Origin of the sequence: Methylocystis sp. MJC1 (genome assembly GCF_026427715.1) — a bacterium.
Lineage (GTDB): Bacteria > Pseudomonadota > Alphaproteobacteria > Rhizobiales > Beijerinckiaceae > Methylocystis.
The window spans coordinates 52,259-109,929 of the sequence record NZ_CP107560.1 but is presented as its reverse complement, the minus strand read 5'-3'; the positions used below and the strand labels follow the sequence as shown (position 1 = coordinate 109,929).

At 59.4% G+C, this 57,671-nt stretch carries 42 protein-coding genes, 5 pseudogenes and 3 riboswitches (2 of these 50 running past the window's edge); of the genes and pseudogenes, 18 read left to right on the top strand and 29 right to left on the bottom strand.

What is annotated here, in order from left to right:
- Both OGR47_RS21135 and OGR47_RS21130 read right to left on the bottom strand, forming a co-directional pair.
- Nucleotides 1-104, bottom strand: partial view of a transposase gene (locus OGR47_RS21135; RefSeq protein ID WP_256445935.1) — the beginning only. 424 nt of this gene lie to the left of the window's left edge; only the first 104 of its 528 coding nucleotides appear in the window; its start codon is at nt 102-104; its stop codon lies beyond the left edge, outside the window.
- 402 nt (nt 105-506) lie between these two features.
- Nucleotides 507-1,091, bottom strand: a pseudogene (locus tag OGR47_RS21130) (ISL3 family transposase); the annotation flags it as partial.
- Nucleotides 1,092-1,293: 202 nt separating this feature from the next.
- Between OGR47_RS21130 and istA the strand changes: the two are divergent.
- Entirely contained in the window at nt 1,294-2,841 is a 1,548-nt protein-coding gene (gene istA, locus OGR47_RS21125; RefSeq protein WP_216697977.1) for an IS21 family transposase, read from the top strand.
- 11 nt (nt 2,842-2,852) lie between these two features.
- On the top strand, nt 2,853-3,599 hold the full coding sequence (istB, locus tag OGR47_RS21120) for an IS21-like element helper ATPase IstB (protein WP_216697976.1): 747 nt from the start codon (nt 2,853-2,855) through the stop codon (nt 3,597-3,599).
- A 466-nt stretch (nt 3,600-4,065) separates the two neighbouring features.
- Here the strand turns inward: istB and OGR47_RS21115 are convergent.
- Nucleotides 4,066-4,254: pseudogene (locus tag OGR47_RS21115) on the bottom strand (DDE-type integrase/transposase/recombinase); the annotation flags it as partial.
- A 251-nt stretch (nt 4,255-4,505) separates the two neighbouring features.
- Between OGR47_RS21115 and OGR47_RS21110 the strand changes: the two are divergent.
- Nucleotides 4,506-5,738: an IS110 family transposase gene (locus OGR47_RS21110; protein WP_165056162.1), complete on the top strand. Its 1,233-nt coding sequence runs from the start codon at nt 4,506-4,508 to the stop codon at nt 5,736-5,738.
- A gap of 245 nt (nt 5,739-5,983) precedes the next feature.
- Here OGR47_RS21110 and OGR47_RS21105 read toward each other — a convergent pair.
- From OGR47_RS21105 to eno, 3 genes and pseudogenes are all read right to left on the bottom strand, one after another.
- Nucleotides 5,984-6,484 (bottom strand): annotated as a pseudogene (locus OGR47_RS21105) (IS6 family transposase); the annotation flags it as partial.
- 537 nt (nt 6,485-7,021) lie between these two features.
- Nucleotides 7,022-8,644, bottom strand: coding sequence for a formylmethanofuran dehydrogenase subunit A (locus OGR47_RS21100; protein WP_206527519.1), 1,623 nt, complete (start codon nt 8,642-8,644; stop codon nt 7,022-7,024).
- Between the two features lie 102 nt (nt 8,645-8,746).
- Nucleotides 8,747-10,015, bottom strand: coding sequence for a phosphopyruvate hydratase (eno, locus tag OGR47_RS21095; protein ID WP_165056180.1), 1,269 nt, complete (start codon nt 10,013-10,015; stop codon nt 8,747-8,749).
- Nucleotides 10,016-10,505: 490 nt separating this feature from the next.
- Nucleotides 10,506-10,567, top strand: a riboswitch (Fluoride riboswitch).
- 16 nt (nt 10,568-10,583) lie between these two features.
- Between eno and OGR47_RS21090 the strand changes: the two genes are divergently transcribed.
- On the top strand, nt 10,584-11,549 hold the full coding sequence (locus OGR47_RS21090; protein ID WP_165056166.1) for a HEAT repeat domain-containing protein: 966 nt from the start codon (nt 10,584-10,586) through the stop codon (nt 11,547-11,549).
- Between the two features lie 503 nt (nt 11,550-12,052).
- Here the strand turns inward: OGR47_RS21090 and OGR47_RS21085 are convergent.
- The 7 genes from OGR47_RS21085 to OGR47_RS21055 form a co-directional block, all read right to left on the bottom strand.
- A complete protein-coding gene (locus OGR47_RS21085) occupies nt 12,053-12,436 on the bottom strand; it encodes a hypothetical protein (protein WP_165056168.1) in 384 nt (127 codons plus the stop codon).
- 60 nt (nt 12,437-12,496) lie between these two features.
- Nucleotides 12,497-12,952 carry a hypothetical protein gene (locus tag OGR47_RS21080; protein WP_253948149.1) on the bottom strand — a complete coding sequence of 152 codons (456 nt, stop codon included), beginning with the start codon at nt 12,950-12,952 and terminating at the stop codon, nt 12,497-12,499.
- 41 nt (nt 12,953-12,993) lie between these two features.
- Nucleotides 12,994-13,055, bottom strand: a riboswitch (Fluoride riboswitch).
- 340 nt (nt 13,056-13,395) lie between these two features.
- A complete protein-coding gene (locus OGR47_RS21075) occupies nt 13,396-13,746 on the bottom strand; it encodes a DUF190 domain-containing protein (RefSeq protein ID WP_165056172.1) in 351 nt (116 codons plus the stop codon).
- Nucleotides 13,747-13,748: 2 nt separating this feature from the next.
- Nucleotides 13,749-14,147 carry a fluoride efflux transporter CrcB gene (gene crcB / locus OGR47_RS21070; protein WP_206527520.1) on the bottom strand — a complete coding sequence of 133 codons (399 nt, stop codon included), beginning with the start codon at nt 14,145-14,147 and terminating at the stop codon, nt 13,749-13,751.
- 73 nt (nt 14,148-14,220) lie between these two features.
- Complete coding sequence (locus tag OGR47_RS21065; RefSeq protein WP_165056174.1) at nt 14,221-14,640, bottom strand: universal stress protein; 420 nt, start codon at nt 14,638-14,640, stop codon at nt 14,221-14,223.
- A gap of 14 nt (nt 14,641-14,654) precedes the next feature.
- A complete protein-coding gene (locus tag OGR47_RS21060; RefSeq protein WP_165056176.1) occupies nt 14,655-15,878 on the bottom strand; it encodes a cation:proton antiporter in 1,224 nt (407 codons plus the stop codon).
- A 120-nt stretch (nt 15,879-15,998) separates the two neighbouring features.
- Nucleotides 15,999-16,060: riboswitch (Fluoride riboswitch) on the bottom strand.
- Nucleotides 16,061-16,186: 126 nt separating this feature from the next.
- Nucleotides 16,187-16,480, bottom strand: a complete 294-nt coding sequence (locus tag OGR47_RS21055) for a hypothetical protein (protein ID WP_165056178.1) — start codon at nt 16,478-16,480, stop codon at nt 16,187-16,189.
- A 636-nt stretch (nt 16,481-17,116) separates the two neighbouring features.
- Between OGR47_RS21055 and OGR47_RS21050 the strand changes: the two genes are divergently transcribed.
- The gene (locus tag OGR47_RS21050; protein ID WP_165056376.1) at nt 17,117-18,157 is read left to right on the top strand and encodes an IS110 family transposase; all 1,041 of its coding nucleotides are present in this window, start codon (nt 17,117-17,119) and stop codon (nt 18,155-18,157) included.
- A 300-nt stretch (nt 18,158-18,457) separates the two neighbouring features.
- Nucleotides 18,458-19,270 (top strand): IS5 family transposase, encoded by an 813-nt coding sequence (locus OGR47_RS21045; protein ID WP_216697958.1) that lies wholly within the window; start codon nt 18,458-18,460, stop codon nt 19,268-19,270.
- A 117-nt stretch (nt 19,271-19,387) separates the two neighbouring features.
- On the opposite strand, the gene OGR47_RS21040 is transcribed toward OGR47_RS21045, so the two are convergent.
- Both OGR47_RS21040 and OGR47_RS21035 read right to left on the bottom strand, forming a co-directional pair.
- Entirely contained in the window at nt 19,388-22,033 is a 2,646-nt protein-coding gene (locus OGR47_RS21040) for an HAD-IC family P-type ATPase (protein ID WP_371824454.1), read from the bottom strand.
- Between the two features lie 1,425 nt (nt 22,034-23,458).
- On the bottom strand, nt 23,459-23,671 hold the full coding sequence (locus OGR47_RS21035; protein ID WP_246729888.1) for a hypothetical protein: 213 nt from the start codon (nt 23,669-23,671) through the stop codon (nt 23,459-23,461).
- Nucleotides 23,672-24,218: 547 nt separating this feature from the next.
- Here OGR47_RS21035 and OGR47_RS21030 point away from each other — a divergent pair.
- The 6 genes from OGR47_RS21030 (at nt 24,219) to OGR47_RS21005 (ending at nt 29,036) form a co-directional block, all read left to right on the top strand.
- Complete coding sequence (locus OGR47_RS21030; protein ID WP_165056024.1) at nt 24,219-24,542, top strand: hypothetical protein; 324 nt, start codon at nt 24,219-24,221, stop codon at nt 24,540-24,542.
- A gap of 817 nt (nt 24,543-25,359) precedes the next feature.
- Nucleotides 25,360-25,698 (top strand): single-stranded DNA-binding protein, encoded by a 339-nt coding sequence (locus OGR47_RS21025; RefSeq protein WP_165056025.1) that lies wholly within the window; start codon nt 25,360-25,362, stop codon nt 25,696-25,698.
- 77 nt (nt 25,699-25,775) lie between these two features.
- Nucleotides 25,776-27,743 carry a ParB/RepB/Spo0J family partition protein gene (locus OGR47_RS21020; RefSeq protein WP_165056027.1) on the top strand — a complete coding sequence of 656 codons (1,968 nt, stop codon included), beginning with the start codon at nt 25,776-25,778 and terminating at the stop codon, nt 27,741-27,743.
- A gap of 60 nt (nt 27,744-27,803) precedes the next feature.
- Entirely contained in the window at nt 27,804-28,256 is a 453-nt protein-coding gene (locus OGR47_RS21015; protein ID WP_165056028.1) for a hypothetical protein, read from the top strand.
- 130 nt (nt 28,257-28,386) lie between these two features.
- A complete protein-coding gene (locus tag OGR47_RS21010; RefSeq protein WP_165056029.1) occupies nt 28,387-28,638 on the top strand; it encodes a type II toxin-antitoxin system VapB family antitoxin in 252 nt (83 codons plus the stop codon).
- On the top strand, nt 28,635-29,036 hold the full coding sequence (locus OGR47_RS21005) for a type II toxin-antitoxin system VapC family toxin (RefSeq protein ID WP_165056031.1): 402 nt from the start codon (nt 28,635-28,637) through the stop codon (nt 29,034-29,036). Before OGR47_RS21010 ends, OGR47_RS21005 begins: the two co-directional genes overlap by 4 nt.
- Nucleotides 29,037-29,105: 69 nt before the next feature.
- Here OGR47_RS21005 and OGR47_RS21000 read toward each other — a convergent pair whose 3' ends face one another.
- Genes OGR47_RS21000 through OGR47_RS20990 form a run of 3 tightly spaced genes read right to left on the bottom strand, consistent with a single transcriptional unit; the run spans nt 29,106 to nt 30,781 of the window.
- Complete coding sequence (locus OGR47_RS21000) at nt 29,106-29,516, bottom strand: hypothetical protein (RefSeq protein ID WP_165056032.1); 411 nt, start codon at nt 29,514-29,516, stop codon at nt 29,106-29,108.
- A 48-nt stretch (nt 29,517-29,564) separates the two neighbouring features.
- Complete coding sequence (locus OGR47_RS20995) at nt 29,565-30,317, bottom strand: protein mobD (RefSeq protein WP_165056033.1); 753 nt, start codon at nt 30,315-30,317, stop codon at nt 29,565-29,567.
- An 8-nt stretch (nt 30,318-30,325) separates the two neighbouring features.
- Nucleotides 30,326-30,781 (bottom strand): hypothetical protein, encoded by a 456-nt coding sequence (locus OGR47_RS20990; protein ID WP_165056035.1) that lies wholly within the window; start codon nt 30,779-30,781, stop codon nt 30,326-30,328.
- 829 nt (nt 30,782-31,610) lie between these two features.
- On the opposite strand from OGR47_RS20990, the gene mobC reads away from it, so the two are divergent.
- Together mobC and OGR47_RS20980 are read left to right on the top strand one after the other, a co-directional pair.
- The gene (gene mobC, locus OGR47_RS20985) at nt 31,611-32,009 is read left to right on the top strand and encodes a plasmid mobilization relaxosome protein MobC (RefSeq protein ID WP_165056036.1); all 399 of its coding nucleotides are present in this window, start codon (nt 31,611-31,613) and stop codon (nt 32,007-32,009) included.
- Complete coding sequence (locus OGR47_RS20980) at nt 32,006-35,086, top strand: LPD7 domain-containing protein (protein ID WP_165056037.1); 3,081 nt, start codon at nt 32,006-32,008, stop codon at nt 35,084-35,086. Before mobC ends, OGR47_RS20980 begins: the two co-directional genes overlap by 4 nt.
- A gap of 499 nt (nt 35,087-35,585) precedes the next feature.
- Here OGR47_RS20980 and OGR47_RS20975 read toward each other — a convergent pair whose 3' ends face one another.
- A complete protein-coding gene (locus OGR47_RS20975; RefSeq protein WP_165056038.1) occupies nt 35,586-39,926 on the bottom strand; it encodes a hypothetical protein in 4,341 nt (1,446 codons plus the stop codon).
- A gap of 534 nt (nt 39,927-40,460) precedes the next feature.
- A pseudogene (locus tag OGR47_RS20970) lies at nt 40,461-41,273 on the bottom strand (IS256 family transposase); the annotation flags it as partial.
- A 754-nt stretch (nt 41,274-42,027) separates the two neighbouring features.
- Between OGR47_RS20970 and smbP the strand changes: the two are divergent.
- Both smbP and OGR47_RS20960 read left to right on the top strand, forming a co-directional pair.
- A complete protein-coding gene (gene smbP, locus OGR47_RS20965; protein ID WP_216697975.1) occupies nt 42,028-42,384 on the top strand; it encodes a small metal-binding protein SmbP in 357 nt (118 codons plus the stop codon).
- Nucleotides 42,385-43,063: 679 nt separating this feature from the next.
- Complete coding sequence (locus tag OGR47_RS20960; RefSeq protein WP_165055566.1) at nt 43,064-44,197, top strand: DUF2235 domain-containing protein; 1,134 nt, start codon at nt 43,064-43,066, stop codon at nt 44,195-44,197.
- A gap of 53 nt (nt 44,198-44,250) precedes the next feature.
- On the opposite strand, the gene OGR47_RS20955 is transcribed toward OGR47_RS20960, so the two are convergent.
- Together OGR47_RS20955 and OGR47_RS20950 are read right to left on the bottom strand one after the other, a co-directional pair.
- Nucleotides 44,251-46,569 (bottom strand): hypothetical protein, encoded by a 2,319-nt coding sequence (locus OGR47_RS20955; RefSeq protein ID WP_165055564.1) that lies wholly within the window; start codon nt 46,567-46,569, stop codon nt 44,251-44,253.
- A 430-nt stretch (nt 46,570-46,999) separates the two neighbouring features.
- Nucleotides 47,000-47,179: a hypothetical protein gene (locus tag OGR47_RS20950; RefSeq protein WP_165055563.1), complete on the bottom strand. Its 180-nt coding sequence runs from the start codon at nt 47,177-47,179 to the stop codon at nt 47,000-47,002.
- A 219-nt stretch (nt 47,180-47,398) separates the two neighbouring features.
- Between OGR47_RS20950 and OGR47_RS20945 the strand changes: the two are divergent.
- Nucleotides 47,399-47,506: pseudogene (locus tag OGR47_RS20945) on the top strand (DUF736 family protein); the annotation flags it as partial.
- Between the two features lie 307 nt (nt 47,507-47,813).
- Here the strand turns inward: OGR47_RS20945 and OGR47_RS20940 are convergent.
- Genes OGR47_RS20940 through OGR47_RS20925 form a run of 4 tightly spaced genes read right to left on the bottom strand, consistent with a single transcriptional unit; the run spans nt 47,814 to nt 52,726 of the window.
- Nucleotides 47,814-48,074: a hypothetical protein gene (locus tag OGR47_RS20940; protein WP_206527499.1), complete on the bottom strand. Its 261-nt coding sequence runs from the start codon at nt 48,072-48,074 to the stop codon at nt 47,814-47,816.
- A 50-nt stretch (nt 48,075-48,124) separates the two neighbouring features.
- Complete coding sequence (locus OGR47_RS20935) at nt 48,125-48,955, bottom strand: hypothetical protein (RefSeq protein WP_165055559.1); 831 nt, start codon at nt 48,953-48,955, stop codon at nt 48,125-48,127.
- 22 nt (nt 48,956-48,977) lie between these two features.
- On the bottom strand, nt 48,978-50,549 hold the full coding sequence (locus OGR47_RS20930; RefSeq protein ID WP_165055557.1) for a hypothetical protein: 1,572 nt from the start codon (nt 50,547-50,549) through the stop codon (nt 48,978-48,980).
- A gap of 5 nt (nt 50,550-50,554) precedes the next feature.
- Complete coding sequence (locus tag OGR47_RS20925) at nt 50,555-52,726, bottom strand: S8 family peptidase (RefSeq protein ID WP_246729849.1); 2,172 nt, start codon at nt 52,724-52,726, stop codon at nt 50,555-50,557.
- Between OGR47_RS20925 and OGR47_RS20920 the strand changes: the two genes are divergently transcribed.
- Nucleotides 52,727-53,044: a hypothetical protein gene (locus tag OGR47_RS20920; RefSeq protein ID WP_246729848.1), complete on the top strand. Its 318-nt coding sequence runs from the start codon at nt 52,727-52,729 to the stop codon at nt 53,042-53,044.
- On the opposite strand, the gene OGR47_RS20915 is transcribed toward OGR47_RS20920, so the two are convergent.
- The 3 genes from OGR47_RS20915 to OGR47_RS20905 form a co-directional block, all read right to left on the bottom strand.
- Nucleotides 53,041-54,027, bottom strand: coding sequence for an AAA family ATPase (locus OGR47_RS20915; RefSeq protein ID WP_165055555.1), 987 nt, complete (start codon nt 54,025-54,027; stop codon nt 53,041-53,043). The genes OGR47_RS20920 and OGR47_RS20915 overlap by 4 nt on opposite strands.
- A gap of 716 nt (nt 54,028-54,743) precedes the next feature.
- Entirely contained in the window at nt 54,744-55,139 is a 396-nt protein-coding gene (locus tag OGR47_RS20910) for a hypothetical protein (protein ID WP_165055553.1), read from the bottom strand.
- Nucleotides 55,140-55,479: 340 nt separating this feature from the next.
- On the bottom strand, nt 55,480-57,671 hold the 3' portion of the coding sequence (locus tag OGR47_RS20905; protein WP_165055552.1) for a type IV secretory system conjugative DNA transfer family protein. Its footprint extends 289 nt past the window's final position; 2,192 of the gene's 2,481 nt are visible here — the last part of the coding sequence; its start codon lies beyond the right edge, outside the window — the gene reads right to left on this strand; its stop codon occupies nt 55,480-55,482.

Below are 57,671 nucleotides of genomic sequence, written 5' to 3'. Positions count from 1 at the left end.
GGAAGCGCTGTCGTAATCACAGGTGAAACTGTCGGCGCGGGATTCGCGATTGGCGCGAGCGCCGCGTGCTTCGCGCCTCTCCATTTTCCTAACAGGCGCTCCATATTGGAGCGGCTGCCCTGATAGCCTCGCTGCTGAATTTCCTCGAAGAGTTGCCTGCCGCCCCTGACTCCTTTCGCCCAACGGTCCGCGAGATAATCCCGAAAATATCGCGGCGATGTTGGCGTTGGCGCGCGCTCGCGGCGTTCAGGCATTTTGCTCGCGTGCACCCACTTCCTGACGGTGCGCCAATTTACGCCTATCTCCAGGGCGATACCACGAATGTTCCTTCCCTCAGCCTTCAGAATCTGCGCCTTTTCAAACATCGCCTGTCGCGAACGTTCATGCGCACGCCGCCTGAGATGGCGGTCCTCCGCGATCACTTGACGCCCCGGCGTGGTGCAGGAAATCAAGCCAGCGTCTTCGCCCTCAGCTCTGGGCAAGGAGGGACACGCCAAGCCCTTGTCAGAGCGGCTCAATTGGTGCTCAATCCGCTCGCGCAAATTCTGCAGTAGATGAAACCGATCAGCGACCTGGCGCGCTTCTGGCGCGCCTTGGCGTGTTCCCTGCGCATAAAGTCCGCAGCGATCCCGGCTGACGACCTCTACATTCGGATGCCGGCGCAGCCAGTCCGCCGTTTCTTCCGCCGAGCGTCCGGGCAGGACGTCGACAACCTCACGTCGCTCCAGATCTACCATCACGGTTCCGTAGCTCTCTCCCTTCCGCCAGCTCCAATCGTCGATGCCCAACACACGAACATCGTTGGTCTTGCGGGTCGCGCCGCGCTTCAACTGCCGCAGAAGGGTGTCGTCGCTCGCCGGCATGCCGAGACGGTTTATCAGCCGCTCGCTCGGCTTACCTCCGGCGCCATGGGCAAATAGTTGAAGAAGGCGGCCAACGCGTAATGTCCGACGCGCATGTCGGACGGCGAGCCCGGGAAGCTGATCAGAAAATGTCTTTCGCGCGCACGACCCTTCCAGACAACGCCAACGCGTCATCAAGACTCTCAATGCGACGATCGCGCCTTGCACCGGCAGGTCCTGTAAACTGCGTGGATATCGTGGTGATTCCGATTGATGGCGCCCCCTAAAACGAGATGAAGGCGCCCCCGATTACGGAATGATGGCGCTCCCCGATTCCGAGATGATCCCGCCCCCCTGTAACGGAATGATCCCGCCCGGGTAATTTCGTGCAGTGGCGGGCTCCGCTGTTGGCCTGATCAGGTCGCTTCTTTGGCAATCCAAAGGGGTGATCATGCCAGCGGAGCGGATTACGATGCGCCAGGCGCGTGAGATTATTCGACTGAAGTCCTCGTCGATTTCGGCGCACGAGATTTCCCGGCGTCTTGGCATGCCGCGCTCGACGGTGCGGGAGGCGCTCAAGCGCGCGGAGAGCGCCGGGCTCTCCTGGCCGTTGCCCGAGGGAATGACCGACGATGCGCTCGAGGCGGCGCTCTACGCCAACCGGCGCAGCAAGCGCGGTCATCGGCGCATTGAGGAGCCGGACTGGGCTGGCGTGCATCGCGAGTTGAAGCGCAAGCACGTCACCTTGATGATTTTGTGGGACGAATACATCGCCGCAAATCCGGGCGGCTACAGCTACTCGCGGTTCTGCGAGCTGTATCGCGCCTTCGAAAAGACCCTGTCGGTGACCATGCGGCAGACGCACGTCGCTGGCGAGCGGCTGTTCGTCGATTACGCTGGCGACGGCGTCCCGGTCGTTGTCGACAGGCTTACCGGCGAGATCCGCATGGCGCAGATTTTCGTCGCGGTGCTGGGGGCGTCGAGCTTCACCTTCGCCAAGGCGAGCTGGACGCAAACGCTTCCGGACTGGATCGACGCCCACGTCGGCGCGCTCGAGGCGATCGGCGGCGTCCCGCAGCTCATCGTGCCGGACAACGCCAAGACCGCCATCGTCAAAGCCTGCTTCTACGACCCGCAGGTCAATCGCACCTACGCCGACATGGCGGCGCATTACGAGACGGCGCTTTTGCCGGCGCGACCCAGAAAGCCGCGCGACAAGGCGAAGGTCGAGTCCGCGGTGCTGATCGTCGAACGCTGGCTACTCGGCAGACTGCGCCGTCGGACCTTTTACAGCCTGGCGGAGGTCAACGCGGCGATCGCTGAGATGCTCAAAAATCTCAACGAGGAGCGGCCCATCCGCCGGCTCGGCGTCACCCGCCGCCAATTGTTCGGAGAGATCGACCGCCCGGCGCTGAAGCCTCTGCCAATCGAGCCCTATGAATATAGCGAATGGCGTCTGCGCCGCGTCGGCGTCGATTATCACGTCGAGATCGACGCGCACTATTACTCCGTGCCCTATCGCTTCGCCCGGGCGGAGGTGGAAGCGCGGCTGACCGTCCGCGGCGTCGAGATTTTCTGCAAAGGCGAGCGCATCGCCGTCCATTTGCGGATGAGCGGCAACCGCAAGCACACGACCATTCCCGAGCACATGCCCTCCAGCCATCGACGCTATGCGGGCTGGACGATCGAACGCATTCGCGAGGACGCCCGAAAGATCGGCCCGGCGACAGCCGCGCTCTGCGAGCAGATCTTGGAGGCGAGGCCCCATCCGGAGCAGGGCTATCGCGCCTGTCTGGGCGTCGTCCGTCTTGCCGGCTCGTATGGGATCGAGCGCGTCGAGGCCGCAGCCGAACGCGCCATCGAGATCGGCGCCAAGACTTACGGCTCGATCAAATCCATCCTCGACAACAAGCTCGATCGGAAGCCAGCGCCAAAGCGCGCCGCGGACGCGGCTCCGATCCTCCATCAAAACATCCGTGGCCCGCGCTATTACCATTAGGAGACGCCGACTTGCTCAAACATCCGACGCTCGACCAGCTCCACGCCCTTGGCCTTTACGGAATGGCCAAAGCCTTCGCCGAACTCGCCGAGGCGCCTGAGGCGAATGGGCTCGACCGCAACGACTGGCTCGCCCTGCTGCTCGATCGGGAAGCCTCGCTTCGGCGCGACAAACGGCTGACGGCGCGGCTGCGCGCCGCCAGGCTCCGTCAACAGGCCAGCGTCGAAGACGTCGACTATCGCACCGCGCGCGGGCTCGACCGAGCTCTGTTCCAAAAGCTCGCCGACGGTCAGTGGATCGACGCCCACGATAATTTGGCCCTGGTCGGCCCGAGCGGGACCGGGAAAAGTTGGCTCGCCTGCGCCATTGGCCAGAAGGCCTGCCGCGACAATCGCTCCGTCGTTTATCATCGCTGGCCGAAGCTCTGTGAGGAACTGGCCCTCGCGCGCGGCGATGGGCGCCATCCGCGCTTGCTCAAATCCCTTGGTCGCGCCGATCTCTTAATCCTCGACGACTTCGGCCTCGAACCGCTCGACGCCGGCGCCCGCCACGATCTCCTGGAAATCCTCGAAGAACGCTATGGGCGCCGATCGACGATCGTCACCTCCCAGCTTCCCGTGACAGCCTGGCACGACGTCATTGGCGACCCAACTTACGCCGACGCCGTTCTGGATCGCCTCGTTCACAACGCGCATCGCATCGAACTCGCAGGCGAAAGCCTACGCCGCGCGCGCGGCAAACAGGCCAAATCGGCTTGACCCAAAACCAGAACAGGTGAGACAAACCTCGTAGGTCAACGAACGCGGCGCCCGGGCGGGATCATTCCGTTACAGGGGGGCGCCATTATCCCGGAATCCCCGGGCGGCATTATCCCGTTACAGACGGGCGCCTTCGTCGGAATCCTCAGATATCGACTGTGCCGCCGTCGTGATCGCGCCCCGCATCCGGGACATAAGCCGATCTCCCGCGCGGCAGCCGAAATTACCCAGCGATCGCCATCGCGTTCCACGGCCATAATTCTGACGCCTGGCCCGAGCGTCCACGCTGATTTTGCTTGCATGCGGCTCAATACCGGCCACAAAGTCACCAACTGGTAAAAAGCACGAAAAGTGAGGCAGACCCAATTAAATGGATATTCCTAAGCATGATGGCTATGACTAAGTACTTGATTTTCCTAAACGCGTAATGTCACGCCAAAATGGCTCCCGACAGGCGTCTCGAGACTTACGCCGCGAGAGCGTAGAACTGCTTCGCTGGGCGCAATTTAACCGTCGTTTGCAACTGCCCTTTTCGGATCATGTGCATGAGCTCGACGCCGATGAGCGTCGCCGCGGCCAAGCGAAAGGATTTGAACCCCAGCGCCGGCCGCACCACCCGCTTGATCGCTCGGTGGTCCTGTTCGACGATGTTGTTATCTGGCATGTATAGGCGCGACACGCCAATCCGCATTTCGTATGGCCCTTTGATCGAGTAGCATTGGGCCACCGGGAATGGGGTGTCGGGAGCGCGTATGGCGGGCAGGCCGAAATATCTGATGAGCTGAGAGCTCGAGTTGTTATCTGGCCGCCCCCTTCGACTTGCCCGGTTGCGCTGTGAGCGCGGATCCGTAGTTGTCGTGTAAGCCCGCTGGCTCCCATGGTTGTTGAACATGCAAGGAGCGAACAATGAGAATCATTGGTCTCGATGTGCATCGATCGTTTGCTCAAGTGGCTATCCTCGAAAGTGGCAAGCTGCGAGACGCCGGGAAAATCGATCTCGACCGCAATCGTCTGCTGCAATTCGCCAAGAAGCTTAAACCCGATGACGAAATTGTCATTGAGGCGACCGGCAACACGAACGCGATTGTTCGGTTGCTATCGCCTTTTGTGAGCCGGGTCGTCATCTCCAATCCGATCCTGGTTCGTGCGATCGCCTGGGCGAAGGTGAAAACCGATAAGATCGACGCAGCGACTCTAGCGAAACTCCACGCGAGCGGATTTCTCCCCGAAGTGTGGATGCCGGATGACGAGACCGAGACGCGTCGACGTGTGACCGCTGAACGAACCCAGCTCGTTTCGCAAATGACCCGGCTCAAGAACCGGATCCACTCGGTTTTACACGCCAATCTCATTCCCTGTTACAAGGGTGTTTTATTCTCAAAGCGCGGGAGAGCTTGGCTAGAGGCGCAGCCGCTCTCCGAGGACCAACGCCGCGTCATCCTTCGCCATGCGGGAGAACTCGATCGTCTCGGCGCAGAGCTTGCGGAAGTAGACAAGAGCCTCGCTCAGAAGGCGCTCGACGAACCGTTGGTCAAGCGCCTGATGACGATTGCTGGCGTAAACGCCATCATAGCCATGAGCGTTTTGGCGGCCATCGGCGACATCCAGCGGTTTTCGTCGCCACAAAAACTTGTGAGCTATTTCGGGCTCACTCCACGAGTGCGGCAGTCCGGCGACAGGCCGGCCTATCATGGCAGCATCACCAAACAGGGGCGAGCTCACGCGCGATCCATGCTGGTCGAAGCAGCATGGATCGCCTCAGGCGTACCCGGTCCCTTACGCGCGTTCTTCATCCGCATCAAAGACAAGCGAGGCAAACAGGTCGCTGCAGTGGCGACCGCACGCAAACTGGCCGTCATTGTCTGGCATATGCTGAGCAAGAATGAAGACTTCACCTGGAATCGGCCGGCGCTCTTGCAGTGGAAACTTCGGAAGCTTGAGCTTGCAGCGGGCTATCCGTCTCGTCGCGGCGGCAAACAAAGGGGCCCCGCAGCCGACTACAGTAGAAAGTCGGTGCGCGACAGCGAGCGCGAGATGATAGGCAACGCCGAGGAAGCATACCGCTGCTTCGTCGCAACATGGAAAACACATTCGCCGAAGGGGCGCTCGGGCGCCACAAATGAGGTGCGACGATCATAAGCTGCGCGACAGGATTGCGACCTCGATCCTGCTCTTCGCCACGTGGTCACCCGAGCGGTGGTAGAATAGCATAATTCCAATCGTCGTCTATCCAAATGGACGCGAACGGCTGTGTTTTACGCCCTTCGTGAAAGGGAACCATGAATTCCGCGCGGCCGCCTTGAACTTTGTCGCAGACCTATTCGAATGATGCTGGTCCGAGAAAAAGTGGCGCAGAAAAGTTTTTCAAGAGGAGCAGAAAGGGTCTTGTCAAACACATCCGTCAGATATTTCCTCCGCCGGATTTCGATATCCGCTTCATGCTCCGCATTGTAGCGCTCGATCGCCGCCGTGTTGGCGCCGCTCTTGTCGATCGTGATCTTCTCCGGCGCGCCATGCTGCCCGATCGCCTTACGCAAGAAGCGCAGCGCGGCTTTGCAATCCCGCTTTGCGGTCAGCAAGAAATCCACCGTCGCGCCTGCCTTGTCGACCGCCCGATACAGATATTTCCAGCAGCCTTTGACTTTTACGTAGGTCTCATCGAGACGCCAGCTGGATCCGATCGCGAGCTTGCGAGCACGGAACTGTTTCTCCAGCAAAGGCGCATATTTGACGACCCAGCGGTTGAGCGTGGAATGGTCGACGTCGACGCCTCGCTCTTCCATCATTTCCTCGAGTTGACGATAGCTCATCGGATACGCCACATACCAGCGGACGCCCCATAGGATCACGTCGCGTTCAAAATGGCTGCCCTTGAAATCGATCATCGCACTATTCCGCCTGCCCCACGCCCGGCGATTATAGCCCCAACCGTCCCCGATAAAAATTCGCGACAGAGCCTCGCGCCCCACGTCAAACCAGTGTTTGAGTTAGCAAATGCTTCTCAATCGCTTTCAAGTCCAAAGTCCTTGCGGTTGGCTTGAGGCGAGTGGTGCTTCCGCACGGCTTTGCGGTTACTCAGTTGCACAGTAGCCGCCTGCATGTCTGCCTCCTTTTGCCTCTCACATATTTGTCGAGGGTCACGTCGCAAAGCAGTCCACGCCGGCACAATGTTCGGCGGATTATCATTCTCACCCCTGCCCGCGTGTGGCGGAGAATATGGGCGGCTCCCACTCAAGGAGAGAGATAAAAATGAAGATAGCAAATTGCGCGCGCAGAGATTCGAATCCTGACGCAGCCCGGGCCCCAAAGACGGGGAACCAAAAAATGACAAGGGCAGACGCTGATGCTATTGAGCAGCAGAATCCTGCCCCCTCCAGCTTGTCGAGCCACCTGAATCCGATTTGTTCAGCTGGTCGGTTGCACTAAACTTCCCTGAAAAATTTGCGGTCTGGAAGCGCGTCGTCAGCGACACAGAACATCGAGCGGGGAAGACCGTAGAGGTCGTCATAATATGCGTCTAGACGTTTGTTCATGTCGGGATCATAATCTGGCCGAACGAACAGGGTCTTGCCCCGACGATAATGCAACACCTCGCCTTCTCGAACGACAAGCTGGCCGTCTTTGAAAAGATAAGCAGCATTCCGGAACATTGCTGCGTTATCCTTCTGAGGCCTATACACAGCAATATCCGCGACAGAGCCGGCTCCGAGTTCTCCTCGATCCTTAAACCCATAAAGCTTTCTCGGGGCGGCGCGCGTCATCATCGCGATTTCTTGCAAGGTGTATTCGCGTTTGATTGAAGGCAGGGACGTCATTTCTAAGACTTCTGCCGGTAGTCGCGACATCCACTGCGCGCGCCGATCTGCGCTCATCAGCAGGGCGAAAACCTCGGGGTAGGCCGTGAAAGGGGCGCCGTTGGGATGATCGGTGGTGAAAAATACCTGCATGGGATCGGTCACGAGCAAAAACAGCTCCAATCCCGCCGCCCACTGCACGGCGTTGTAAAAATCGGAGATACGATAGGAATAGGGAACAACGCCGAGGCCGTTGCTGTCGCCGTCGAAAATCACACCCTTCTTGGGTCGGCCGTTCGGCAAACTATTCAACTGCTTCATCACGTCGGTTGAAATCGTCACAGTGTCGGCGAACATCACCTGACCGACATCGACGGTGACGTTCTTGTTCTGGTTGATTTTTGCGGCAAACTGCGCCGCAGCGGATGAGAAGCCGTTCTTTCCCTCTTTGCCATAAGCGTAGAATTGAGCGTGTGCGAGATGCAAAGGGACGCCTTGCGCAGCTTCGATAGTGCCGAGCGCTGTAGCAATATTTCCAGCCAGGCCGAGATTGCTCATATGTAAATGTAAGGGATGCGGTATTCCTGTCACGCCAATGGCGCGTTGCAGCCGCGTGAAAATGTCACGCGCAGAAACGCCGTATTCGGGGACCTCGTCGTCCAGCGAGAACGAGCGGAGATTTTGTTTGCAGGCGCAAACGCCGCCCGGGTTAGCGCATTTAATCCCGATGGCGCGGGTCGACGCGAGTGTCGCGCCTATGTAATCGGCGAGTGTGCTTTCGCTTTCTCGATTTCGTATGGCTCCGAGAAGAAAGTCGTCATTTCCCAGCACGGTCAGGAAGCCCTTGTCGATGACCGGGATATCGGCAAGTTCTAGATGTGCGTGCAAAGCGTGGTGCGGCAAAATCGCGGGCTCGATAACCGTTGTATAGCCCATCTGAGCATAAAGGCGGCCTGTCTCGAAGGTTGTCCAGCCCGCATTGGACAGAGGGGTCGCCTTGGGACGCGGCGTATGTGCGCGGTGCGACTCCGGCAGCAGAAGCCGCGCGGTGTTCACGCCGCCGCCGGCGATATGCGAATGGATGTCAATGGCGCCAGCCATGACGACGTGGCCTGAAACATCGAGCAGTTCGTCGGCCTTCCGGCCCTGCGGCTGCTCGATGATCTTGCCGTCTTCGAACCAAATATCGCCTACGTGATCGATTCCATTAACGGGATCGATGACGTGGCCTCCACGTAGACATGTCAGCACAGCAGGCCTCCAGAAAAGGGGAGCCGACGTTCGACAAGTCGGAGGTTTTTCCCCGAAAGCCGGCCGCATTTGGTTGGCGGACCCCCGACGAGCTCGAGGGAGCTAGGCGAATGGTGATTTAAACACCGAGGCGTCGCCGAGTTCAGCCTCGATTTCCAAGAGTCGGTTGTATTTCGCGATGCGCTCGCTACGGCAGGCGGACCCAGTTTTGATTTGCCCTCCGCCCATGGCGACGGCGAAATCTGCAAGAAACGCATCTTCGGTCTCCCCGGATCGGTGGGAGATCACGTAGCGCCAGCCGGTTTCACGACATAGCTGGATCGCCTGCATGGTCTCAGTTACGGTGCCAATTTGATTGAGTTTTATCAGCACGGCGTTGGCGGTGTGCTCAGCGATGCCGCGCCGAATGAAAATGGGATTGGTGACGAAGATGTCGTCGCCGACGATCTGGATGCGTTTCCCTTGGGAGGCTGTCTGTCGGGCAAACCCCGCCCAGTCATTTTCATCGAGCCCGTCCTCGATGGAGACGATTGGATAGGAATCGATCCAGCTCTGATAGAGACTTATCATTTCGTCCGCCGTTTTTCGTCCCTGGCCCGATTTCGCCAAGTCATAGGCGTCGCCGACCCAGAAGGAACTCGCGGCAGGGTCGAGGGCGATAGAGATGTCTCGCCCCGGCTCATAGCCCGCTGCGCGGATTGCTTCGACGATCACTTCACAAGCTTGCTCATTGCTTTCGAGGTTCGGCGCAAAACCACCCTCATCGCCGACGGAGATTGAGTGCCCTTTTGCCCCGAGGATTTTGGCGAGCGCATGGAATGTCTCGGCTCCGTAACGAAGAGCTTCGGAGAAAGAAGGGGCGCCGATCGGCATGACCATGAATTCCTGGAAATCCACGGAATTATGAGCATGTTTCCCCCCATTGATGATGTTCATCATGGGCACGGGCAGCCGGGTCGCGCCTGCGCCGCCAAGATATGCATAGAGCGGCAACCGGGAGGATTGAGCTGCGGCTCGCGCCACTGCCATTGAAACGCCGAGGATGGCGTTTGCGCCCAGCTTCGCCTTGTTTGGCGTGCCGTCGAGCTCCAATAATTTTGAATCGATTTCCGCCTGGCGCCTTGGATCCTGGCCCTGGAGCGCGGGAGCGATGATATCGTTCACGTGGACGACAGCCTTTCTGACGCCCTTGCCGGCAAAGCGCGCTTCGCCATCTCGCAGCTCTACAGCCTCATTTCCGCCCGTTGACGCGCCTGACGGGACAGAAGCGCTCACAAGCGTGCCGTCTTCCAACCCCACCTGAACTCTGACCGTGGGGTTCCCGCGAGAGTCAAGGATTTCGAGGGCGCGGATAAGCGTGATTTTGGCCATGTTAGGTCCCTGCGGAATAGGCGTGATCGACAGCGGCAGCGTTTCCAACAAGCAATACGCTGATAGCATTTCTGGAAGTTTTCTGCGAGAATAAGACCCTTCGAGAAATTCATGCTCCTGCTACGTTAGCGATCAGTAAGCATGAGATCGCAGCCGGATTGAAGTAGGAGCGATCAATCTCACTTCCGACTTCGGCCAGACGGCCGGAAACAGAAACAACCCCAAGCGGAATGACTACGAAAGTGGCGTTCTGAAAATTTGCATTTCTTATTGCTCTGAGCATTGGATTTGGAGTCTCCCAAGCCGACAAGGCTGATGGTGGTGCTTCTCTCCATGAAGGCGATCGAGGGTGAGGCGTCAGCTGGGGTAGGAATAGGCAAGGTCACAGAAAGCCAGACGCCAACGTATCGAGGCGAGATTTGATTGCATCGCATTCCTGTCCTGCAAGCCTGTGTTGACAGGCACCTAAATGTCCGTATTCTAAGCCGCAACATTGAAAGGCGGTGGGGTTCGCCTGAATCGCCCGTGAGGGCCAATGACTCCTGAGGCTTAAGCCCAGGGAGTCACGATGTACTTTTTCAAAGAAATTGACGGCAGTCTTCAGCGGGCGTCAACGCCTGACGATGTTCGATTGGCAGTCAACCGGCTGAAATCGCTTCACGACGGCGAGTCAGCGATTATCGATGTGGTCAGCTTCGGCAAGCAGGCGATCCCGGCGTTACGCCGGCTTCTTTTCACTCGCGAACCGACCGGCATGTATCACCCACGCTGTCTTGCGGTGCGCGCCTTGGCGGCGCTCCAAGACTGCGACGGTTTGATTGATTTTCTAAAAACCCCCACCAAAAGGTCCGACGCCTTGGAGGCAATAGGCGACGAGGCAGTGATCAATGCTGCGGCTCGCGCTTTAGCTAAATTCCCTGAGGAGCGGGTCTTTGAATTTCTGTTATCGGTCGCGGAACGAGAGTATTTGCCTGGCGTGATCGACGCGCTTGGCTCGTTTGAAAAAGTAGAGACGATTCCTTTCTTGGTTGCCGCACTTTCCGACGACGATTGCCGACGGTATGCGGAAGGAGCTCTTTTGAAGCTCGGTTCTTCGGCACGCCAATCGTTGATCACCACCATCGTCGAATCGCCCTCGGATGAAGGCGGCATCGCTTTACGGAAGCGCGTCAGCGCGCTTCGACTGCTGATCGAAATTGGCCTCGAAGCCCAATCATGGCCGATCCTGCGCCATTTGATGTGGGATCGCAATCCTAAGCTTGCAGCGCTTGTATGCGGAATCGCGCTCGAGATTGCGCCGCCCCGTGAAAAAAAGGAGGCAGTCTCGCGCTTGAACGCCTTACTAGGAGACATCGGGTGGACGCTAGCTCGCGAAATCGAACGGCAGATTTTGGCGCATTTTCAGATCAGTAGGGTGGCCAGGCTATTGAGCCACGAGGAAGAGAAGAGTTTCAGTGAGTTTACCGGAATGCAGGTCTGGCTTCCGCACGCCCTGCGACGTCTCGCTGCTCTTATCGACTGGAGAGGCCACTGAAGTGAGTTCGGCACAGGGCCTCGTTTTCACCAAACCCCATATCGAATAAGGCTGCCTGCCAAAACTGAGAACAGCAGAAAGACAAGGAAAGCCAAAGTTGCTGCGCCGAGAAGCCTTTTCCCACAGCTTCCGTTCCGTGAGCTTGTGCCTTCGATACTCGTCGTAAAATCCCAAAAACACGATCAGCGCAGCGAACCCGCCGAATATAATCCCCGTAACAAGAGGGTCTTTGACAGCACCCGCGAAACGATGGAATGTGAGTACCTTATCACCAGACCAACGTTCACGCATGTGGTGGCACCAGTGTCTTGCCTCTATCTCTTTTTCCCAGTGGTGGCGCGCGGTGCGGGCCGTAGTCGTCCGCGTCATCAGCACTCCGCGCGCCACGGGGATGATGATCGTCTTTTGTAATCGGGAACCGCGTCACCACCTCGCAAGGATCGCTTGGTGTTGACGCAATTCGAGTAGTAACGCCGCAATAGGCGAGATATTGGTCGGAAAGATCAGAACCCGGCGCGGATAATCAGCTTCACCTTGCCTTCGCAGACCGCTTGGCCAATAAGTCCATGCGATTTATCTGCTCCAGTAGGAACATGACCGTTCCAGACGCAGCCTTTTTTCCCGTCGGTGCGATCAGACATTTCGATCGTATAAGTCGAGTCTTTTACCGAGCCGGAAATCTTATAGGTGAGCGGGTTCCCATTGCCGAGCTGCAAATTTGCAGTGCCCGTTATTTTATCCGCGTCGGTGTTTACCGACCACGTTCCCTGTGCGGCTTTGATGCCGGATACGCCTTCTTCGGTGATGTTCCAGTTTTGGTTCGCCGCGAAGGCGGGGCCCCACAAAATAGCAAGCACGGAAATGGCCGGTAGAATGAGCTTCGACATGCGTTCTTCCTCCCCTGTTGAAGTGATTGATCGACTTACAAGTCTTGCGCTCCTCGGCGATTACTCAAAGTTCATCTGAAACCCCGTGATGGCTCGGTCGAATGAAGCTATTGGGATGTAACAAAAAGCATTGGTTGCAACTGGCGCGTCCTTACAGTTGCGGTGCTTTCCGTCCCATTCGTAGCCCGCCTCCTTCATGCAACTCGTGATGGCGCTGTGAATGACTTCTGGATTAGCGCCTTGGCGTGCTTCAGGGTGCGCGTTTTCTGAGTCAAACTCGCACAAGGAGGTTTTAAGCTGCTGCTCTTTCAGGAAACCGACAGAGCTGCCGTAGAGGATGATCTCAAGGAGGCCGAGAATGACCGCGCCAGCCACCAGCGACCCTACCGCATAGCGCGCATCTTTCAGAAAGCGAATGTTGATGAAGTAGAGGCCACCGGCCGCGAGAAGGCCGCAGCCGATGATGAGGGCGAAGGGAACGATGAAGACAGCGAGGTCTTGGTTCAATGTATACACTCCTGCTCTTGCACGCGCGATTCATTGAGATCGCGGTAACGATCGAAGCAGGAGTCATCAGCCTTTCCGGCGGTTAAGGGGGCACCCCATCCCCTCGGCGCGTGAGCGAGCGTCTCGCTTACGGCTCAATGTAGTATTCTACCTACCGAACCGTTTTCCCCGCGTCAATTGGCTGGCTAGAGTCAATTACGAAAAATGACGCATTAGCCTCCCGTGATTAACCCTGCCGTGGCGAGGCCGTCATAGAGGACAACCGCCTCCAGTGAAAAGGTTGCGAAGGTGAGGAAGTTGCCGAGGGATGCGGGCCGTGAGGAATAGGCGTCAATGCTGCGCTTGGGGGTATCTCATAGCCAGCAAGCCAGGCAGATAAATTTAGTGGCAGGCGATTTCCATAAAGACGTCCATGTCGGGCAGCGTGGCGTCTGCCGCGAAACACGCGTTTCTTAAGCAGGCTTCCGTTTTACGTGATTGCCGTAATGGAGCACCTGCACTCTTTCCAATGTGACAAGTCCCCCGCTCATCATTTCGTCGAGGATAGGCAGAAATGCCTTGATCTTCTCGTCATTGTCGACGATCTCGATAACGAGCGGGAGATCCTCTGAGAGCCTCAAGATTTTGGTCGTGTGAAGCTTGCTGGAGTGTCCATAACCCAGCGGGCCGCGTAGCACTGTGGCTCCCGCGAGGTGGGCTTCTCGCGCCTTCAAGACGATCTGCTCGTAGAGCGGCTTGCCGTGAAATTTGGCGTCCTCACCGAGGAAGATACGGAGAAGCACAGCGTCGCGCTCAACAGTCATGATCAAGACCCTTGGAGTTGGTTTAGATGGGTTGCGGCGACATGTCCGACCCAGACAGCGACAAGGCACAGAACGACGGAAAGGCCAATATTGGCCAAGGCCCAAGCCAGTTCGCCGTCTCGAACAAGATTTAGCGTCTGCAAGCTGAAGGATGAGAAGGTCGTGAAGCCGCCGCAAATCCCTATCATCACGAACTGGCGCGTTTCTGTTGAGGCGAATACGCGTCCGTCCGGGCCGGTGATCGCAGCGAAAAAGCCGATAACGAACGACCCAGATACGTTGATGAGCATCGTGCCCCAGGGGAACGTTTCGCCGAAATGGTTCGCCACCAGGCCGGAAAACCAATAGCGGGCCGCAGTGCCGAGAGCTCCGCCGATCGAAACCCAAACGTACCTGATCATCCCGTCGCTCATTTGTTGGCGCCTGTCCAATTGATTCTGCATTTAGCCGAAAAGATAAGAATTCGACTCGTTACTACTTCACCACCAGAACGGGACAAGAAGCTAACTGAATTATTCGATCCGCGCGGCTGCCAACCAACCGCTCGTAAATTGCGGAGTGACCCTTCGCTCCAATGATGAGAAGGTCAACACCGAGCTTCTCCGCCAATAGCACGATGTCTCGCACTGGGTGACCAGCGATGATATGCGTCTGCAGCTTTACCTCATGTTCTTCGGCCTTCGCCTGTGCGCGTCGTTGCACGGCGTGGAAGCGTCTGCCCTGAGTTTTGGCCTCCTCACGGACTTCTTCCACGAATTCTGGCATGTAGTCGACTTCCTCGACACAAATCATGTGCAGTTCGGAGCCGTTTTGCTTCGCAATAGTGATCGCCAGCTCCAGTGCGTGAAAGGCATGCTCCGAGCCGTCATTAGCGTGGAGAATCTTGCTGAACACAGGGGCCTCCTCCCTCATTCCGCTCTGCTCGTCGCCTCGGGAAGCGACAAGGTTTCCTGTTGTCCGCTCGTCGCTTCTCTCGCCGTCTGTTCCTCTAGAAGGTGGCGAGGCATAAAAAAGGAGTTGGCGATTACGGTCGGGATCACCGCGCTAGCGATGACGGTGGCGACAAGAGCAGAGTATTGCGCCTGGTCGATGATATGGTGCGAGAGCCCGAAGAGCGCCGATATGGTCCCGAACGTGAGCCCGGTGGACATGAGCAAAGTGGTATACATAGCTTCCCTTGTCGGGGAGGCGAAGACACGAGTTACAGGATAGACGCCGATCATCTTCGTGGTGACCTTCACCACCAGCAGCAGCGCGAACGCTCCCGGCGCCGCTACGAGTTGCGGGACCGATACGAAGGAGCCGGCGCGAATAAAGTAAAACGGCGTGAGTAGTCCGAAGGTCAAGGTGCGGAGGCGCCTGATTAAGGCATGATCCTTTCCCACAGTGCCGGCCAGCACCATACCGATGAGGTAGGCGGGTAGGACGGCCTCACTGTCGGCCCAAGTCGCCAATGCTCCCATCCCAAGGAGGCAGAGCAAAAGGAATTTCGCTTCGAGCTCGGACGGCCTGTTGCCGTAAAGACGAAAAAATCTTGGAGTAATCCAAGGCAAAGCGATAAAGACAGCGGTTCCGGCCCCCAGGAAAACAAGGGTTTTGAAGGTGAATGGCGCGAAAAGAAGGCCCAGCGCCATCACTGTGCCGAGATCGGTGATAAAGCAAGCGGCCAAGACAGTCTTGCCATAATCCGTGACGTTGAAGCCGAATTCGAGCATAACAGCGTAGACGACAGCGACAGAGGTGGTGGACATTGCGACCCCCGCCAGCCAGCTCGGCATAATTTCCCAACCAAGAATGAAATGTGCGCCCGCGGCGCACCCAATGAAGGGAAAGAAGAAGCTTGCCAGGCCCACTGCGACGGCCTCTTTCCACTTTGTACGGAATACCACGGGATCGAGCTCAGCGCCGGCCAAGAAGGTCAGCACAATCGCGCCTGCGCCCGAAAGGAATTTTATCCAACTTTCATCGGTTCCAAGCACCGCGGAACCGATTGCCGCGCCGATCACGAGCTGCGCGATCGTCCCTATAATGATTTCTGATAAAGCAGTCGCGATTTTAAGCCACATGGACACGAGGCTCGCGATCAAAGCGAGACCCAGCCACAAAGCCGCAAGAGCCCAGATTCCAGTCATGGGCGTTCTCCCGCCATGCGCAAAGGCAGGTTTCGCGGACTCAAAGCGCGAGTAACAATGTCAGGGCCGTAAGCGGCCGGTGGCTCTTGGGGCATATACGACTCCCCGCTCGCCCGAATGGACGTTGCAGGAGTCATCAGCCTGTCAAGGCGGTTTTGGGGGACCCCATCCCCATGGTGTTTCTAGTAGGTTATCGGAGGATGCGACTGCTCGTCAAATCCCCTCTCATCTCCGGATAGGTAGCCCCAACGGTGAGGTAAGCAATAATCCGCTCGGAGCAGCGAACGTTTGGACCGAGATCTGCGTTATTAAGAGTCGCGATTGTGGCGCCGGAGGTTGCCATGACGGGGTGTTACGCGATCATCGTTATCACGGCCTGCGGTATTGGCCTTCTCGCGATTTGGGCGGCCGACATCGCACGACGGGCCGTCGCGGCGAGCCTTGTCGGTGAAATCGCTGAATTCGTCAGGGTTATCGAGAGGCAACTGCCGGCAGAAGGCGGCACCGCAAACACGTCCGTAGTCCTGCAAAGCCAATCTTTGCCCTGGTCGCCAGTAATCTACCAGGCGCACTCTGGCCGCGTTGGTTTGCTTGGCGTCCATCGGGCTCGTCTAATAGCGTCGTTCTACGCTTCATTGCAAAGTTTGAATGAGGAATTACGCGGGCATGGGGTCGCGCGCTCACCGAGTGGTTCGCCTGTTCAATCGAATTCAATCTCCGCCAAGCTGAGGACCACGCTCGACCTCGGCGATGAAGCTTTACGAAGCCTCAGGCCTATTGTTTCGAGACCTCGAGATGGTTCTTTACGTCGAGCTTGAGGTGGAAAACTGCATGCGCCCATCCGGGCGTCGGCATGGCTCATAAAGGGAAGAAACGATGGGCGCTATCCTGGAATTGACGAGTTACGCTGCGACGCCCCTTGGAATGGTCGTCATCATTGTGCTTGCGGCGGCTGCTTATTTCGCTGCACGTTGGGTTTTTAACGACTGAGCGAAATTCTTCGCTTACAGACCAGATTATGGCAGGCTGGATCTGAATGATTTGATCCGCCGGGAACTGGGACGTTGCGTTCAGCCGCGCAAAGCAAAGCCGAAGCCTGTTGGGCTCCGCATATGACGCTAGATGGCGTAACGGGCCGCCGGAGGCTGAGGCTTCGCGGAGGAGTGGTCATCCCCCAGAATGGTGGTGTGAGACGGAGTCCGGCTTTCGTCGGCTCCAAGCATCATTGGAGGATGACCATGGACCATTATGCGGGGATCGACGTGTCTTTGGAAGCATCGAGCGTTTGCGTCGTCGATGGCGCCGGGCGAATCGTGCGGGAGGCGAAGATCTCCAGCGAGCCGGCGGCGCTCATCGGCTGGTTGGCGTCGCTCGGGCTGGATTTGGCGCGCATCGGCCTCGAGGCAGGGCCATTGTCGCAATGGCTTTACGCGGCGATGCACGAGGCGGGCCTGGCGGTGGAGTTGCTGGAGACGCGGCATGTGCGCACGGCTCTGCAGACGATGCCAGTCAAGACCGACCGCAATGACGCGCGCGGCATCGCGCAATTAATGCGGCTTGGTTGGTTTCGTCCGGTCCACTGCAAATCCTCGGCAGCGCAGGAGACGCGAGCGCTGCTGACGGCGCGCAAACTGGTTCAATCGAAACTCTATGACATTGAGATGAGCCTGCGCGGGATCTTGCGCGGCTTCGGGCTAAAGGTCGGGCCGACGACGCCGAAGCGTTTCGCACGGCGCATCCAGGAGCTCGTCGGCGGGTATAGGACGCTCGAGATCGTCGCAAAGGCGCTGCTTTCAGCGCATGCGGTCTTGCTGCGCGAGTTCGACATGTTCGAGAAGCTTGTGCGGGCGATGGCGCGCAAGGACAAGCGCGCGAGACTGATGATGTCGGCGCCGGGGGTCGGCGCGATCGTGGCGCTGACTTACGTTTCGGCGATCGATGATCCGTTGCGATTTTCCTCGTCGAAGCGGGTCGGGCCGCATTTCGGCCTGACGCCGAGGAAATATCAGTCTGGCGAAACGGACGTTAGCGGGCGGATTACCAAGATCGGCGACGCTGGCGTGCGCACGGCGCTTTACGAAGCCGCCAACGTCATACTAACGCGGCCGGTGAAGGGCTCCGGCCTCAAAAGCTGGGCGATGAAGCTCGCCCGGCGCGCCGGCATGAAGAAGGCGAAGGTGGCGCTGGCGCGCAAGCTCGCCGTGGTCTTGCATCGGATGTGGATCGACGGGACGCCGTTCGACGCCCGCAAGGCGACCTCGACTGTCGTGGCGGCGTAGGAGAGGAAAAGCAGGGTTTCGGGCGGGGCCAAACACCAGCCTTTCCCGAAGCGTTCGTCCCTCGCCGGGACGATGGATGGGTCAGACCGCAACACGCTCCGTGGGCTCAAGACCACGCGCAACTAGATTGGCCGGCCTCATCCTCATCTTATCCCATCAAGTGGCGGCCATCATTCTTGGCGCCGACCACGGACAGAAGAGTGAACCGGCGAAGGAAGAGCGTTGGGGATTGACAACGAAGCGCCCGTTACAGAAGAGGGTGTTATGTACTTTGGTGGTTGATTGTCTTAATGGAATCGGATGTCTCCGATTCGCAAACCGTATCCGTCTGATGTCAGCGACGAGGAATGGTCGCTGGTTGCGCCGTATCTGACGCTGATGGACGAGGGCGCTCCGCAACGTCAGCATTTGCTTCGTGAGCTTTTCAACGGCCTGCGCTACGTTCTGCGTTACGGCATAGCATGGCGCGCCATGCCCAACGATCTGCCGCCCTGGTCCGCAGTGTATCAGCAATCGCAGCGCTGGCTGGCGGCGGGCGTGTTCGAAGAGCTTGCGCAGGACCTGCGCGCCTTGTTGCGCGTCGCCTCCGGTCGCGCCGAGGAGCCAACCACGGCGATCATCGACAGCCGCACGCTGCGCTCTACGCCGGAAAGCGGTCCACGGGCCGGCTATGACGGCGCCAAGCGCAAGCGCGGCTCCAAGCTGCACATGGCGGTCGACACGCTGGGGCACTTGCTGGCGCTGCACGTTACGCCGGCGAATGTCGACGACCGCGCCGAGGTCGGCAAGCTCGCCGCCGCTGTGCAGGACGCCACCGGCGAGAGCGTCGAGCTTATTTATGTCGATCAAGGTTATACCGGCGAGAAAGCCGCCGAGGCGGCCAAAGCGCAGGGCGTCGAACTCTGCGTGGTCAAACTCTCCGAAGCGAAAAAAGGCTTCGTGCTGTTGCCCAAACGCTGGGTTGTCGAACGATCCTTCGCTTGGGCGACCCGATGCAGGCGGCTGGTCAAAGACTACGAACGCTACGCCGACACACTCGCTGGCCTCCACGTCGTCGCTTTCGCCTGCCTCATGCTCAAACGCGCAGCCGACTTCATAATACAGAGTGCATAACACCCTCTAGGATCGGAAACAACCTATCAAGAGCTTGACCATCATACGACGCTTCAATTCCGAGCCACAGACATAGACCGTTCCATTCCCGAGCCTCTCTGGGAAACTACGGGGCATTCACATGCCCCAGCGTCGGAAAAACCAGACTTTGACAAGCTGGGCCAGAGTCCCGTACGCCAGGAGCGTGGCAGCGAGGATCGGCCAATAAAGCGGAGGCAGAGGCGCAAATTTCAGCGCCTCCCCGAGAGAGGTGAAGGGTAAAGCGGCGGCTACACCGCAGATAATTACTGAGGCTGCGATGAGGGTGGCGCTGGCGCGGCTTTCGAAAAACGGGACTTTCGCCGTTCGAATGATGTGGATGATCAGCGTCTGCGATATAAGCGATTCAACGAACCATCCCGTTTGAAAAAGGGATGGGTTAGCCCACCCGTCGAACACGTAGAACATCACGAAAAACGTCGTGTAATCGAAAATCGAGCTAATTGGACCAAGCAGCAGCATGAACTTAAATATGTTGTCGATATCCCATCTTCGTGGCGCAGCGAGATAGTCCTCGTCGACGTCGTCCGTGGGGATCGCTGTCTGTGAGAAATCGTAAAGCAAGTTGTTGGTGAGAACCTGGATAGGCTGCATCGGCAAAAAGGGGAGAAAAAGGCTCGCGCCTAGCACACTGAACATACTGCCGAAGTTCGAGCTTGCGCCCATTTTGATGTATTTGACGATGTTGCCAAAGACCTTGCGTCCTTCGACGACGCCTTGTTGCAAGATCGTCAGGTCCTTTTCGAGCAGGATGATGTCGGCTGATTCTTTCGCAATGTCGACGGCGCAATCGACCGAGATGCCAACATCGGCAGCTTTGAGCGCGAGGCTGTCGTTGATTCCGTCTCCGAGAAAACCCACGACGTGACCTCGGATATGTAGCGCTCTAACGATCCGAGCTTTTTGGTCGGGAGAGAGTTTTGCGAAAATTGTGGTCGCCTCGGCGAAGTCCGCCAGCTCGTGGTCGGTCAATTTTTCGATCTCGGGGCCGAGCGCGAACCTATCTGCCTCGAGGCCGACCTCCCGACAGATTTTCCGAGTGACAATCTCATTGTCGCCGGTCAGGATCTTGACGGCGACGCCGTTAGCCCGGAGTGAGGCAATCGCCGCGCCGCAGCTTTCCTTGGGCGGATCAAGAAACGCGATGAAACCAAGAAGGACGAGGTCTGCCTCATCCTCAACAGAGTAGGTTTCTTTGGCCTGCGCAAACTCTTTATAAGCGACCGCAACGACGCGCAGTCCGTCTTCATTGAGCTCGTGCGCCATCGCCAGCGCTCTGGCTCTTCGGCGCCAATCAAGCTTCGCAAGCGTCCCATCGATTTCGATGTAGGCGCATATGGAGAGGGTTTCTTCGATCGCGCCCTTGCAGATGAGCAAGTGGGCTCCGCCCTCCCGAAGCAGCGCGCCCGTCAGACGGGCTCGAAGTTTTGCGAAAAGACCTAGTTTTAGATTGCCTGCACCATCGTGGCGGCGAACGATCACAGAAAGGCGCTTACGAATGAAATCAAACGGAATCTCATCAACGCTTTCATAGTTGTGCCGCAAGCGTAGGTTTTTGCCAGTTTCGACGTGATTAAGAACGGCGAAATCGAGAAGGCTTTTCAGGCCGGATTGGTAATGGCTGTTCAGATACGCATATTCCAGGACTCGTTCGTCAGCTTTTCCATCGGCGTTTAGATGCAGATGGAGGGACACGCGATTTTCGGTCAACGTTCCGGTCTTATCGGCGCAGAGAACATCCATCGCTCCAAAATTCTGGATAGCGTTCAGGCGCTTAACGATCACACGCTTTTTCGCCATTGCGATTGCGCCTTTGGCCAAATTGACCGTGACGATCATCGGCAGCAGTTCGGGGGTCAATCCAACTGCGACTGCAAGGGCGAACAACAGCGCCTGGAGCCAATCGCCCTTCGTCAGGCCATTGATCAAAAAGACGCTCGGCGCGAGCGCCAGCATGAAGTATATCATCAGGCGAACAAACCTGTTGACGCCCTTGTCGAAGCTTGTTGGCTCTCTTTTCTGTGCAATGCGGGATGCCAGCTCGCCAAAATAGGTCCGCGCGCCAGTGTGTACGATGACGCCGGTGGCGAAACCGCTAACCACACTACAGCCCATCAGACAGATGTTTGGCGCGTTTAACGGGTCGGTAGCGGCTCCATCCGATTGTGCGGATTTCTCGACGGGCATTGCCTCGCCGCTCAGAGTCGATTGATCGACGAAAAGATCCTTGGTCTTAAGCAGCCGTAGATCGCCAGGAATCATATCTCCCGCCGACAGACGCACAATGTCGCCTGGAACTAGCTGCTCCATCGGTATTTCCTCAAATCCGTTGGAAGTGAGTTCTTCTCCGATGGGCGAGCGCCGGCGTCGAACGGTCGCCGTCGTTTTTACGACGGCTCGAAGCTTGGCGGCTGCATCGTTCGACCGATGCTCCTGGACGAAAGCCATGCTGATGGCGAGCGTTACGATGACGCAAATAACAACGGCCGCGTTAGTATCCCCCAAAAAATAGGAAATAGCTGCGAGGCCGAGAAGTAGCGCGTTCAGCGGATTCCTAGCGCTCCCCCAAATCTCGTGGAGCGGCGTGGGTCGGGCTTCTTGTGCGACGAGATTAGGTCCGACCGTCCGCAGCCTCACCTGCGCCTCGAGGGAGGCAAGTCCCTCCGGCGATGTTCCCAAAAGGCCGAAGACGGACTGCTCCTCCAGCCCGCTAACTGCAGCGATCTCGTCCGAGATGGAAATGCTTGCGGGCGGAGCCGGTTTGAGGCCCCCTTGCAAAAAGGCTAGCTGCGCGAAAGGGGGCAGAGCCGCGAGACGGAATAACGTTGATCTCGGAATGCCAATTTTCGCGAGTGCGACACTGATGACCTCGGTGGTCACTTTCCAACCCGAGCGACGAAGCGACTCACGGAAGAATTCCTCTCGCTGGCTACCGCCCGACGGTTTCTCTTTAAGCTGATCCAAGGGGTACGAATTCATCCCCGAAGGCTACGGTCGATCGACGGGTCGATCAATCCCATTTTGAGTGCCAGAAAATTCCTGCAAAAGTCCAAATTGCAGTGCCAGCATGGCATTTAGATCTCAGCTAAGCCATTGATTCTATGTAACTGGCCAGTCCCAGATTGAAATACCAATCGACACCATGGGCGCCCCTCGCGTCGTCGACGTGCGGGCGGGGAGCTTTCGCTGGGGTTGGCGCTGATCGCGCTGCTACGCGGCGAGCCCGCCCGCTCATCGCGGGCGCCGCGCTTTATCCCCTGCGGCGACGGAGCAGCCGCCAGCGCCTCCGGGCGGCCGGCTGCGCCGGAAATCGTCGCGCTCCCGCGCGACCCTCTTTTCTCGCTCCGCTCGCTGAGCGACGGGGGACGGGGTGCCGCCCCTCGCCCCCAGCAAGAACCTTTTCCGCGGCTCCGGCGCAGCAAGTCGGTTACACGTCGCGCCGCGCGCTCGGTGCCACACCAGCCTCACTTATCAGCGGCTCGCATTAAACAACAGTTTAGGGGTGTGCGTCGGCGCCATCAACAAGCGGGCGCGCAACTAACGCGACGACGATTTTCTTGGCTAGCTGATGCTCTTTCGTCCGAACCCCGAGAGCTGGGCGGCTTTTTCGCCGACTGGATAACCGGCCAGTCCTCATAAGCCTAAGCGCCGATTGCCCCCTGTAGCGATCTATGAATCGCACGGCCGCGACCAGTAGCCAAGCGACCCCAGAGGGGGACTATCGCGCCCGGCATCGACGGCTATATTGCCGCGAAAAAGAGGGCTGATCCAAACCGTCATATTTCGCATAATCCGTCCTTTTTGTTAGAAATTGACGGGATTTTCCCTAATGTTTTGAAGCGCGGGGGAGGGTCTCAAGCCAGGCTTCAATACTCTCGGGCGTCCTATCTCCCTTGGGAGGCATGCCATCGAGAAAACACGCCATCTCTGATGGCGTCATTTCGAGCGCAGCCTCCCTAATCCTTTTCGACGCCAAATCAACCGCTACTACTTCTCGCAAAGCGGCCTTCGCTGCCTCCTCTGATGACTGGCGTGACACAATCCCCACGACGCACCACACGCCGTCCACCATCATTACGCGATACTTCATGCCCCCTCCCAACTTCCTTTCGCTGCACGCGCCGCGCTCGAGCGCGGCGCGTCACGAGCTCACCACCAATAGGGCTGGTAAACTGGGTAGTAGGCCGGGTACGCCGGGCCATAGTAATAAGGTCGCGACGCTGCAGCCCCGACCAATGCGCCGCCAATCACGCCGGCCGCCGCCGCCGCCGCCACAGCCGCTTCCGCCCGGCTCGCCTGCGCACGGTTCTGCGCGAAATTCACGTCTTGGCACCGCTCAAAGCGCCGCGTGCCTGGCCGCAAGCCCGCCGCCTCACATGCCACCGCGGCGTTCGCCGCTGATTCCTGTACCGACTGACATCCCGCCAGCCGAGAGAGCGAAAACCATAAACCCCGATAAAACCTTGCTCATTTTAATACTCTCGTTTTTACCACTTTTTCGTTCTTATGCGAATACGCGTACGCTCGTCCGCCGAGACTCCCTTCGAAAACGTCGCCCCGACGACGCAACATGAATTCAACAATCGTGTTCGGCACCACCAACCACAATTCATTCGGCCTCATTTCCACCACTTCGACCTCCAAAAATTCGTTTGGTCGGTCCTGGTCTAACAACCTGATTCGATTCCTCATCCCCAAGCCTTTCCAACCACAGAAGGCGCGGCAAACTGATTTTTCCACGGCCTCATCCGCGCGTACGCGAACCCGCTCTACAGCCTGAATCTGCAACGCTGGCCTTCGGCGCTTGTCTACGGCGCCTCTCATATCCGATGCCTATTCTCAAATCATTGACGATACAATAGCGTCGGGATATAGTACGTCTGGTTCTACGCAAGGGCTAATTCATCTCATGGATCATCAGAGGTCTTCTCTCCAAAATACCGGCAACGCCTTCGCAGAGTTTCAAATCCTCGGAACAATTTTCGACATCGCTGTCCTCCCGGGGAAAATTCGTGTGGGCTTGCGATCGAACTATCTACGCCGCGATCGTGCCGGCGACATCGTCGAGGCGCCAGCAGAAAATCATGTCGCCGTCGTTCATCACTCCGCACGACGGTATGTCCAGAAATATGCTGCTCCCGGTCAGCTTGTAATTGCCCGCGGTAGGCTTTCTGGCGAACTGATTGCCGACCAGTTCATCTTGCTTGGCGCTAACGGCCCCTCAGAAGGCTAACTCTACCCCCCGTTCTGGGAATTGCCGCTCTGTAGCCCTTGGGATACCGCGCCGGTCAACGCCTCCGTGCATACAGGCCACGGTATCCCGAGCTGCGCTTGAGCGATGGCAGTTGTCACGTAAGGCACGCAATATTCAATGCTTTGCCAATTACCCGACGCCACGCACATAAACACCTTACAACCAAAGGAAGCGTCCTGCGCAGAAGCAGGGGACGACAACCCGACCAATCTCACAAGAAAACTGCCGACATAATATCTTTTAAGCATCTTTCGCATCGTGGCCTCCTTCGCCATCGACAAACACTATATCAGCTTTTATCCGCTCGCCAACGGTTGGCGCGCCCTCCGGGCCGGGCTCTACTCGCGCCGTCGGCGCTCCCGGAGCCCCTGCGGGTCTCCGCCCTTCGGGTAACGATCCCATCGCGCAAGCATCCTATGTGGTCGCGCAAAGCGCGACGCCGATTCTAAGCAGCGTGCGCCTCCGGCGCACATATTTTTTCGTTCTCGTCTCGACCCATCAGCATAACGCCGTGCTCGCGCGGTCAAGCGCGTAAACGCGCTGCGTCGCAAGCGACGCCCCTTGCGGGTGACTCGCGCTGCGCGCGGCGTTTACGCCGAAGGCGTCGGGACGAGGAACGTCTGCTTTTCGCCACGCCTGCGGCGCGTCGAACAAGGAACATCGGAGCGCGGAACACAAATAAAAACAAAAGGAAAAATCACATTGGCCGCATCTTTTAAATTGACGAATTAATAGAGTGACCCTATATTAAGGGACGTAACGAGGCGATGAGACCTTTCAAAAATGGAGAGAGAAAATGCGTTCTACTAACCTTTTTATCGTTCGTGGTCACACCGGCGCAGAACCGCGAACCGTTGGCAAGGTCGTCAAATTATCCGTCGCAACGAACCGCTCTTGGAAAGACTCTCCCGGCGAGCGTCGCGAAGAAACAGATTGGGTTACGCTGACTTTTCTCAATGAGAAAATCGCCAATTTCGTCGTTGCCAACGTCAAGAAAGGCGACCCCATTTACGCCGAGTGTCGGATTGCCGAAGGCTCTTACAGCAAGGACGGCGTGAAACATTACACGACCGACATAATCGTGAACAATTTCGACCTTCTCTCACCCAAGGCGAGTGACGACGAACAGTCGTAACGATCAACACAAGCGAGCGTCTCCGGGCGCTCGCTTGCCCCCCGCAATCATTCATTTGGACCTTTGGAGAGAGAGCCATGACAACCAAGAAGCAGTCCGAATCGACCAAGGAACCCGTCACGGCGATCCGGCTTTGCCAGCTTCGCCCCGACCCCAAGAACGTGCGCCGCCATGAGAGCGACGCTGGAATTGAAGGATTCGCCGCGACCATCCAGACCGCGGGTCTCTTGCAAAATCTCACCGTGCGCCGCCCGCGCCCCGGCGAGAAGGCCCCCAAAAACTGCTACTTCGTCACGGCCGGAAATCGCCGCCTCAAGGCGCTCAATTTGCTTAAATCGAAGAAGGCGAGCGTTGATGGCGTTCCTGTTACCGTCGACTTTTTTGTTCGCGTCCGCGAGATTGACGAGACCGCCGCCAGCGCCACCGAAGTCTCGCTGATCGAGAACACTTCGCGGGAGGATATGCACCCCGCCGATGCAATCGAAGCATACGGCCGCCTCGCGCGAGAAGAAGGCTTGACCCCGGAAGCCATTGCCGACCGCCACGGCGTTTCTCATATGACCGTCCGCCGCCGTCTCAAGCTCGCGAACGTGTCGCCGAACCTACTGGCCGAGCTTCGCAAGGACGCCATTACGCTTGAGCAGCTTCAAGCGCTCGCGCTTACCGATGACCACGCGGCGCAAGAGGCCGCATGGTCCGACGCGCAAGAGTGGCAGCGCGACCCCGACGAGCTGCGCGCCGCGCTGAGTTCCGAAGCCGCGCTGGCCAGCGATAAGATGGCGCGTTTCGTGACCGTCGAAGTCTATGAGCAGCAGGGCGGCGCCGTGCTACGTGACCTCTTTGACGACGACGAAAGCCGTATCCGCCTCACTGATCGCGCCTTGCTTCATCGCCTTGCCGCCGAAAAGTTGGAACAGGAAGCCGAGGCCGTGCGCGGCGAGGGTTGGAAGTGGGTGGAGACCGCGACCGAGTATAATTACCACAGCGGCGGATTGAGCCGTATCTATCCCAAGGAGATGGACCCTTCGCCCGAAGACGCGACGCGGATCGACGCCATCGACACCCGCTTGCAAGAAATTGAAATCGAAGCTGAGAGCATCGAGGACGACGCCGCCGAAAACAGGCTTTTCAAAGAGCGCGACGACCTCGAAGACGAGCGCGCGGCGATCATGGACCAATACACCGCCTACGACTCCGCCGAAATGGCGACGGCGGGCGCCATCGTTACAATCGACTACAACGGCGCGCTCAGGATCGAGCGGGGCGTAGTGAAACCGGGCGACCGGAAAGAGGCCGCCCGCCTTGCCAATGGCTCGACTGGCGCCGCCGACGAAGCGCCCGCCGCCAATCTGACCGACGCTCTCCTTTTCGACCTTACGACGACCCGCAGCGCCGCGCTCGCCTGTGAACTTGCGAAACGCCCCGACGTCGCGCTCGCCGCCTTGGTTCACAATCTCGCTCTCGACGCCTTCTACCGCCAGTCCTACGCTTCCTCGCTTGGCTTGCGGGCGGGCGTGCCTGTCCGCACCCTCAAAGCCGACGACCCGGCCAACGCCAAACCGTTCGAGACGCTCGACGCTCTCGCTGCCGACTGGCGGGCGAAGCTCCCAAGCCGAGCCGCCGACCTTTGGGCGTGGTGTCTCGACGCGAAGCCGCAGGAGCTTTCAAATCTCATGGCCTACCTTGTCGCCGCACAGATCGACGCGGCCAAGCGGCCTTACGCGGATCAGATCGCCCAAGCGATCGACTTCGACATGGCCGATTATTGGCGGCCGTCAAAGGACTTCGGCAAGCGGGTTTCCAAAAAATACATGGCCGACGCTCTGCGCGAGGCGGGCCGCCAGGAATGGGAAGCCAAGAACATCCTCGACGTTCAAAAGGCCGACGCCGTTTCTCTCTTCGTTGAGAAAATGAAAGATGCGCGCTGGCTTCCCGGCCCGCTCAAAACGACGCTGGCGCCAGCCAATGACATCGAGGGCGACGACGACGCAGAGGCGGATGACGAACGCGCCGACGACGAGCCCTTTCCGCTCGCGGCCGAGTGACCCCCGATAGGGGCTGCAACGACAGCCCCTTTCCCTCCCGTCATCCGAGGACCACGAACCATGAGCACCATTGCAGCCTATTTGCTCGACCCCAGCGCCGCGACAATCCGGCCCGTGCAGATCGAGCCCGCGACCATCTTCGATACGGCCCGATTCCTCGGCGGCGCCGACTACCCGGCCCTCCATCAGATCGACAAGCGGCACACAGCCTATGTTGACGACGATGGCCTGACCAAGCCCGTCACCGGCATGTTCACCGTCGCCGGGCGCGAAGGTACGCCCGTCGCAGGCCGCGCGCTGATTGTCGGGAATGAACCCGAAGGCGACGCCGCCCGCTCTCCTTTCCTTACGATTGAGGCCGTCGCGCGGATCTTGATGGTACATCGACCGATCATCATCCCGCGTTTGGTCAGTATGGAGCAGACCCACCCCGGCCTGAAAATCCTATCTACCCGCGTCGGCACGCTCACGCTGGAATTGCAGCGCGTCCATCCGGCGATTTGCAAGGATTAGCGAACTGGGCGCCCGCCATTCCTCCCCGCCGCCGCCCCGCCGCCCGCGTCGTTCTCTCTCCGCGACGCGGGCGGCCTGCTTATAGCTGATTTACGGTATCCGTATATCTTTAGCGAGGTATCCGCCCCTCATGGCCTACAGCATCAAAGACCCCGAGACCGACGAAATCATTCGACGCCTCGCAAAGGCAAAGCGCAAGCCCATTGTCGACGCGATCCGCGAAGCCTGCCTTAACGAGCTCGAACGCGAACGCGCCAAAATCCCGCTTTGGGAAAGGTTGCAACCGCTCATCGCGCGCGTGGCGGCGCATCCGGTTCGAGAGTCGCAAACGTATCAGACCGACAAAGAATTTTTCGACGCCATGTGGGCCGACAAAAAATGATGATCGACGCATCAGCTTTTCTCGCAATCCTTTTGGCCGAGGAAAACGGTCCCGACATCGCGCAGCGGATCGCGGCCGCTAAGGCGCCATACACGTCGCCGCTCGCGGTCTACGAGACGGCCGCCCGCCTCATGAAGGTCCGCCAGATGGCAGCCGCAGACGCCGAGACCATCATCCGCGCCTTGCTGGACGAGGCAGGCATCAGAGTCATTCACATTACTGACAGTATGACCACCGCCGCCCTTCGGGCCTTCGAACAATATGGCGGTAGCCGCCACCCGGCAGGCCTCAACCTTGGAGATTGCTACGCGTACGCCTGTGCGAAAGCCTACCGCGCGCCTTTGATCTACACGGGCGCCGACTTCGCGCAGACAGACTTGTGCGCCACGCCGAAATAATGGCGGGCCGCTAGGCCCGCCGATCAATAAAGCAAGCCCGCGTGAGCGGGCTTTCCGTCTTTCCTACCTTCACAACCGCGAGCCGATGAATATTCCGATCCCGAGAAGCCCGGCGCCGGCGAACATGCCGACCACGAGCCACTGAGTCATTTGTCGGCGCGCCGTGTCGCGCGCCACGTCGCGCGCGACACTTACCACCGCCTTCGCCAAATCCGCCTTAGCCGATTCCGCGCTCGCACGAATGACGCGATCCGAAACCTTCTTTACATCGTCAAGAATTTCCGAGGCCGCCTGTCCGATTGCTTTCGGATATTGCAGGTAAAGGCTCTCGTAGTATTGCAGCGCAAGCACGATCAGCCATAGGGCGTCGCTTTCGTACAGGCCCAAGGTTTGCTGCATGTGGCGGAGTTGCTCCCGCTCCCGCGCGGTCGCCGCTCGCCGAAACAGCTTTTCGAAATTCGATACAACCTCTTCGTCCATTTCACGTCGCCTCGCGTTCGACGGCTTCCCCCATATGTAGAAGCAGCCTCACGACTCCGCGCTCGCCTCACTTGCCTTCGGCTTCGGGCGGGCGCTTCTCGCCTTCACGGTTTCCGGCTCGCTTAGGAGATCGTCGAACAGCGCCGCGACGAGACGGCGCCAGCGGCCTAGTTCAGCTCGGTTCCCGATTGGCATTTCCTTCGACGCAGCCTCGATGCTCAGTCGCTTCGAATAGAGATCGTCGGCAACCCGATCCGCCAGCTCCGGGAACAGGCGTGACTTGCCTTTCAGATCGTTTTCGATTGCCGCTTTGATCTTTGACGAATTGTACAGCTCGAACTTGGCCTCGTCCCCAAAATAGCCATTCATCAGCACGTTCAGCTTTGTACTCTGGATCGCCATCTGATAATCGGCCAGCAATTCCAGACTGTCCCGCTGGCGATTGATGACCCAGAGAGTCATTAACTCCCGGCCCAATTCGGCCAGAGTATCGTTTAGCGTCGCGCCGAATTTCGAAACGCCCCTATTATTCCGGGCCGCCGTGTTGACCACCACGACATGGCCCTTCTTTTGGTCGCAGACATTGACGAGCGATACCCAACCGCTCGCCTCATCGAGATCAATAATCTGACTTTCAACCACCCCTTGCAGCGCCTTGTGAACGTCGGGGTTGCTGTTATCTGTTTCGACCAGAAGAACCTTCTTGTCCCTCTGTAGCAGGTAATCGACCAGCGAAAGCGACACCATCGACTTTCCGACACCGCCCTTTGAACCACCCACGATATAGATTCGCTCAGACATGCGACCTCCTAAATCTCAAGACGATCCGGCTTCACAGAAAACCCTTGCGGCTCCGGCGCTGCCGCATTCGATTTCCCCTTGTCCCCTTTTGCTGCGGTCTTCGATCCTCCCGCCTGGCTTCTGCGCTCCGCACCAGAGCCCGCCTTAGACGCCGACCCCGCCGCGCCTCTTACCCCCCTTGCAGTCGATTTCCCCACCGGCATTAGTTTCAAGAGCTGCGCAGGCGTGATCTTCAAACCAACCTCAGTGAGAGCCTCGCAAATTTCCTTCGTTGTGTAGCCCTTCTTCCGAAGGGCTTCGATTTGCGGCTCCAAAAACTTCACAGCACTCGGCCGTGATAGCCCTCTCCGACCTCCGGCGTCAGGGAGAGCCTCTAGCTTTTCTGCCATCTTCGTCAGGTCATCAGCCTGATAGGTTTCACGTCGTCCGCTTCCCATTTGACGCCCGTCATCCCGCTCGGCCATCGCAATCGCCCTCCTTCCTTACGGCCTATTCCCAAGCAGTCTTCGAGTTTTGCGACAGACAGACAACGCGCCTTCGTGTGCCTCAGAGGTAGACTCGATTAGCTCGACCAGCGCGCCTAGACGTCCCGCTGAAATTCGCGATTGAGCGTCATCAGACAGACGACGAGCGTCGAAAGCCGTTGCGGAAACTCCCCTTGAGATTCCTGCAATACCAACACCGTTTGGAAGTTGTGACCACAAGGACCGCGGAGCAATTCCCCTGGCACCCGGCACTAGGAGAGACATCGTTCTAACCATACGACAGCCGCTTGTCAGACCATTAACGCCCTTCGTCATCGCAATAAGTCCCTGTCATCGTTTCATGGCAAGCAAATCGGAATGGCAGTCTAATACATATAGAGATGCATTAGAAGCGCAAGCACTGTCCTACAGGCCGCCGCGCAAGCGGCACATGGTTGGTTTATCGGCTTGTCAAAGAACAGCTCATCCACGGGTCTCATAGCTGCCCATCTATCGCATTGAAATACCCTCACATATCTACATTGCTATCCTAGCGTCATCACAACGCATGCCCACGAATTGCCGTCAGTCTTCGCATGGACCGGCCAAAATGTTCGTATTCGCTCCCCGTTGAGTTCCATTCCGAATGCTTGCGTGCGCCCCCAGAGTCTTATTCGAAGCGGAAATGGAATTGACGAGTTAGTGTAGATTGATATAGATAAGGCAGGAAAGCGCTTTTGTGATACAAAACCGCCGTGTGCCCTCGCCGGGCGGGCTTACCTCGCGTCCGGCAGTCCCTTACGGGACCGGACGCGAAACGGAGAGCCGAATGGACCAAGGCGCAAAACGGCTCAAAACCGCCGTCCTTCACGTGCGCCTCACGGCGGAAGAACATGAAGCGTTCATAGGGTTCTGTGCGCAATTTCAACTCACGCCGAGCGAAGCCATTCGCCGCTTCGTGAGGCAGGCGAGCTTTTTAGGTCCGACCTTCGAGGGCGACGCGCGCGCGGAAATCGTTGCACTCACCCGACAGCTTCGCGCCCTTGGCACAAATCTCAATCAGGCCGTCCGGCACATGAACGCTGGACACGTCATCGGAAGCGACGATGTGGCGGAATGGCTTGCCACCGCGCGCGGGCTCATCATGGAACTGACCGCCCTTTATCGCTCCCTCTGCGCCCGGTCGCACGAACGCACCGCGCGCGCCATCTCGCGGACGGCGGAATGACTGGCGGGCTTCCTCTGTCGGACATTGGACTGGGCTTGGGCGAAATGCAGGCCGAGCTGGAGAGGTTGAGAGCGCGGCGTCGCGCAAGCGACTTCGCGAGCGCTGCGGCGTTCGCTGGCGCGGCCCCGTCGTTCGAGATTGGCGACGCCGGCCAACCGGCGCGGGCGCCGCGACCCGAGAAGCAAACTCCGAGCGTCACGCGGGCGGCGCCCTCGCCCTTCACAACGGCGACGCCAGACCGTGCGCCCACCGCGCCGGCATCCCAAGATACGCGCCAGATCGAAGACGAAGGGCTGCGTAAACGGCGGCGGCGAGGTGGGGGAGGTGGCGGAGGCGACGCAACGCCCGCCGTTCGGTCGAAGCCCGTAGCGCCGACCGCCAAGGCCCGCCCCGCCGCTGCGCAGGGGCCGGAGCGGTCCTCTGTTGTTGTGAAATCCGCGCTCGCAGGAGGATCACAGGCCGCCGTCGTCAAACTGGCAAGTTTCGGCGCCGGCCGCGCGCGGGCTCATGCGTTGATGAGCTACCAGACCGACAAGGGAGAACTCGCCGCCGAGCGTCACGACGGGATAATCCTCAAAGGGGCCGAGGACATTTCCGCCCTCGCGGCTGAATGGGGCGCGGAGTCCAGCGGCCGCGAACCCTCGAAAGACTCCCTCGCGCTCACAGCCGCTTTCGACGAGCCGTTGACGAACGAGATCATTCGCGAGTCTCTGCACGAAGCGCTGCGTGGCCATGTCTTCGCATGGCGCGCGGAGACCCGCGGCGACCAGACCCATGTTCATGTTGTCGCGCTTGCGGCCGGATCGCAGCGCGACGAGAACGGCAAGGCCGATCGCTTTTATCCGAACAAGAAATCCGCCGAGGGGCTATACGACCTCATCGAGACCGCCTTTGATCGCGAGGCGAAGATTGAAGTCCAAGGCTGGGCGCATGGCATTGAAGGAGCAACCCGACAGCTCGCCCGACTAACTCGGGCCGGGGAGCTGGACGCGGAGACCTCCAGCAAGCAGGACTTAAAAGAAGAAGCCTTCCGGCGCTACGAGCGGCGTTCCGGCAAATCACCGAGCGGCGATTTCAATCCCAATCTCGAGATGGCAACATCCTGGCGCCGCCAGATGCGCTCGAACGAGCCACGCGATTTCGCCCATGTCGTTTTCAGCGCCAAGCCCGGCACGGACAAGGACGCCTTCCTCGACGCTACGCGCGCGACGCTCGCGAGAGAGTTTGCCGGCCACGAATACATTTTCGTTCTGCATACGAACCGGGAGCACATTCACGTTCACGCCGCTATCCGCATGGAAAACGAGCGCGGCGAGCGGCTCCACCCGAACATTGCCGACTTCCGCCGTTGGCGCGAGACCCTCGCCGAAGAGGCGCGAGAGCGACAAATCCCCATGGAGGCAACCAGCCGCTTCGATGAAGCGAATGTACCGGCCTACAAGCTCAAGGACATTCGCATGGTCGAGCGCGGAACTGCCCCGGAGTCGGTCCGGCGCCGCGTGGAAGCCGTGAAGGAGCGGGCCATCCACCGCCCCACCCGAGACGAAGGCCGTGCGCACGCGAGCCGCGTGGCGCGCGAATGGGGCGCCGTCAATCAGAGCCTCGCCGCTACGGCAGCCATGCCGCTTTTGCGCGAGGGCGCGTTGCGCCTCTACCGGGCGGAGCCAAAGAACGCACCCGCGCACGCGACCGTAATGTTCACAGCCGACCGCGCCGCCGCCGAAACCCTCGCGGCCCGCAACGGCGGGCAACTCGTCTACCTCGACGTTTCGCGCGAGCGACTTGCAGAGGTAAAACGCGCAAATAAAAATCCTGATACGATGTTTGCCGTTCCGGCGCGCGTCGCCGCCGAACGCCAACCTATCCCGCACGCCGATCTACATTGGCTCAAGCAGCGTGCGGAGCGAGCGGTCAGCCACATGGAACGCCGAACGATCAAAGACGGAGGCCAGATGAGAACCGCAGAAACGATGACCTACGCCCTCGACGATATGCGCAAGCGCCTCGACAATATCAGCTCCATGGTTGAGCCCGACAAAAAGCAAGCTTTCGAGGAACAACGCACCACCATCCTCGACGCCGCTCAAAAGGCGATCGAGGCCCAGAAGAGGCTTGAAGCCAAGCCCGTCGAAATGGTCGGCGACAAGTATGTTCAGCCCGCGCCGATCGAGACAACGCCGCAGATTACCCACGAGCGCAAGGGCAGTGAGATCTACTACAGCCGCCATGACGACACCGGCCAGCGCGTTGCCCTCGCCTTCGTCGACAAGGGCAAGCAGCTCGACGTCAACGATTGGAACCACAAAGAGACGGTGCTTGCCGCTCTGCGCGTCGCCGCCTCGAAGTGGGAAACAATCAACATCACCGGCAACGAAAAATACAAGGAGACCGTTGTTCAGCTCGCCGCCGAGCACGGCTTCAAAATCACAAATCCCGAGCTTCAAGACCGCATCGAGAAGGCCCGCGCAGACATCGAGGCCCAGCGCCCCGCCATGCGCGAAGGCGCGCAGGAAAAGGAGCCCGCCAAAGAAAACGCGCCCGTGTCGGCCGAGACCCAGGGCAAGCCAGCCGAGGCCAAACAGAACCCCGCCGTCCAGACGCCGGCCCCATCCGACGCGCCCACCAGCGCAGCGAACCAGAATGCGCCGAAGGAAAAAGAGCGCGAACTCGAGACCGCCCCCTTGCGCGCTGACACCGACATAGGCCCTGCCCGCACAGACGCCGAGCGTGTCATCGCCCTCGACCAGGTGCGCGAAAGGCTCGATCAGGAAGCAAAACGCGAGACCCAAGAGGCTCGCCAAGCGACGGAGTCGCACAAACCCAACGCCGTCGCGTCGTCCGAAGCCGCCGCCGCCCGTGACGCCGATCGCGCCGCCGACGAAAATCCTCGCCGGGAAATTCCCGCCAACCCCAACGAGACAGAGAGGGTTCGCGAACTACGCGCAGAGCAGTCGAAGGTTCTAACCGAAGAGCAACAAGCGAAGGAAAAGCAAGCGCAACAGGACCGCGCAAATCTCGAACGCGAGAAACAGCGCGAGATCGAGCGCCAAAGCGAGAAACCACGCCACCGCGAATAATTCGCGCTGAAACCAGAAAAGCCGGGCGTCGCCCGGCTTATTTGTTTTAGCGCGACTGGCGGTTTTCGACTACCGCAGCCACTGCCCTACGGTGCGACGAGATATTTCGCGCCCGACATCCCAATCCAAACCGCGGTTTGCCGCCTTCAACAAGGCCGGGGAGTGGGTCAGTTTGAATTTCCCCTTTTAACCCGGAGCAGACATCGTCGCGCGTCAGCCAAAAACCGGACGTTCACCGTCGCAGATCATCCACTGGTTCGACCACCGCTGCTCTCAATTACACTCGCTTTTCTAGGCATGGGACGTCACAAGCGCACGCTGAGCGCTCGTGCCTAATGGCGCGACAAAGGCCGGGCCGTATCTTCAACACAGTCGAAAAGTCCAAACGCTTGTCCCGCTTCATGACGATGGTTGTCCCGAGTTGCGCGGTTCCCTCAACGCGTCGGCGGCGCGCCCGCCCGGTACCGCCGTCCGCACTACAGGCCCAAGCTTTGATGAGTCAGCCGCCGTCTTCCGCGTCTGGATCAGGCACCAAGATTGGCCACGGCTTGCCGGAAGCCAGATCGGGATGGCGCGGTTCGCCTTCGGGCGCGCCGCTTTCGTCGCGGACACGGTCGATTCCGCGGAGCACGCGCGCGGCGGAGTCGTGAGGGCCGCCGTCCGCCGTCATTGCCAAGAGCCTCCGCCGAAGTTCGATCGCTGCAACGGGAAGCACGTCAAACGCGCCGCGCCAGTGTTCGGAAGGAACGTGCTCCGTGACGGCTCGCTGAATGGTTCGCCATGAAATGAGCGGACGCTGAAGCTTGTTTTCCAGCTCGACGAGCAGGAGCAGACCATCAGGGTCACCTCCTTCGGAGACGGCGTTCGCCAGCAGCGCGGTCTTGGACGACGTGCCGTCCGTCAAGAGACCATAAGCGTAGTCACGCAGTTCCGAGTGCTTGTTCAGCAACCCGGCAACTTCCTGCGACGTGTGCCAGCCATCGTGCGCATCGATCTCGCCTTCCATGACTAGATCGAGATAGCGCCGCGCCGAGGTGAGCGTGCCCCGGCGCCGGACGGCATCCCGCCATGCGTGATTGGCGTAAAAGGCGGCATCATTTTCAGCGAGCTTGAAGAGCGCTTCCTCGATCTCCGGCGTCTGCATCGACTCAGTAGCGCGTAACATCTCTTCGAGGAAGTGCGGCGCGCGCTGCTGGGGCGGCAATGCCGCGATCGTGCCAGCCAACTGCGCCGGATCGACGGTGAACGGTAGTAGAAGGACCCACGCCTTTAACTCCCAGCCTTCATCCAGGATCCAACTGCGATTCTTGGCATCCTCGAAGACATTGTCGATCCCGGCCTGCACGATGCTGAATGCGATTGCTTCGCCGGAAAGGATCAGGTTCAGGACGAGCTTTGCGCGCGCCGCCTGGGGCGTGATTGACAAGAGCGCGTTGATCGCATCGGAGCGCTCGCCGTGCGGCAACCGAACGGCCTGAATCGCAAGCTTGATCGCGTGCACCTTCTGCGCCTGAGTTGCGCCCTCGGCGATGAACGGCGTAATCACCTCGAATATGGCCTCCGCTTCGTCGCAAGTCACCGTGGCGCGATGGGCGCGCGCCGCCCGAATTTCCTCCACCCGCGAAAAGTCCACGCCTCCCCGAAAGCGGCGCTCATCCTCGGGCTCGTTTGTGAGAATCCATTGCACCTTGAGCACGAGTGCTGCGATCTCACCGAAATGCTCGTCGGGCAAATAGCTTATCATCAGTGCCGTCGTCTCGGGCGCTTTGATCGCCGTGAAGGCTTGCTGATACCTGTTAATATAGAGCGTGCGCGCTTCGTTGGCTGCCTTGCCTTGCCAGCGCTCGTCCTCGGCTTGCTGGCGGAAGTCCCGGTAACGGCGCAATTCGTCGTCTAGCAGCCGCTGGAGCATCGGCAGCAGCGCGACAGACGGAAAATGGCCGATCAGACTGGCAACGGCGGACAGTTGCCTGCGCATTGCGTTATCGCCACTCGCGATCAGCCGCTCGCCCCATTGCTCGGCCAGCTGCGCAATCGCCGCATGCGCTTCGTGCGGAAATGGGCGCGCTCTATCGTCTTTCTCATCAGGGCGACACAGCAATTCCGAGAGTTCGCGGATGTCTTCATTGCTGGCCGCCGCTGCGCGCGCCTGTACGGCGGCCACGAGGCTCGCTCCGGGCGCGTGCGCGATACGATCACGAAGGCCGTAGTATCGGTCGCTCAAGCTTTTCTCGTATTTGCCGAGTTTCGTTATCTCGGCGAAGATGGCGAGCTTGGCATCGATGAGTTTGCCGACGCTAACAGGACCGAGGATAGACGCGGCGGCCTCGACGCTGCTGTCCATGCGCTCTTGCGGGGATAGTACCATCTCCAGAAGGGCATCGTCTTCGACCACGATTCCGGAAGCAGCCAAGATATTGTCCGCGCCGTAGAACAGCTTGCGTCCCTCGCGCAGACGCTTGAGCAATCCCAGCGCAACCGCTTTCTCGTATTGCTTGCGAGCCTCGTGGATTAGCCCGAGCTCGGCGTCATTCTTGCCTTCAACTTCAATGGTCGCGACGAGCGCGGTCAGCTCCGCGCTATGATCTTTGCCATCGTGCGCGTACACAATCTCGCGCAACCGCTCGTAATCGGAAACTTTCCTTTCAGCGCGCGCATGCGCCGCCGCGAGCCGGTCCTGCACAGCCTTGACGTCGATCTCTTCGAGGTGGCCCCTGCGGTAGACGAGGTCGAAGGCGTCATCATCGGCCGTGCTCAATACGTCCGCGACATGGCGGCCCGCGCGGCGGAAGGACATTCCGCCGACGGCTGCAGCCTTCAATTCGGGATTAGGATCGCTCTTCGCGATCAGTGCAGCAAGGTCGAGGCCGTCCATTCCGCTTCTGTAAGCAATTTCGGCAACGACCGTCTCGCGTACCTTGACTGGCAACGCGAGGATGTCCTTCACGGCGTCCGGTCCGAGCACGGAGGGACGGAAGCGGCGGGCAGCCTGCAAGGCCAGAAGATTTTTCTGGTCGTTTTCGTTCGTAATGAGCGGCCAAACAAGATCCCGGAATTCGGGACGGCCCGACGTGATCATGAAGCGCACAGCGCGATCGACTTTTCCCGGCGCGTGCCAGCGCCGCACGAGCTTCTGAATGGTCTCGGAAATCTCCTCCCACACAGGATCGGTCGCGCGGAAAATCATCTCCGCCGCAAAGATTGGATCGACCTCGAACGAGGCAAGGATCGCTGCGGCGCAAGCTTTCTGCTGGCGCGCATCACCGCGCGCCATGCGCTCTACGGCGAATAGGATCGGTTCTTCCCACGGCATCGCGTTCAGGATGTCGGCCTTCAGCTTTTGAAGCGCGTTCGTGTCGGCGACGCTTTCGAGCATTGCGCGCTCGACATCGTTCGAAGCATACCATTCCTGAAACTGCTGGTGCTGAAATGAATATCCGGAGGGCTCGCCCGTTCGCACCAGCACATGATGACTGACGAGCGCATCTAGCACGTCCGTCGTTTGCAGCTTGATGGTGAGCTGCCCGTCCTTGAGGAGCCAGTCGTTCGTCTGCGCGACCGAACGGCGGGCGTTTGTCTCCGGGATGGAGGGGTTGGCGGCTTGCGTCGCCGTCACCGCCAGTGCACTCAGAAACTCGGTCTGGAGGCCCTTGGCGGCATCCTTCAGCGGCTCGGCGCGATCCGCTTGCTGTTCGTGGGCCTGCACAAAGCGGCGCAGGATTTCCTCTTTAGTCTTCGGAAATGGCTGGTCGTCCGGCAATGAGAGCAACGCGGTCAGATAAAGCGGGATGCTGACCAGCTCGCGCACGCCCGACGTGCGCCACGCTTCATCGACGATCCGCGCACCGTCGTCGCCGCGCAATTCCCGCGCGATTTCGATTTGCTCCGCTTCGCCCAATGGCTGAAGCTCGACCACCGCGCCGTCGAAGGGAACATTGAGCGACTGCTTGCGCGTCGATACGAAAAGCCCAAGCTCCGGCAAATCTGCCTGAAGGCGCTTCAGTTCGGCGGTCGCACGCCGCCGCGCTTCACCGTCAAGTTCGTTCCAGCCATCGAGCAGCAGGTAGACGCCGGGTTTTTGCGCTACCGCGCGGAAATCGTCTTCGGTGGTCCTTCCGCGAAAGGTCACGCGGCCCAGAATGGAATCGAGCAGCGTCTTGTTTTCGGTCGCCCAGTCCGCAAGCGGCACGAAAACGGGCGTTTCGCCGTGAGCAACCAGTCCTTCCGCGACTTGCAGCAGCGTCGATGTCTTGCCCATGCCGGGTGGCGCGACGAGGACCAGATCGCCAAGTTCGCTCAATGCGCGCGCGAGCGCGGAAGTCTGCACGGTCTTGTCCAGCTCCGCCATCTGCACTGTCAGTGCCACGTCCGTGGACGGCCATCTCTCGGAGCGACGGAACACATCGACATCGGCGGATGCCGCCGCATGCAGTCGCTTCGTAAGTTCGCCTTCCGAGACTTTGGTGGGCCGCGCCGCTTCATTGTAGAGAACGCTGCGGTGAGAATGCTCTTCCGCCTGCTTCTTCCAGTCGCGCAGCAGCTCGACGGTGAACTTTGGATCGTCCGAGTCGACAGACTTTCCGTGCAGCTTGCACATCCAGATCCCGTTTTTCGCGGAGCGGCGTTCGGCCTCGCTCATTCCGGCATCAAAGCGCGGGCCGCCCGCCGCGGCGGCGCAGATGTGGGATGCTTCGCCTAGCATGATTTCGCCATCGCCGTCGGAAGCCGCGCCGACCGTGGGACGCCTGCAATCCGGATCTGAGCAAAGCCATCCAGCGCGCTTCGCGATCTGGCGCTTCGTCTTCGGCGTGAAATTGTCTCTGTTGCCGTTTCTTGCCATCGACGCGGGTTGCTCGGAATTGCCGCCTCGTCGGCGGCTGCGTTGACTCTAGCACTTCAGCGCATCCCGCTGAATAGCGCTCGACTTGGCCGATCTCCAGAATCGTTTCGGTTGGCGTCCAGCAGCCGACGGCGCTTGCGTCCGCTTGGCCTTCTTGGTTCGCTGGCCCCATGCGTGCGCCGCTATCGGCGAGAGCGCTCGCTTCAGCCTGCACTAGGAGCGTCCCCTTTCGCACATTTCGAGCCGGCCGGAGCGACCTCTTTTGGCGCAAAGCAGTCCTGTGCGGAAGGCTGCTTTTAACCCAAACCGGTCCTTCACGCCTCAATTTTGATTTGTAATGCCCGTAAAGCTGAAATTTGCGCTTCGGCCAAAGAAAGGATTGCGGGATCGAAATGACCAAAACAAGGGGGATCATTCGCCAACCCGACGCCACAGGTGGTATTATCCAAGCACGGCAGGATGCTGGTCGTCGTTTCATAGGCGTCCAGGAACACAGCAACAATTGGAAACCCCTTTTGGCTTCGGTTCCCGTAAGATGAAGGCGGAGACGACGCGCCTGCCGCTCTTGCCGGCATGGGCGAGCGCGTTGCGCATGAAGTGGACGCGGCAACGCTGCCAGGTCGATTGCAGAACCTTGGCGACCGCCGCCTTCAGTCCCTCGTGCGCATCGGACACGACGAGCTTGACGCCGCGCAAGCCCCGGCGACGGAGCTTGCGAAGAAACTCAGTCCAGAAGGTCTCGGCTTCCGAAGGACCGATGTCCATGCCCAGAACTTCGCGCCTGCCGTCGGCGTTGACGCCCACCGCGATGATTGTCGCCAGCGAGACGACGCGGCCGTTTTGCCGCGCCTTCACATAGGTCGCGTCGATCCACAGGTAGGGCCAGTCGCCTTCGATCGGCCGCTCGAGGAACGCCTTCACCCGCTCGTCGATTTCTTCGCACAACCGGCTGACCTGGCTCTTCGAGACGCCGCTCATGCCCATGGCCTTGACGAGGTCGTCCACCGAGCGCGTCGAGACGCCCTGGATGTAGGCTTCCTGAATGACGGCGGTCAGCGCCTTTTCGGCCATCCGCCGCGGCTCCAGAAAGCCGGGAAAATAACTGCCCTTGCGTAGTTTGGGGATGCGCAGCTCGACGGCGCCGGCGCGCATCTCCCAGGTCCGGTCGCGGTAGCCGTTGCGCTGGGCGAGCCGCTCGGGGTTCTTCTCGCCGTAGGCCGCGCCGGTCAACGCGCCGACCTCCAGCTCCATCAGCCGCTCGGCGGCGAAGCCGATCATCTCGCGCAAAATATCGGCGTCGGGGGCCTTCTCCACAAGCGCGCGCAGGTTCATCATCTCATCGGTCATCGGCAGTTCCTCGGTTGCGTTGGTGTTCGCAACCCGATCCTACCGGCGAATCGTCGATGATCACCGCAAGCCGCTCGCTCGCTACGGCGCTATAAAAAGCGCGCGTCGCGAGCGGCTTGCTCCAGCTCAGCTACACCACTCGCTGGGACACGACCTTTCGGTTCTGCGGTTGCGAATGCTCATCGGAGGCTATTTACTGCGACGCGCACAAGAAGCTGTCGTTAGCGCCGAGCCGAGCCGAGCCGAGCCAAGTCACTTCCCATGAGCAGAAGCCTGCTATCCTTCACGAGCAAAGTTGCGTGAACTAGACCCCGTTCGCATCAAATAAAGCGAGAATGATGGAACTCCCTCGGCGGCGAAGTTTGTTGATGGACATCAACAAAATTTTCCAATTGCCTTGGCAGACGCCATTCCCCTGAACGTATGGAAGTTGGGGCTTGCTGCTGTTTCGCGGCAGTACCGAACGAAGTGGATACCGACCTTCCGTTTGTCTCCGACGTTCACTAATTCTGTCAGCGAATGCTTGTGGCGAGATGGGGGAGGTTTGACTTCGAGCCGCCGAGCCAATCTCGATTGAGCCGCCAAGGTAAGGCATATCCACTCGCGCCCACGCGCCCGCACTGCTCTCCAGCTAATGCTCTAGCCAGCCCTTTGGTTTTCGCGGCTACGCACTACGTAGCTCGATGTGCGCCATCGTGCACGCAAGAACGGCAATTGGCGGTTTGACCGCAATTTATTCACTATGGAGCGGAATATGCTGAGACGTGGATTCCTACGCGCTTCGGTTGGTCTCGCGCTGACAACACTTGTCGCCCCTGGGATCGGGCTCGCCGCCGAGAATCATATCGCCCAAGCGATAGCCCAGATTAACAAGGCCATCCCATACGGCGAGGAGCCCCAACACAGCTCTTCTTTCGTCCAGCACATCGACAACGCGATCGATCACGCTGTGATGGCGCAAAGGGCACACGCTAATTCGCATGTCAAGAAAGCGATCCGCTATCTGCGCCGCGCACGCAGGATCGCCTACGGGACGCATTTTCTGAGCTATTCTCGCAGGGGTGCCGCTTTAGCGAAGAAAGCACTGGCGCAGCTTCAGGCCGCAGGCTGAGCGTTGCGCGTTTGTGGAAAAGAAACTCGATGAATTTGGGAGCAGCAACGAATACCCTAAAGCCAAAATAGCGCCGCGCCCGTCAATCCGAGGTCGCGGCGCTTTCCTGCGGAATCTGGAGTACGCCGACAGGTTAAGATGGCCGGCCCCTAACTCACGGAAGCCGCTCTTCCTCATGATGCGCAAATAATCGTGCGAAAACCCGATTTCCTTTGTTCCCATTTGCGATCGAGAGGACGCGCAAGCGGCGCTCGCGCGCTGACGGGTTTGTCGGAACTCGCAATACCGGACGTGTCACGAGCCCCCTGGGAGATGGTTGCCGTGCCTTCCGGAGAGAGGCTTTCTGGATCAGCCAACGACCGCTTCTGGCGCATTGCTGACTTAGAAATCGTCTCTCAGAGACTTGGAGCCGGGTCCCAAGCGTTAGATTTTTACCACTAGAAGCGATAAAAGCCGTGTTTGAGACACGGGGGTCATCTTCGTGAATGGGCCAGAGGCGGACGCTGTTGTGCTCAACCACGGTCCAGCCAACAAAGGCGCAGTACACTAGCTTTTCTGCGTTATGCTTAAAAAAATGAGGCTGTCGGGCGCGATAAGCACGCCACGGACCCGCCCTAGAAGACGCCAAAGGGGTAGCACCGAAAGTACCGGAGGTCTTTGCCTTTTTTTGGAGCGACTCATGCCAAAAAAGCTTGTGATATTTTGCGATGGCACCTGGAATGAGCCAACCAAGCACGGCACAAACGTTGTGCGAATGTTGCAAGCGACCGACTTCAAAGATCGAGATGGCAATCCCCAGATCATCCATTACATTGCAGGAGTTGGCACGCGAAAAGATGAGAAATTAATTGGCGGCGCTTTCGGTTTTGGAATATCGGAAAACATCAAAGACGCTTACGCATTTATAGTCAGCAACTATGAAGTGGGTGATCAGATATATTTATTCGGTTTCAGTCGAGGCGCTTACACTGCGCGCAGCATCGCCGGTCTAATTCACAACTTTGGAGTCCTTTACCGTTTCAACCTTCCTCTCGTTTCGATAGCTTATAACTACTACAAGGACAAAAGTGACCCCTGGAAGCCGAACGGCAAGGAAGCTGAGAGTTTTCGGATATGCAACTGCAATCCCTATCCGACAAAAATTCGTTTTCTTGGCGTTTGGGACACAGTAGGTGCGCTCGGCGCACCCTACGGTGAAATCCTGGGTCGATTGCTCGCCAGATTTTTCAAGACGGGCTTTCACGACGTTACGCTCAGCGAGAGCGTCGAAGCCGCTTATCACGCCCTGGCGGCTGATGAACGTCGCTGGCCGTTCCGCCCTACGCCAATGCTCCTCACTGAATATCATAGGGGGCGCAATTCGGAGAGCATGGCTGACTCCAAACGTGGTTTTCCCCTATACGCAGAACGATGGTTTCCCGGAGTCCATTCCAATGTTGGCGGTGGCTATGAGCGGCACGGGCTGTCCGATTACGCTCTGCAATGGATGGCCGCGCGGGCCGAGGAAAACGGCTTGACGCTCAAAAACTTCGCAGACGTTAAACTTTCCGAGGACAGACCCTTTGGGCCGGATCCGACGCAAAAGCCCGAAAACAGTCAAACAATGGCTTATCGAATTGCAACTGCTCTAATGGTTAAAGCGCCATATTTACTCGGCTTAAAATCAGTTTATCCGACAGACGTCCAGGCGCTCGTAAGAAATATCCTTTGGGATGGCGACTACATCCGTCCAATCCGGACAGATGCGGATGTAAGCGCCCTTATAGAGAAAACGGGAGTCGACCCAGATTACCACCCAAGGAATGTTCCATAATCGGCTGCATCCAGAGCCGCGTGTCAGAACTCAACAGACGAAGTCTTTGCTTCTTAATGAACCAGTCGGCCAATCGCCGCGACTAAAAAGATAGCAAATACGAATCCAACGAATTTCAAGACGTCAAGCGATAGCTCGGCCCATTCGCTCAGATTCGGAGTGGCTTCTGTGATCTTATAATTATGCCCCAGACGCTTGATCTCCTTCTCTCCAGAGTCGTGGGTGGCTTCTGTGATCTTATAGCTCTGGCCCAGACTCTTGATCTCCTTCTCTCCAGAGTGGTGCGCCGAGTTGTAGAGCATGAAAAAACGACCAATCTTGTAGTTTTCCTCTCTGATTCTGTACGCGGGAAGGAGCCGATCAAAAAGGAAGACCAATCCAACAGGCCTAATCCTTTCGGGGATGCCCTCGACGCCGAATGCGACGATCTTCAGGACATATCTAAAAAAGAGCCAGGCGATGATGACGAAGCCTATAACCCACCAGATGATTCTTTCGGGCCTGTACCCGTAATCGGCTAATATCCCGAGAAAGAAATAGAAAATTGCAAGGATGAGTTGCTCCACCCAGCGTGCAGCCGTTTGATACCAGGGTACCGAATCTGAACCGGATGTCCTCCCTTGTGCGTCGTTATTGCTGATGCTTACGCCGCCTTCAGGCGCGCACCAACCGAAACGACGCTTTAACGAAGCGGGCAGGAGGCTACAGGTAGATGTCCACCACGCAAAATTTGAAGCCCTTATTTTTAGATCAGTCGCGACCTCCACATTTCCCGCCCTTTCGAAAACAGTGACAAACTCAGCAAAGGGCTGCTGTGTGCGCGCGAATTCGTTTTTGTTAATCCAAGTCGTGACTTGTTCGGCCGTCGGCAACTCAAGGGTCGGCGGAAAAGTGGGCTGCTGCGCTGTTCCGGACCGCTGAGGCAGCGGTTTCCCGGCGCGCAGAGAAAGGGCAGATTCACAGGCTTCCTGCGAGGCATAGATGCGGTTGAAATGTAGGCCGTTCACCTTCAGCGCGATATCCTGCTGGGTAAGGCGAAAGTTCAGAACCAGTGTGCCGGTACTCACATTGAAGATGTTGAGCTCAGGCCGGCCCGGAGTTTGGGTGGAGCTTGGCTCTGCCGCGCCGGACGCGGCGTTCGTGGGCGTCCGTGTCAAGTTCAGCCAGGTCGCGCCGCCGACGACCGCTTCGTTGAGGTAGATATTACCTTTAAGCGTTCGACCTTGGGAGTCCGTGGGCCAGCTGAAAGACCGGATGCAAAGCGAAGACTTGATGTGGTTGTCGATTAGGACAAGCGCCCCCTGCCTTATTGAGCGCTGAGACACGCATTGTTTCAGACCCCTGATGATCGCTCCGGTCCCGAAATCGGGCTCCTCATAGCGATCATAGGGATCCTTCGGAAGCCCACGCAGGGGACGGCCAAAATTCGCGTCGTCGGTGACGCGCTTAAAACGGAAATGCTCGTGTTTTACCTTGGGATGAAGATCCTCGGTTTCTATGTCGGTTTCAGAGATGTTCTCGCTTGGCTCGCTAGCAACTTCACCTTCGACAAGCTCGACCTCTCCAAAGCCGAGCTGGACCGCGACTACATCGCCGATTTCGTTCTTGCGTATGTCGAAGCTGCATCGCGCCTGACTCTGGCCTAGGTCGAGAACGTGCGCGATGTTGTTCCTGAGTATCTCTAGGTTTGAAAAGAACGACGCCGAGACGTCGACGTCCCCACGAATCGACCCGCTATCGATGGTCAGGGTCCCCGCGACTATCGTGCCGTTCAGCCGGACAGAGCCACCTATGGAGCTGTTCTCGATCTCCAGCCGCTTAAAGAATGCGACCTGGCCCCAGAGCGTACCGGAAATCTCGGTTCTAGATACGTTGAATTTCTTGTAAGAAACGACGTTGTCAAAAGATAGATCGCCCTCGGTTCGAAAGTTCCTTACCACCACGTCCCCGTTGAAAATTGACCGATCGAGGATAAGTGAATAGGGCAGACTCACGCCGCTTAAATCCAGCCCGTCGCAATAAATTCCTCCTACTATCCGAATGCCCTGGGGATCAATTTTATCCTTGGTTGTGCGAACCAAATCCTTGATCGCCGAACGCGGCAGGAGCCGCTTATCGACGTCGGCCGCGCCCTTCTTCTCGTCACAGGCGACACGCACGTCGATTTTGTGAGGGTTGGGGTATCTTGGCTGCTCCGCACGCTCCTTGCGCGGCGTATCCAGATATGCCCCGCCCTTCTTGGGGGCCGCGCAAACGACGCCTTGCCTGTCTGGAATGAGAACCGCTTCCATCCCAACGGCGAGGCAGCTTGTTATTCTGAGCAGAATGCTTTCGCCCGGCGGCTCACAGATCTCCTCCTCGACCTGCGCCATGCCCCGCGCGGAGCAAAAGGCTTTTTCCGGAGTCTGGACTGCGTGTTGGCGTGCATTAGGGGCTCCACCTGCCGCCCAGGCCAAAGCCAGGTCCGAGCAAATCAGCGCAATAAGGACAACTAATGAGACCGGGTGAGGGCGTGAAAACACGCGCGACAAGAAAGGCCGATTGGAGCCTGTAATCACCGCACTCAACTCCACTTACGGCGCCGGGCCTGACCGCGCGTCATTTGGGGGAATTTCTTTGCGCATTTCCGGAATGCTTTCGCAAAAAACGTGCGTCTGGAAAATATCGCTGGTTGGAATTGATTTCGAGCCTTCAGTTTTAACTATATCGGTCAATAACCAAGTGGATAGCAGCTTGAGCGCCGTAAAAAACCCTGCGCAGTCGCCGCCGCGCGGGTCCCTTTGTGCGGAAATTGCATAAGAATCAGGCCGAGGGCGAGGATCCTTTCGACCGGATTTCCTTCCAGATTTGCACGCAATACAGGATGCCCTTGAGCGCGACGGCGACGACCGCGAGTATCGGTCCGGCCAGCGCAGCGAGCTCCGAAATCTCTCGAAGGCGATCCATCCAGAGCGGCGCGGAGGCGGCTGCGCCGACCGCCACCCAGGCCACGCCGTCCGAGACCTTTTCGGCCTTGGAAGCGAGGACCGCTTTTGGCGCAAAGCGGTCCTGTGCGGAAGGCTGCTTTTGGCCCCTTCCGGACGTTGCGAATGTCCGCTCCTGGGCAGTTCGCTTTTGCGGCAACTCCCCTGCAGTTTTGGTGCGGCGCCCCGTTCTCAACCGGGCCTGCACACTCAACGCTCAGGCCTATTATGCCTCGGGCAGAGGCTAGACGATCCGAGCTTCCCTGCTCCGATCTACGCCACGCTGGTCGAGGTCGAAGGCGAGATCGACCTGCAGCTGATCTGGTCCCGGCCGAACCGGGACTGATCCCGAAAACCCCAACCCCCCGCCCACCAAGCGGGGCTGTTCGGCGTCAGCTGAGGCGCCGGGACAAGCGGCCTGTCTCGGCGAAGTCCACCTGAGATCAACGGGCCTCCCGCTCTCAGCGGCCAGAATCACGGTCAAGATTGCCGCGGTTGGTGAATGTTGGGGGCGTGGCGATCGATGAGGATCGTGCCATCCAGGCCAGGCGATGCGACACGATCCCGCCGACCTTGATAGTGGGCTTGATCCGAAAGAACTGCGAAAACCTCGGCTACGCGCTGCCGCCGTGCCGCGGGCGTTGCCGGGCGCTTCACCATGGCGGCCAGAATGCCTGTTCGAGATTTCGAAAGTGCGATGTGGTTCTCAGCGATGCGTCCGGATAGCCAATCGCCATGGCCACCAGCATTCGCTCTCGCCATAGCCCTACGACGCTCACTTCGGCACGCCGGCTTGAATAACCGACCGTCAGCAGCGATCGAATGATGTCCGGGCGCGTCGCCGTCATTGCGGCGACGCCGTTGAGAGCGGCGAACCGCCCTGAGAAATTTTGCGACGTGATGTGGCCAGACATCTCTTATGCAAAGTCCAGGTGTTGCCCGCTCGAAATTGGTCGGGGAGATATTATGGTCTGCCCTGATGCAAACGCCGCAAAAATGTTCGTGCGGTCACCAAGACAATATGGAGGCGAAACGTGCAATGGTCCTCGTCGGAAAGTCCGGGATGAGCACCATCCGTGTGGAGCATCTTGAACAAACCCTCGATATAGTTCTTCCCGTCTACAGACCATTCCTTGCGATTGATCGCCAAGAACTCGATCGCGTCGCTCGCGAGCATCTGGCGCAGGTTCACGCCATTCTGCAGCGTGCTCGCCCGCGCAGGATCTATGTGCCTCGCGATGTCGTTGAACAGGCCTTCGAGTGATGCACGAAGTTGCGCATTCGCCGCTTCCCAATCACCTCGCGTGTGCGCTTCAATGGCCAGATCAAGGTGCCTGAGTGGCACCGAGAATCCGAATGTCTTCAGCAGGCCGCGCACTTCATCGTCAGCAGCCGGAAGGTCGATCTCTTCCGGTAGAGCAGCACGGAGCTTGGGTGGCTGTCGCCATTCGCCCCAGCTCACCACGTAGCCGTCGCGCGCCAGTCCGCGCAGAAGGTCTCGTTGTCGTTCGCTCGACGAGTGTTCGTTCGTGAGCCCGACGGCTTCTCGAACGAAGGCCTCTGCCAAGGTAAGCGTACCATCAAGCGTTTCGATTGGGTCGGACGATCTCTCTAGCAACAAGCGCCCAAGGTGGTCACACTTCTTCTCGATTCCGAAAGCAGTGTCGGCTGGAATCTCGTCTTCGAGGGACAATCGCAACACGATCTTGTTGATCTGTGTATGGGTACGGATCACGTCGGCTAGAAACTCGTTTGCCGCAACGATTGTTGGCCTGGTGAAGGGTCTCTCTTTCATCGTCCTGCCCGCTCGATCGTCATCACGCCACTTGAGACACAGGTAGCATCACCGTACGCCAATTCTCAAAGCCGCCGGCAACAAGCGCGGGCTCGAACTTCTTCCTCTGGCGCTTTGACCGCTCAATCGCGGACTCAATGAAATCATTCGTGTCCGCACCTGCCCTTCGGACGACATCTGCTACGACGTTGGGCTGGCCGCCGACTACGGTGATCGCGTCCTCGGCGCGCTTCACGGACGCGATCGGGATCTCGATGAGCGCAGTGTATTCGGCATCACCGACTACGAGAGAGAACGGCGTCAATATTGCGTCCTGGTGCTCCACGATGGCATCGTCGGACCAGCGCGGGAAGGTCATGTGCACCCCTGGCGTCGACAGAAGCGCCAAATATTCGTTGTGTGCTTCAATCCATTCGTAAAAAGACCTCAGCTCGACTTGATAAGCGTAATGACGATTCGAGCGTGAGAGAGCCGACACGATCCTGCGAAGCGTAGGTGCGGCGTGCAGCCAATGTCCGAATGGCCCCACCTCCGGACTCATGGCGAGGTCGAGCCTTGTTCCCTTGAAACGGATGGTCAAAGTCTTCTCTTGGCGCGCAAGAATTGAGCCGACTTCGACCATGTCGACCGCTTCTTCGAAAGGGACGATTCGGTCACCATTATAGTCAAAACTCAGCCCTGCATTCTCATCGTCGAAGTCAAGAACGAATTCGAGATACCGGTTGGCGAACCGCAGCGGACCACTAACGTCTCGCTGTAGCGGAGGCGGAAAGAAGCCGTCCATCTGCAGCGAAATCCACTCGCCCTCGATCGTCGCGAGCTCGATGGTGGACGTCAGCAAGGGCGGCGCGTCCACCTCAAGGACCGCCCTGCGAAAGTGATCGCGGTCGTTTTCGAGTGCGATCCCGAACCGGCGGCGCTCGATCGTGAGGTCGAATACTCGCAGCTCGCGCGGTCCGCCGAGAAAGAGGTGACTGAGCTTTTTCGCAGCCCGTTCGCCGGGGACAAAAAAGGTTCCAACCAGCGCTTTGTCCTCAAAGCCGCAGGTCTGGCGATGAGATATTTTTGCCGCGATGTAGGTCGACACTGCGCCGCCGATCATCGTGTTAAGGGCTCTCGCCAATCCCTCCCCAGTCGGGCTGATCTCGATGGCGCGATCCAGCGGGACCGGAATGGTGGTTCTGTGGATGGAATGGTTTCCCCGTGCTTCCTCCCGGCGCACGCGCCGGAGAGTGTCCGTGACAAGCGCGTCATCGACAGGAACGAGCAAGCCGCGTGTGGGTAGCCGGGCGCCCTTCGCGTAAAACAACGTGACCACCGCCGCCGGGAGGTCGGCGTCAACAAGATGCTTCAGGGCGGACAGTTTGATCCGCGGCGCCTTGCCTGAGGTCTCGGTCGACTTCACCTGAATGAGGAATTTCGGAAGATCGTTCTGGGCGTCGAGGGGCCGGTCCCGCGTCCGCAATGGCTCGCTTTCAAGCAAGAAATCCCAACCTAACCGGTCAACGTGAGATTTCTGCGCGCGAAATCCCTCGGGCTCGCACCAGCTGAGGAAATCATTCTCGCCTATTGCCCCGATGTCCCGCCGCGCCATCGCCGTCAGGTCTCGATCGCGATCGGCACAGCGACGGCCGCTTCCACCGGTGTGAATATGTCGACCGCGGCGCCGGGCGCTCTGATGGTCACGATCAATGCGTATCGCGTGATCGCGTCGAATCGTTCCAGGTAAGGTTTTTCCTTCCACCAACCGCCGACCGGGAAGATGCCGATCGCGTCTCGCTCGGCGAGATCGGCAGCGGTGCCGGACCAGAAATCGCTATGCAGGGAGCCACGATCGCGAAACGTGCCGAGCAGCCATTCCTCTCCGCCTCCAACCGGGGCTCCCTCCTCTTCGTCGCGTGCGGCCTGATTGATGCGAGCCCGAAATTCGTCGACGGTTTCGGTCGCCGACTTAACCCGGAATCTCAGGCCGTGAGAGGCGTAGCGATGCCGACGGGTCCATCCGCGTTCGCCGGGGTTGGGTTCGATGTAGTACGACAGCGTCGCGCGGAGCTCCACATGTGCCGCGCCGAGGGCAGCCAGCTGCTCCTTGGGCCATGGCAGGCGATGTAACTTCATGTCGCGCATTTTCGCGGTCGCCCCGGCCTCGCGGTGAAACGGCTGCAATTCGTCTTCCACGATGAGCGTGAGGTCATTCACCGTCGACAGGAGCGCGCGCCCGAGATCTGGTACGCCGTAGCCATAGCGCCGCACCAGCGCCTGGATTTGACCTTTCGCGCCATTGCATGCGTCAATCCGTGCGCGCATCGCTGGTGTCCACTCGGCTGAATGGACGATCAGGGCCCGGACAGTTTCAGGCCACAGTCCGGGACGCGCCGCCAAGATCTGTCCAGCCATTCGCGCCGCGTGCGCGGTCGCGGCGCTGGTATCGCCGATGGTGGTAAAGTGGCGAAGGTCTGGACGGTAGAACGTCGTCAGAATCTGCAGATCGTCGATCGGCTCCCCTGGTAAGGCTCCGTCATGGCCGAGATTACCGCCTTCGAACACGACGTCGGGTTTCACCGGCCACTGCCTGTCCCATACGACCGACGTCCGACTGCGTGGAGAAAGCTCGCCGGCCGGCGCGATCGGCGCGTAGCCCGCATAAGCGACGTCGACGATGTCCACCTTCTCCGTGAAGGCCCCGACCGTCAGCGCGTTCCAAGCCTGGGCGGGATCATCCACAGCCTCAAGGTCGTTGCGCGTCAGATGATCCGCCGGCATGAGGTCGTCACCGATGTTGCCGGCCGAAAGGATGATCAGGCGCCGCTGTTCTTCCTCGAAACAGAGCTGGTCGACGGCCGCAGACCATGAGGTCGGCCTTCCACGCGCGGGATTTGCGCTTGTCACAGCCATGGCAATCGCCCGGCGTCGTTTCGGCGCCTGGATCTCGGCGCGCGCGATCGCTTCGCCGGTGATGGCGCCGTAGAGCTCCGGATCGTTTGCCTCTTCCTCTGGCGGCAGAATGCGAACGCTTTCGAGGCGAAAGGGCAATGGGACCGGACTGCCTGCCGCCAGGACGGGGACCAGATCGCCATACAGGCCCACGCCTGCCATCCTTGTGCCGTGGCCGTTCCAGGCTGGCGTGTCGTCGCTACCCCACGCGGGTCGAATCGTGTGCCAGTCCTCGGCGGCAAGCGCAGGTTCGATCAGCGGATGGGCTCGCCTAACCCCGCTGTCTAGGACGCAGATCGCGACGTCGGCCTGCGGTGGCGTCACGCGCTCGAGAAGCTCGTCGCTCCAGTCTCGTTGCTCGGCGCCGCCCAGCCCCATGAAGAAGGACGGCGTGTCCTTGGCGCGTCGCAGTTCTGCAACGACGTCGCTGTGCGCGACCAGCCGATCAAGCATCGCCACGCTGGCGAGGGCCAGCATGACGATGCGCTCCGGAAACCTGACGGCATGCGTCCGCACAGTTAGATTCAGCGCCTGGGCAATGCGCTCGAAATTCTCGCGCCCGCCCTCGCGCAGCCAGACCTCCCACCAAACCTGCTCGTCGGCGGCTTGAGGAAACAGGACCGCTTCATCGGTGAACAATGATCTCGCCGTCGCCAAACGCACGGTCTCAATGCGCGAGACGAGCGGTTCGTTCCGAGGTCTGCCGCGGCCTGTGTCGATGTCTCGATACGCCTCCACCTTTCGCTGATAGTAGGCTTCCGCGCGTTGCGGCACGAACACTGAAGCCGTGATCGGTGCGCCGGGTTGCACCGGCTCATGGACGGCCACGAGCTCCATATGCTGCCGACGATCGGCCAGCTGGTCGAGGCCAGCTCGCTCCGACGATGGCAGATCGATCTCAAGGTAGAAGCCGGGGGTGCCAACCGAGAGCTGTACGTTGCGCGCGGCAATCTGCTGGCGCGCACCCTCCACTGCCTGCTCAATCGATTGCAAAAGCGCGGTCGCGTGCCCTGCTCGGTCACGCGCAGGGAGTGGCGATGGCTCGATGCGTTGGTTTGGCCGCCGATACGCTTCTCGGACGCCATTGTTGAGGAGGTGGATGTGGGGACGGTCGCGCGGAAAGTCGTCTGCCATTATGACCTGTGCTATCGCTAATCAGACAGCGAGGCCTGCCGGCGTTCCGCCAGCGCGTCTAGAACCGCCTCCGTCGTGATCCGCTTCCCGCCCCGCAATATGATTGTTTTTGCTGCGTCGTCCGCTGCGCGGGTGATCTCCGCCTGGGACAATTTCTCGGCCTGAGTGATCGCCTCGTTCCAGGCAAGCCCCCTGGTGTCGAAGCGATCGAGTCGGGTCCGCAGAAGCGCCTCGATGAGCGGCCGGTCAGGGACGACGTATTCCATGACGTCGTCGAAGCGGCGAAACAGGGCCCTGTCGAGGAGCTCGGGGTGGTTCGTTGCCGCGATGATTAGGCTCTGGCTGTCCTCTTGCTCGAGAAACTGCAGGAACGAATTCAGCACGCGACGGATTTCGCCGACATCCTGGCGTTCTCCCCGACGTGCGCCGATGGCATCGAACTCGTCGAAGAAGTAGACGCCTCGCGTCGTCTGGATGGCATCGAACACGAGGCGCAGCTTGCCGGCGGTCTCACCCATAAATTTTGTGATGAGCCCATCGAGGACGATCGTGAAGAGCGGCAGATGGAGCTCGCCGGCCAAGGCCGAAGCCGTCATCGTTTTGCCAGAGCCGGGTGGACCGACGAGGAGAAGCTTGCGGCGAGGCATCAGCCCATGCTCGCGTAGGCTGACTTGCTGGCGCTGCTCGCCGAGCACGCGCTGCAGGCGATGCCGCAAGCTGTCAGGTAGAGCCATATCGGTCAGCCGCAGGTCCGGATAGCGCGCATGCAGGAGCCCCGCGAGCTCACCCTTTGGCTGAGCGAGGGGGACCGGCCGCGCGCTCTTGGCGATGCCAGCGTCCCTGCTTTTCGCCGAGTCAATCAGGTCCTTGAGTTCCTGAGCAAGCTTGCCGTGGCCCTGACGCGCTTCATGCGCAGCGAGTTGCATAGCGGTCGAGAGGAAGCGATCCTCATCACCGGCAATATGGCTCTTGAGCAGCGTCACGATGTGGCGGGCGGTGGTCATAGGCTTTTCTTCTCAGGTCTCCGTCTACGTGCCCAACGGCACGTCACGTTAACTTTTCAACCGCGATTTGTATCGCGCAATCGTGTTTTTTCCCTCGTCGACTTTCGCTGTGCCTGGTTCTGCCAATCCGGTGCGCCCCCGCTATCTGTCAGCCATCCGGAGCGATTTACCGATCCTTCCATGCGGCAACGACATTTTTTCGAGCGAGATCGGTCGGACTCAGGTTGGCTGGGGGCAGCCGCCGGGATCGAGCAGTTCCATGGAGCGGCACCTGCGTCGTCGACTCGGGAAGGCGTAGGCGCTGAGGCAAACTGGAAGGAATTCGAGAGCTTCCGGCAGAAAAGGCCACGCTGTGCGATGCGTCTCGACCGCGGCGCTCTTTGGTGATGCGTCCGGAACTTTCGCGATCAACCCGCAAGGGGTCGGCTAGCAAGCTGCCGCCGCTGCGGCTACGCCTTCGCGGTGATCGCGCCCGGAGGCGGTCCTTCGAGGAGCCATCGAGCGGGAATTGGCCCGCTCCGGATGGAGCCTCTGAATTGTCGCTCGATCTTTCCCTCGCCCAGAACCACGCCTTCCAGCTCACCCGCATCCGCGGCACGGCGCCAAGCCGGCCAGCGTTCGGGCTCACCGCGAGTAGGTGGCCAGGGCTTGCGACCCTGACCAATGTTCGTGCTGAGGCCACACGACCAGCGATGTGGCGACGGCCCCGCCCGGGCCTACGGCGGCAACGACGTCGGTCGCGTCCCTCCCGGGCCTGCGAGGCGAAGCGTTGCGGGTTGGGAAAGGGTTCGGACCTGAATATCAGAGACCACCGCCCTGGCAGGGTCTGCGGAAACCCTTAGGGCCGGTTGCGATCCCGCGAAGAACAGTCCAGCGAGGATCGCTGCCGCGAGCCGGCCCTTGGGCCCACGCCCGTCGGCCGGCGGGGTGGCGGTAGGGTCGATGAGGCCCTTGCTCACGACGCTCTGATAGGTGGGCAGGTCGTCCAGCGCGACGCGCTCACCGTCACACGGCAAGCGCAACGCGGCGATCGCCTCCAGGCAGGCAGTCTTGAGGTCGAAGTCCGTTTTGGCCTTGATCGGATCGGCCTCGACTGCCGCACTGGCGAGCACGAGCGAAAGAACAGCCTTGTTGTTGTCGATCCGGCGGATCAGATGCGCGGCGAGGGCGTGCTGTGCTGCCGGTGAAGGACATCGTCGGCGATCCTCCGCGTCAGCGAGCCCGAGGACGAACTCGTCGGCCCGCTCTCGCGCCGGCTCTTGCCTGATGCTATGCGACGGCGCGGCATCCTGTTCCCATCACCAGGACTGGCGGTTTCGGTGCGGGCTGCGCGCAGGGGCGAACCGCTCGCGATGTCCGCTTGTCGGTCCCTCTCGAACGTCAGGTTGTGGCGCTAACCGGTCATCGATTTACGGCCGCTTATGACGCATTAGCGAAATTCAAACTGACCCACTACCCAAGGCCGGTCCCTCGCCGAAATATAACGCGGAAGTCACTACCAAAGTCGCCACCGATCCGCGACCCTATCTCAGCCGCCGCGCCTCGTTGCTTCTGAATATGCTTCCAAAGATCGTTCGGCGTATCGAGGAACATCGCCATACTTAACGACAGCCCCTCGACCTCTTCGCCAAATCGCGCTTTCAGCGCGGCCGACACGACTTCACCATTCGCTTTCAGCCGCTCGACGCCCGACACCACCGCCCCGAGTCTCATTTCCGCCTCCCTTTCCAAGGTCGCGGAATCCGGGCCGCCGTCCTGGGCCACTGGCGTCTCGCCGCCGCTATCCGTCATCGCAGACGCCTCATCAGTCACCGGCGCCGCGCCCGCTGCGTCCGCCACCGGCGCCGCGTCCGCCGACACCAACTGCGCTCGATCATCATTGAGCGATCGCTTCGCCGAGATCGCCGCCTTTCGCAGATCAAGGAGCGCCTCTTCGACGCTGCGCCTTGCGAACATCCCTCGCCCGATTTTCAGCGTCCCGAGCTTTTCCGGCGACTGCCGCAACGTCGCGGCGAGCTCCGCCATGGGCTGATTTGACGCTTCTTCCATCGCGGCCACGAATTTCTCATTGAACATCGTCGGATCGACAAACGCGCGAGAGGCCAGATCGCGCACCGCCTGAATCGCCGGCCAATGACGGTGGCCGATCGCCGCACGGCCCGGCCGCCCACCCGCGCCCTCTTCGTCGGGCTCATCGTCATTGAGCGTCTTATCGCCAAGCACATTCGGGGCCGATACGAGCCGCTCGAAAGGCTGCGCCGCCTTCACCGCCTGTAGGTACTGCGCGTCGCGATAGAAATTAGCCTTCTCGAGTACCGAACCCCACTGACCGCGCAACAGCAAGACCATCTTGCCATTGTCCAGACGCCCCAAAGCGTCCGGCGAAATCAGCGGAACCGGCTCCCATCGGCGTTGAACCGAACGGCTCTGCCGCATCCCTCCCCATCCACCCGGCGAAGCCGAATTAGACTCGCCCCATCCCTCACGCAGCACATAATGCTTCCCGAGCACGCGAGAGACATAATCGGCCGTCAACTCATCGCCGATCGCCACGAACAGCTTCACGTCCATGTTCCCCAGCAGCATTTCGCGCGTGGACTTCCCGTAGGTGACATCGAGCGACGCGATGCTTTGCGACACCATCGCGATTTGAAAACCGTATCCGGCGACGAGAGGCGTGCGGTCAACAATCTCGCTTTGTTTCTTGAACTGGTAGAACTCGTCGAGCAGCAGCAGCACCTTATAAGGCTCATGCGCGCCGGGGAGATGTCGCAGCAGAACGTCGTGCACCATTTCCACAAAGAGCCGGATGACCGACATAACCGACCGCAAATTGCCGGGCGGGCTGCACAGCAGAACCGTAAACGGCTTCCGCCGAAACTCTGCTACGTCAAAGTCGGAGCAGCTCGTCGCCGCCGCGACCAGCTCATTGTTCCAAGGTTCAAGCGACGTGACGATATGAGATTCAAAAGACAGCCTTTGCTCTTCGTCGCGGCCGAGATGTTGGCGGAATTTGTCGACGATGAAAGGATGCAACTCGGGTTCGTTCACGATAATTTCCGCGAAGCGACGCCCCAAAGACGCGCCCGTACTAAACATTTTTAGGACAGATTGCAGCGTCCGCTTTCCTTCTGTCGTACGGCTTTCCAGCACATAGGCGAGCAATCCACCGAACAATCCGTGCGCGGTCTCGACCCAATACGCATCCGCGTTCACCGGGGTCTCGATCATGCTCTTTGCGATGTTCATCACATCGGTTGCGCGCGACGGCCATTCACCCACGCAATCGAGCGGATTCCACCTGTGCGACTCAACCGAGCCAGGACTGAAAACGAAAAGACGCTGGCCCATCGCTACGCGCGCCGCGCCCGTCTTCTCCAAAATTTCCTTCTTAATATCCATCGCGATCAGCGAGCCACGCCATTCAAGGGCATTCGTGAAGACGAAATTGTAGCCCTTGCCGGACCGCGACGGGCCGTTCACAAAAATGTGCGAGTCGCCGGCGTATCGCACATCCTCGCCCTCGAAGCGCCCAAGGAAAACGCTGTAACCCATGGGCGCACCGAGCAGCCTGGCCTTTCTCAGATCTTCTCTACCGGCGAGCCGAGCCCCGTCCGTTGGCGCCGGCATGCCCCGCATATGCG

What these genes read in the sequence shown, in the direction of transcription:
- istA (WP_216697977.1), top strand. Translation starts at nt 1,294, where the DNA reads ATGCCAGCGGAGCGGATTACGATGCGCCAGGCGCGTGAGATTATTCGA.
- OGR47_RS21110 (WP_165056162.1), top strand. Translation starts at nt 4,506, where the DNA reads ATGAGAATCATTGGTCTCGATGTGCATCGATCGTTTGCTCAAGTGGCT.
- eno (WP_165056180.1), bottom strand. Translation starts at nt 10,015, where the DNA reads ATGGCCAAAATCACGCTTATCCGCGCCCTCGAAATCCTTGACTCTCGC.
- OGR47_RS21090 (WP_165056166.1), top strand. Translation starts at nt 10,584, where the DNA reads ATGTACTTTTTCAAAGAAATTGACGGCAGTCTTCAGCGGGCGTCAACG.
- OGR47_RS21085 (WP_165056168.1), bottom strand. Translation starts at nt 12,436, where the DNA reads ATGTCGAAGCTCATTCTACCGGCCATTTCCGTGCTTGCTATTTTGTGG.
- OGR47_RS21075 (WP_165056172.1), bottom strand. Translation starts at nt 13,746, where the DNA reads ATGACTGTTGAGCGCGACGCTGTGCTTCTCCGTATCTTCCTCGGTGAG.
- crcB (WP_206527520.1), bottom strand. Translation starts at nt 14,147, where the DNA reads ATGATCAGGTACGTTTGGGTTTCGATCGGCGGAGCTCTCGGCACTGCG.
- OGR47_RS21060 (WP_165056176.1), bottom strand. Translation starts at nt 15,878, where the DNA reads ATGACTGGAATCTGGGCTCTTGCGGCTTTGTGGCTGGGTCTCGCTTTG.
- OGR47_RS21055 (WP_165056178.1), bottom strand. Translation starts at nt 16,480, where the DNA reads ATGGACGCCAAGCAAACCAACGCGGCCAGAGTGCGCCTGGTAGATTAC.
- OGR47_RS21050 (WP_165056376.1), top strand. Translation starts at nt 17,117, where the DNA reads ATGGACCATTATGCGGGGATCGACGTGTCTTTGGAAGCATCGAGCGTT.
- OGR47_RS21045 (WP_216697958.1), top strand. Translation starts at nt 18,458, where the DNA reads ATGTCTCCGATTCGCAAACCGTATCCGTCTGATGTCAGCGACGAGGAA.
- OGR47_RS21030 (WP_165056024.1), top strand. Translation starts at nt 24,219, where the DNA reads ATGGATCATCAGAGGTCTTCTCTCCAAAATACCGGCAACGCCTTCGCA.
- OGR47_RS21025 (WP_165056025.1), top strand. Translation starts at nt 25,360, where the DNA reads ATGCGTTCTACTAACCTTTTTATCGTTCGTGGTCACACCGGCGCAGAA.
- OGR47_RS21020 (WP_165056027.1), top strand. Translation starts at nt 25,776, where the DNA reads ATGACAACCAAGAAGCAGTCCGAATCGACCAAGGAACCCGTCACGGCG.
- OGR47_RS21015 (WP_165056028.1), top strand. Translation starts at nt 27,804, where the DNA reads ATGAGCACCATTGCAGCCTATTTGCTCGACCCCAGCGCCGCGACAATC.
- OGR47_RS21010 (WP_165056029.1), top strand. Translation starts at nt 28,387, where the DNA reads ATGGCCTACAGCATCAAAGACCCCGAGACCGACGAAATCATTCGACGC.
- OGR47_RS21005 (WP_165056031.1), top strand. Translation starts at nt 28,635, where the DNA reads ATGATGATCGACGCATCAGCTTTTCTCGCAATCCTTTTGGCCGAGGAA.
- OGR47_RS21000 (WP_165056032.1), bottom strand. Translation starts at nt 29,516, where the DNA reads ATGGACGAAGAGGTTGTATCGAATTTCGAAAAGCTGTTTCGGCGAGCG.
- OGR47_RS20995 (WP_165056033.1), bottom strand. Translation starts at nt 30,317, where the DNA reads ATGTCTGAGCGAATCTATATCGTGGGTGGTTCAAAGGGCGGTGTCGGA.
- OGR47_RS20990 (WP_165056035.1), bottom strand. Translation starts at nt 30,781, where the DNA reads ATGGCCGAGCGGGATGACGGGCGTCAAATGGGAAGCGGACGACGTGAA.
- mobC (WP_165056036.1), top strand. Translation starts at nt 31,611, where the DNA reads ATGGACCAAGGCGCAAAACGGCTCAAAACCGCCGTCCTTCACGTGCGC.
- OGR47_RS20980 (WP_165056037.1), top strand. Translation starts at nt 32,006, where the DNA reads ATGACTGGCGGGCTTCCTCTGTCGGACATTGGACTGGGCTTGGGCGAA.
- OGR47_RS20975 (WP_165056038.1), bottom strand. Translation starts at nt 39,926, where the DNA reads ATGGCAAGAAACGGCAACAGAGACAATTTCACGCCGAAGACGAAGCGC.
- smbP (WP_216697975.1), top strand. Translation starts at nt 42,028, where the DNA reads ATGCTGAGACGTGGATTCCTACGCGCTTCGGTTGGTCTCGCGCTGACA.
- OGR47_RS20960 (WP_165055566.1), top strand. Translation starts at nt 43,064, where the DNA reads ATGCCAAAAAAGCTTGTGATATTTTGCGATGGCACCTGGAATGAGCCA.
- OGR47_RS20955 (WP_165055564.1), bottom strand. Translation starts at nt 46,569, where the DNA reads ATGGCGCAGGTCGAGGAGGAGATCTGTGAGCCGCCGGGCGAAAGCATT.
- OGR47_RS20940 (WP_206527499.1), bottom strand. Translation starts at nt 48,074, where the DNA reads ATGTCTGGCCACATCACGTCGCAAAATTTCTCAGGGCGGTTCGCCGCT.
- OGR47_RS20935 (WP_165055559.1), bottom strand. Translation starts at nt 48,955, where the DNA reads ATGAAAGAGAGACCCTTCACCAGGCCAACAATCGTTGCGGCAAACGAG.
- OGR47_RS20930 (WP_165055557.1), bottom strand. Translation starts at nt 50,549, where the DNA reads ATGGCGCGGCGGGACATCGGGGCAATAGGCGAGAATGATTTCCTCAGC.
- OGR47_RS20925 (WP_246729849.1), bottom strand. Translation starts at nt 52,726, where the DNA reads ATGGAGCTCGTGGCCGTCCATGAGCCGGTGCAACCCGGCGCACCGATC.
- OGR47_RS20920 (WP_246729848.1), top strand. Translation starts at nt 52,727, where the DNA reads ATGCTGCCGACGATCGGCCAGCTGGTCGAGGCCAGCTCGCTCCGACGA.
- OGR47_RS20915 (WP_165055555.1), bottom strand. Translation starts at nt 54,027, where the DNA reads ATGACCACCGCCCGCCACATCGTGACGCTGCTCAAGAGCCATATTGCC.